We start from the raw sequence: 56304 nt of genomic DNA, 5'->3' as shown, positions 1-56304 counted from the left end.
CGTGCTGGAAAGCGTGTTCAAGGCGCCGCAAATGGCCCGCCTGACCTTCCATTCGCAGGGCGATTACGCACGCCCCGAACTGACCGCGCAGATGCTGCTGCTGCCGCTGCGCTCCGACCTGGGCGATGTCACGCGCGCACTGGGATGCCTGATCGCCGAGGGCGAGCCGGGCGTTGCGCCGCGCCGTTTCGACCTGACGGGCGACGAGGTGATGCCGATCATCGAGGGGGGGCGCACGCTTGCGCCCTCGCCCTCGCAGATCGGTTTCGCGGAGGATCCCGACCAGTTCACCCCCGCCCCGCGCAGCCCCCGCAGCCCCGAGGAACGCCGCGCGATGTTCCGCCTCATCGGCAATTCCGACAGCTAGCTGATCGTCCCCGGACGCCAGCGATACAGGGCGGCCTGATCCGGTCCGTTACGCCCAAGCGATGTGATCGCCACATCCTCGGACCGGCGGAATCCAAGGTTCTTCAGCACGTTGCGCGACGGCAGATTGTCAAGGAAGACATCCGCCTCGATCTGCGGCGGGTCGAGCCTTGCGACGATCTCGGCAAAGCTCGCCGCCACCATCTCCTGCCCGATCCCCTGCCCGGCCATTTCCGGATCAAGGAAATAGCTGAGCCGAGGCACCGTTCCGGCGCTGAGCCCCACGGCCCCGATCACCCGCCCCGCATGGCGCACCGCCAGACGCAGCGGCGGCGTCAGCGCCCCGTCGGTCAGGATCTGGGTCACCTCATCGACACTCATGTCCGGGTGGAACCGCAGCAACATCCGCGCGACCTCGGGGCGGGTCACGATGCGGTGCAGCGCCTCCATGTCGTCTGGTCGCACAGCGTCGATCCGCAGGCGCGGGGTGTCGATCGCGATGGAATGGCGTGCCTCGAAATCGCCGCGGCTCAGATGAAGGCCCTGCGCCGGGGCATCACGCCCCAGGGGCCGGGAATTGATCTGCAACCGTTCCACCGGGCGAAAGCCCAGCCAGTCCAGCAGCTTGGCCGAACGGTCGTTTCCGTCCAGATACCGCGCGCCGATCCCGTCCGCTCCGGCGGCGAAGAAGCGGGTGAATGCCAGCAGCGCCGCGCGGCGCGCGATGCCCCGTCCCTGCCAGCCAGGCGCCATCCAGATCCCGAAGCTGTCGCCCAGCCGCAGCATGCCGACCAGCCCCTCGCCCATGCGGATGGCATATTCGTCCGGGCCCGCCTCTTCGATGAAGGCGCGGGCATCGGCCTCGGCATAGGGATAGGGCACGACGGTCAGCCAGCGGGCTGTTTCCCAATCTGCCATGGCGGCGGCGATCGCTTCGACATCTTCGGGCCAGGGGCGGGTCAGTCGAAGCGATTGCATCATCATGTCACCGTGCAGCTACGATCCGGACGGCGCCGTTCTGGGCTGACAGCGCGATATCGCCCGCGGCAAGCCGCAGCGCATCGTCGCCGAACACCTCGGCCCGCCAGCCCGACAGCGCGGGCAGGTTGCGCGCACCGCTGGCGATCGCGTCCAGATCCGACGCCGAGGCGATCAGCTTGGGTGCGACGCCCGCCGCATCGGCCTTGGCCTTCAGCAGGACGCGCAGCAGGTCCGACAGCGCGGGATTGCCCGGCTTGCCCGGTTCCTCGCCCTTGGGCTGGGGCAGGTCCTTGGCCTCGACCCCCGCCTTCACGGCGGCGATGATACCCGACGCGATGTCGCCCTTGCGCGCGTCGCGCAGCAGCAGGCGGGCGCGGCCCAGATCGCCCTCGTTCATCGGCTTGGTCGATGCCAGCTCGATCATCGCGTCATCCTTGAAGACGCGGCTGCGCGGGATGTCGCGTTCCTGGGCATAGGCCTCGCGGAAACGCGCCAGCTCGCGCAGGATCGCAAGGAAGCGCGGCGAATTGGTCCGCGTGCGAACCTTCAGCCAAGCCTCCTCGGGGCGGGTGATATAGGTCTCGGGATCGGTCAGGACGCCCAGTTCCTCGTCCACCCAGGCGTCGCGGCCGGTCTTCTGCAATTCCTGCGCCAGAAATTCGTAGATGCCGCGAAGATGCGTCACATCGGCCAGCGCATAGGATTTCTGCGCATCCGACAGCGGCCTGCGCGACCAGTCGGTAAAGCGCGAGGACTTGTCGAGGTTCGCTTTGGCGATCTTGCGCACCAGCGTCTCGTAGCCCACCTGTTCGCCGAAGCCGCAGACCATGGCGGCGACCTGCGTGTCGAACAGGGGTTCGGGGAACACCTCGGCATCGTGGAAGAAGATCTCGAGATCCTGCCGGGCGGCGTGGAACACCTTCACGGTCGCCTTGTGGCGGAACAGATCGTAAAGCGGTTCGAGCGACAGGCCCTCGGCCAGCGGATCGACCAGAACCGCTTCGCCCCCCGGTTCCTTGGGCGCCGATGCCGGCGGGATCGCCAGCTGGATCAGGCACAGCTTGGACCAGTAGGTCCGCTCGCGCAGGAACTCGGTATCGACGGTGACATAGGGGGCGGATTTCGCAGCTTCGCAGAAACGTGCAAGATCTTCGGTGCGGGTGATCGTCGTTATGTCTTGGCTCATCTGGCTCTTTCGGCTCGGGCGGTTCGTCCGCCATTCGCCAAATGTCTACGACGCGCGGACGGGTTTGGAAAGCCCGCGCGCGGCATGACCATCCGTCAGGATGGCTTCCGCTGCCCCGCGGGCTTGCGCAGCGCCTCGGCCACGCCGGGTTCGCAGGCGGTGTCGTTCACCATGGGAACGCCCGTGCGAAAGGCCGCCCGCCCGATCAGATGCGCCGCGACGGGTGCGGTCAGCAGTAGGAACAGGATGGCCGCGATGGCGCGCGCGATGATCGTGCTTTCGCCGAACTGGACGGCGACCGCCACCAGGATCATCCCCGAACCCAAGGTCGCGGCCTTGGTCGAGGCATGCATCCGGTTGAACACGTCGGGCAGCCGCAGGACGCCCAGGCCCGCCGCGAAGCAGAACAGCCCGCCGATCACGATCAGCCCCGAGATGATGATGTCCATGATCATTCCGTTTCCTCCGCCTTGAGCAGGATGCGGCGTTCCAGATATCGCGCAAGGCAGACCGTGGCCAGAAATCCCACCAGCGCCAGCACCACCGCCACGTCGAGGAATGCCGCATCCCCCGACTGCATCGCCATCAGCGCCCCGAAGGCCACCAGCTGCACCGTCATCATGTCCAGCGACACGATCCGGTCGGCCAGCGTCGGCCCCCGGAACAGCCGCACGGCAGCCAGCACGATCCCCAGGATCACGAACAGGAAGGCCACGAGGATTGCATAATCGAGAATGGTCATCGGCTTACTCCGTCGCGTCCCGGATCCACAGTTCCAGATGCTCGCGGATGCGCCAGCGGATCTGGTCGGGATCGGATGCGAACATGGCGTGGACATACAATGTCTTGCGATCCTCGGACACGTCCAGCGTCAGGGTGCCTGGCGTCAATGACACGAGGTTCGCCAGAAGCGCGATCTGCAGGTCGGTGGTCACCGAGATCGGCACCTCGAGCAGGGCGGGCTTCGAGTTCTGGCCAGGCGTCAGCACGTCCTTGGCGACCGACAGGCTGCTGACGAATAGTTCATAGACGAACATCACGACCAGGCGGCACCAGAAATACAGCCGCGCGAAATAGCCACGGCTGCGGGGAAACAGCGGCCGCACCAGCCACATCGCGGCGGTGCCCAGCAGGAAGCCCGCGCCCAGTCCGGTCAGGGTCAGGCTGCCCGTCAGCGCGACCCAGGCGATGGCCAGCAGCAGGTTGATGGCGAAATGGTTCATGGCTGCACCCCCAGGACGGTGGAGATGTAATCGGTCGGGTCCAGAAGCTGCCCCGCCGCCGTTTCCGCGAAGGTCACGAAGGGTTCAGGGAACAGACCGATCACGCAGGTCAGAAGCGCCAGCGCCCCCACGGGCAGCATCATGGCCAGACGCTCGAACACGGGGATGTCGCTCAGGCGGGGCTTCGTGCCTTCGGGGTGATCGGGCCAGAAGGCCGCCCCCCAGATCTTGGTCATCGAGAAGACCGTCAGCAGGCCCACGGCCAGCGCGACCCCGGCCACGATCCACATCTGCGCATCCAGCGCCGCCTTGACGATCAGGAACTTGGCCCAGAAGCCCGACAGCGGCGGAAAGCCCGCAAGCGAGAATGCCGGGATCAGGAACAGGAAGGCCAGCACCGGCGCATTTGCATAAAGTCCGCCCAGCTTCGACAGGTCGGTCGATCCGCCGATGCGCTTGGCCACGCCCGCGATGAAGAACAGGTTCGCCTTCACGATGATGTGGTGCACCAGATAGAACACCGCCCCCAGCAGCCCGAGCGGGGTGAACAGCGCAAGCCCCAGGATCATGTAGCCGATCTGGCTGACGATGTGGAAGGACAGGATCCGGCGGAAATCGTTCATCGCCGCCGCCCCCAGCACGCCCATGACCATGGTGGCGACCGCCATCCACAGCATCAGCGTATGGGTATATCCGACATCCTGGTCGAAGATCAGCGTGAAGACGCGGATCAGCGCATAGACGCCCACCTTGGTCAGCAGCCCCGCGAAGATCGCGGATACCGCGACGGGCGGCGTGTGATAGGATGCAGGCAGCCAGAAGAACAGCGGGAACAGCGCAGCCTTCACCCCGAAGGCCACGAGGAACATGACCGCGACCGTGGTCAGCAGGCCGGTATTCTCGACCTCGCGGACGGCGGCGTGAAGATCCGCCATGTTCAGCGTGCCGGTGATCCCGTAGAGGATGCCGACCCCGGACAGGAACATAATGGTCGAGACGAGGTTCAGCGTGACGTATTTCACGCCCCCGTCCAGCTGTTCGCGCGATCCGCCCATGACCAGCAGGCCGAAGCTGGAGATCAGCATCACCTCGAACCAGACATAGAGGTTGAAGAGGTCGCCCGTCACGAAGGCGCCGCAGACGCCCATCAGCAGAACCTGCAGCAGCGCGAAGAATCCGCTGCGTTCCAGCCGCTCGGGGATCTCGCCCAGGCAATAGACCACGGTCGCAAGGCCGGTGATCGCGGTGATCACCACCATCACGGCGCTGAGGTAATCGGCGACCAGCGTGATCCCGAAGGGGGCGTTCCAATCCGACATCTGGGCCGCGATCACGCCCTCGCGGATGACGGATGCCAGCAGCATGACGCTGGTCAGCAGAAGCGCCAGCGTGCCGGCCACGGAGATCCAGCGCCCCGCCGGATTGTGCCGCAGGATATAGGTCAGAACCGCGGTCAGCAGCGGGATGACGATGGGATAGACAAGCAGCCAGCTCATTCATCGGACTCCGATTTGCGGGGTCGGGGTTCTGCGATCCGCATCTCGGTGCTCGTGACCGTCCCGATGGTCATGTAGGTGCGATAGATCAGGGCCAGCGCGAAGGCCATCAGCCCGAAGCTGATCACGATGGCCGTCAGCACAAGTGCCTGTGGCAGCGCATTCGCGACCTCGCCCACGGGGGCGTATTCGCCCTCGTCGATCAGCGGCGGCGCGCCGGGCGTCAGGCGACCGCCCAGGAAGATCACGAAATTGACCGCGTTCGACAGAAGGACCAGCCCCCAGAGGTATCGCAGAAGGTTCTTCGACAGCATCAGATACACCGCGACGGCGGTCAGGATGCCCGTCGTGACGGCAAGCAGCAGTTCCATCTCAGGTCTCCTCTTCCAGGGCGAAGACCAGGGTCAGGATGCCGCCGAACACCGCAAGATAGACGCCCGCATCGAACAGAAGCACGGTGGACAGGGGCATGCCCTTGCCACCCTCCTCGGCAAAGAGGAACAGCCACAGCCCCGTCAGGAAGGGCTTGCCCGCCAGCACCGAGGCCAGCCCGCCGATGGCCGCGAAGCCCAGACCCGCGACCGCGATGTTCGAGGGATCGACCAGAAGCGCGGACTTCGCCTCCTCGACCGTGGCGGTGATCGCATAGAGGATGAAGGCCGTGGCCCCGATCAGCCCGCCGATGAAGCCGCCGCCCGGCAGGTTGTGCCCGCGCAGCAGCGCATAGATCGAGAAGACGAGGAGCAGCGCGACCAGCAGCCTGGTCGCAGTCGTGAGGATCAGGGATTGCAAGTCAGGCCTCCTCGTTGGCGTTAAGGTCGGTCTTGGTCCGGGTCCTGATCCCGCGCAGCAGCGCCAGCGCGCCGATGGCCGCGATGGCGACCACGGTGATCTCGCCGAAGGTGTCCAGGGCGCGGAAATCGACCAGGATCACGTTGACGATGTTGCGGCCATGCGCCTCGGGATAGGCGGTCTGTTCGAAGAAATCGGTCAGCTTGCGGTCGAAGGGCCCCGACAGCATCGAGATCAGGACCATCGTCACCACCGCCCCGACCGATGTCGCGATGATCGCGTGACCGAAGCGGAAATGCAGCTCGCTTCTGGGGGGAAGATAGGGCAGCCGCAGCATGACCAGCGTGACCAGCACGATGATCAGCACCTCGACCAGCAGCTGCGTGATCGCGACATCGGGCGCGCTGAACATGATGAAGACGATCGCCACGCCGACGCTGACGACCCCCAGCCCCGCCACGGCGGTCATGCGGCTGGTAGTGGACACTACGAGGAACGACCCCGCGATCATCAGCAGCAGCACGCTCCATTGCACGGGATGGGCGCCCAGTTCGATCAGCCGGGGGCCCACGTCGAAGGCGCCGCGTGCAAGATAGGTCCCGCCGACCAGCACCGCATAGGCGGTGAAGGTCACGGCCAGATACCGCTGCAGGCTGCCGTTCTGGACGATATCGGTCAGCCGCGAGGCGAAATGCTTGAACCCGTCCAGCAGGTGGTCCCAGCCCGCGTCGAAATCGACGGGGCTGCGGGTCTCGATCCCCGCCAGCCTTGCGCGGATCCCCTCGTGGTTGCGATAGAGCAGCCAGCCCACGGCGAAGGTCACGATCGACAGCAGCAGCGCAAGGTTGATCCCGCCCCACAGGTGCAGATCCACCTCGTGGACCGCACCCTCGACCGCGTTGGTCGCGGGGCCGATCAGGAAATGGCCCGGAATGCCGGGGAACAGCCCGAAGATCAGCGACAGCGCGCCCAGGGTCAGCGGCCCTGCCAGCATCGGCCAGGACCCCTCATGCGCGGGATGGGGCGTCTGCGCCAGTTCCCCCCGGAAGGGCCGCCACGCGACGATGCCCCCCGCCGCGAACATCAACGCGGATGCCGCGAAGGTCATCAGCGTGACCCAGATCGCGCCCAGGCCCGGCAGGTCCATGCTGGCGTGATACATGTATTCCTTGCCAACGAAGCCCAGAAGCGGCGGCACCCCCGCCATGCTGAGCGCGGCCAGCGCGGCGGCAAGCCCGGTCAGCGGCATGGCCTTGGCCAGCCCGCGCAGCACCGTCGCATCGCGCGTGCCGGTGGCATGGTCCACGATCCCGATCATCAGGAACAGCGCCGCCTTGTAGAGCGAATGCACCAGCAGGAACAGCATCCCCGCCAGGATCGCGTAATGCGTGCCCGCGCCGATGAACATCGTCAGCGTTCCCAGCGCCATCAGCGTGGTATAGGCCAGCACCTGCTTGATATCGGTCTGGCGCATCGACATGACCGAGGCGAAGACCGCCGTCACGCCTCCGAACAGGATCAGCGTCCAGAACCAGGCATCCGTCCCCCCCAGCACCGGGTTCATCCGCGCCATCAGGAAGACGCCCGCCTTCACCATCGTCGCCGAATGCAGATAGGCCGAGACCGGCGTCGGTGCGGCCATCGCATTGGGCAGCCAGAAATGGAACGGCACCTGCGCGGATTTGGTAAAGGCGCCCGCAAGGAACAGGATCAGGATCGCGCCATACATCGGATGGCCGCGGATCTCGTCGCCCTGCGTCAGGATCTGCGACAGATCGAAGCTGCCGGCGACGCTGCCCAGCACGATCAGGCCCGCCAGAAGGATCAGCCCCCCTGCCCCGGTCACCAGCAGCGCCTGCAGCGCCGAGCGGCGCGAGGACGCCTGATCCGCATTGAACCCGATCAGCAGATAGGAAGAGATCGTCGTGATCTCCCAGAAGACGAACAGCGCGATCAGGTCGTTGGTCAGGACCAGGCCCAGCATCCCCACCATGAACATCAGCAGGTAGCAGACGAAGCGTGGGTAATGCGGATGATCGCCCAGATAATGCGTGGAATACAGCGTGACCGCCGTGCCGATCCCGGTGATCAGCAGGGCGAACATCATGCTCAGCCCGTCCAGCAGCACCGACATCCGCACCCCGAGCGAGGGCACCCAGTCGATCCCCGCCACGATCGGGCCGTGAACGACATCGGGAAGAACGTTCAGGAAGAAGACGAACAGCACCGCCGGAAACAGGACTGACACCCAGCCGGCGGGTCCCCCCATCACGCGCTCGATCTTCGGATAGTCCCCGGCCATGTCTCGATCCCCCGTCGCGGCATGCAATTGAAAAGCGTCTCTAGCATTCTTTTTCCGCATGAAACAGAGCAGCCCCGCAGAGGGCCGCCCGGTTCCCGAAAATAATCAACCCTCTGTCCGTTCAATGACCACTGACGAAATCGGGGTCTTGTGCGTCGGGGTGCCGTTGCGTCACGATGCCGCAACCGATGCGCGGCGGCAATCCGCGCGATTCTCGACCGACAAGAAAGGATTTCCCATGCTGCTTGCAAAGGGCAATGCCGCGACCGACAGCCTGACGGGCAAGGTCGCCATCACGCTGGCCGCCGCCGTGCTGATCGCCATCGGCGCCAAGGTTCAGGTGCCGTTCTGGCCGGTGCCGATGACGCTGCAGACGCTGGCCGTGCTGGTCATCGCGGCGGGCCTGGGGCCGCGCCTCGGGTTGGCGGCCATGGGCGCCTACATGGCTGCGGGCCTTGCGGGCCTGCCGGTCTTCGCGGGCAGCCCCGAACGCGGCGTGGGTCTTGCCTATCTGGCGGGGCCGACCACCGGCTTCCTGATCGGGATGGCTGTCTCGATGGTCGTGACCGGCGCGCTGGCGCAGGGTCGCGGGCTGGCGATGCGCGCGCTGGCCATGACGGCGGGCACGGTCGCGATCTATGCCTGCGGCCTGATCTGGCTGTCGGCCTTCGTGCCGGCCGACCGGCTGATCGCCGTGGGCGTCATGCCCTTCCTGCTGGGCGATTTCGTCAAGATCGGCGTCGGTGCCATGCTGATCGAGGCTGCGGGCCGCCTGCGCCGCTGATCCACGATCCGGGCGACGGCAAGGCGCGGGCCATCGCCCGCGCCTTTTTCATGCCCACCCGACAAGCCCCCTTTTCGGATTGCGCGTTCTGCAGCAAAATGCGGCCGAAACCATCAGGAGGGAGCCGATGGATCGTTCCGGCCCGTTGAACCCCGAAATCGTCGCCCGGCTCGAGGACAGCTTTGCCGCGCAGGGCCTCATGCAGCACCTGGGGGCCGAGATGGTCACCATCCGCTGCGGAGAAGTCGTGCTGCGCCTGCCTTTCCGCCGCCAGCTGAGCCAGCAGCACGGCTTCTTCCACGCGGGTGCGACCACCGCCCTGGCCGACAGCGCGGGTGGCTATGCCGCATTCACAATGTTCAAGCCCGGCGAGGAAGTGCTGACCACCGAATTCAAGCTGAACCTGCTGAACCCCGCACGGGGCGATGCGATCGAGGCCACGGGCCGGGTCGTCAAATCGGGCCGCACGCTCAGCATATGCCAGCTCGATGTCTGGGCCGAGGAGGGCGGCGCGCGCACCCATGTCGCCACCGGCCTGCAGACCCTGATCCGGCTGGGCTGACCCCGTCGCCGGCATTTTTGACCGATTGATCAGGTCCGGATGCCGTGACACCGCCCGGGGCTTGGCGTAAACGCTCTCCGACAGATTCACTTCGTGAAAGGGAGACGCCATGGCGCAGGCAGAAATCGGGCTTATCGGCCTTGGGACGATGGGGGCCGCTCTGGCACTGAACATCGCGGAGAAGGGCTTTCCGATCGCGGTGTGGAACCGCACCGCGGCCGTCACGCGGAAGTTCCACGAAACCGCGGGCGATCTGGCCCCGCGCGTGATCCCGACCGAGACGCTGGAACAGCTGGTGGCGCAGATCACGCCGCCCCGCGCCATCATCCTGATGGTCCCGGCAGGCGAGGCCGTCGATGCGCAGCTCGAGGCGCTGAGGCCCCTGCTGGACGCCGACGACCTGGTGATCGACGCGGGCAATGCCGATTTCCACGACACGAACCGCCGCGATGCCGCAGGCCTGCCCTTCCGCTTCCTGGGCATGGGCGTTTCGGGCGGCGAGGAAGGCGCGCGTCACGGCCCCGCCATCATGGGCGGCGGCGATGCGGCCGACTGGGACCGCGTGTCCCACATCATGAACGCGATCTCGGCCAAGGCCGAGGATGGCGAACCCTGCGCGGCGCGCATGGGCGATGCGGGGGCGGGCCATTTCGTCAAGATGGTCCATAACGGCATCGAATATGCCGACATGCAGATGATCGCCGAGGTCTACGGCCTGATGCGCGACGGCGACGGCATGGATGCCGGTGCCATCTCGGAGGTGTTCTCGCGCTGGAACGAGGGCGTGCTGTCCAGCTATCTGATCGAGATCTCGGCCAAGGTGACGGCGGCGGCCGACCCCCACAGTGGCAAGGCCATGCCCGACGTGATCCTGGACCGCGCGGGCCAGAAGGGCACCGGCCGCTGGACCGCGATCGAGGCGCAGCACCTTGCGGCCCCCATCCCCGTGATCGAGGCCGCCGTCATGGCGCGCAACGTCTCGGCCCGGCTGGAGGAACGCCGCGCGGGTCAGGACCGTTTCGGCGCCGCGCCCCAGCCCTGCAACATCGACCCCGCCCTGCTGGAACAGGCGCTGATCGCGGGCAAGATCTTCTGCTATGCGCAGGGCTTCACGATGATCTCGGCAGCCTCGGAACGCTTCGGCTGGACGCTGGACCTGCCCGAGATCGCCAAGGTCTGGCGCGCGGGCTGCATCATCCGCTCGTCGATGCTGAACGACATGGCCGAGGCCCTGGCCGAGGATCCGAACCGCAACCTGATCATGGCGCCCTTCTTTGCCGACCTGATCGAAAAGGGCGCCCCCGCCCTGCGCGAGGTGGTGTCGAAGGCCATCGCCGCCGGACATGCCATGCCCGCGCTGGCACAGGGCCTGATGTGGTTCGACATGATGCGCACGGCACGCGGCACGGCCAACATGATCCAAGCGCAGCGCGACTTCTTCGGCGCGCATGGGTTCGAGCGTCTCGACGGGATCGACGACAGCCACGGCCCCTGGGCCATGAACGCGAACTGACGGATCGGGGGGCCATCGTGCCCCCCTTTTCGCATGAAGACCGCGATCAGCCGCGCGGGCGGCCGATCTCGCCCAGGGTCAGCACGGGCGATGCGTCCAGCCCCTGCGCATTCAGCATCGCCGCCACGCGTTCCAGCGACGCGACCAGCATCGACTGCTCCCAATCTTCCATCGAATGGAAGCCGCGTACGAAATTCTGCTGCAGCGCGTCCGGCGCGCTGGACAGCGCCTCGGCCCCCGCATCCGTCAGGATCACGTTCAGCTGCCTGCGATCCGCGCTGGAGCGTTCGCGGCGGGTATAGGCCAGCTTGTCCAGCTGATCGACCAGCGCCGTCACGGTCGCCTGGCTGACGCCCATCTGGCCGGCCAACCGCGTGGGCGTGGCGCTGCGACCCGGCGCACCCGCAAGGATCTGCAGCACGCGCAGCTTGGCAGGCGTCAGGCGCACGGATTGCGCCAGATCGCGTTCGTATTGTTCCGTCGCGCGGAGAATCCGGCGCAGGGCTATCAGGGCCGCGTCGGTGCGCGGATGGGCGACATTCTGGTTCATCGTCCGATAATGCCATCCCGGCGAAACCTTGCCAACGGGGAACTGAGATGACCGAATATTTTGCTTGACTAAGATATCCTTCGCGCTGACCCGCCGGCAGGCAGGAAATAAACCGTTAGCTTATAAGCCCTTATAAAGAAATTGAGCAAAAACAGTCGATTCTGTTGCAACCAAAGGGTGCTTTTATTATTTAGTGTGTCGAAGCAACTGAGGACGAGGACCTTATGCCCAAGGACGTGCAAGACATTGACCGAAGTCAGCAGCTGGTGCTGCGCAAGCCCGAACCGACCGATGGGTCGGCCATCTGGGAGCTTGTCCGCGCCTGCAAGCCGCTTGATGAAAACTCGATGTATTGCAACCTGGTGCAGGCCGAACATTTCCGCGACACCTGCGTGGTCGCCGAAATCGACGGCGAGATCCTCGGCTGGATTTCGGGGCACATGATCCCGAACGAAGACGCGATCTTCGTCTGGCAGGTTGCGGTCAGCCCCAAGGCGCGTGGCCTGGGCCTGGCCAAGAAGATGCTTTCGGACCTGGTCAACCGCGACGTCACCGTCGATGCGCAGGTCCTCAACACCACGATCACGCGGGATAACGACGCCTCCTGGGCGCTGTTCCGCAGCTTCGCCCGCGATATCGGCGGCAAGCTGAGCGACGACCCGCATTACACGCGCGACGCACATTTCGGCGGCCGCCACGCGACAGAGCACATGGTGACGATCACCCTGCCCTGCGAAGCTGCTGCGAAAGCCGCCTGAACCTTTTCGTCCGCGAACGCTTTTATGACGCACACAGTGCGAAAGGATTTGTCATGCCCAAAGACATGAACGCCATCCAGAACTCGACTGAAATCTTCGAACGCCGTGAAAGCGCGGCCCGTTCCTATTGCCGCGGCATCCCCGCGATGTTCACCGGCGCGCAGGGCTCGATCATGCGCGATGCCGAAGGGAACGAGTATATCGACTTCCTCGCCGGGTGTTCGTCGCTGAACTATGGCCATAACGACCCCGACATGAAGGCCGCGCTGATCGACCATATCGCCGGCAATGGCATCGCGCATGGCCTGGACCTGCATACCGACGCCAAGGGAAGCTTCCTCGAAGCGTTCGAGACGAATATCCTGAAGCCGCGCGGCATGGATCATCGCGTGATGTTCACGGGCCCGACCGGCGCGAACGCCGTCGAGGCGTCGATGAAGATCGCCCGCAAGGTGACCGGTCGCACGAATATCGTCACCTTCACCAACGGTTTCCACGGCGTGACCATGGGCGCGCTGGCCGCGACCGGCAACGGGTATCACCGCGGTGGTGCCGGCATGGATACGCATGGCGTGACGCGCATGCCCTTCGACAACTATGCCGAGGGCGTGGACAGCGCGGCACTGCTGGATCAGATGCTGGGCGACAGCTCGGGTGGCATCGACGCGCCTGCCGCGATCATGCTGGAGCTGATCCAGGGCGAAGGCGGTCTGAACGCCGCATCGGCCGAATTCGTCCGTGCCGTTGCCGATGTCGCCAAGCGCCACGGCGCGCTGCTGATCATCGACGACATCCAGGCCGGTTGCGGCCGCAGCGGCAAGTTCTTCTCGTTCGAGGAGATCGGCGTGATGCCCGACATCGTGCCGCTGGCGAAATCCATCTCGGGCTTCGGCCTGCCGCTGGCGATGGTGCTGGTGCGCCCGGAACATGACGTCTTCGGCCCCGCCGAACATAACGGCACCTTCCGCGGCAACAACCATGCCTTCGTGACCGCACGCGTCGCGATCGAGAAGTTCTGGTCCGACAAGGCGTTCGAGGCCGAGCTGGCCGACAAGGCCGCCCTGATCGAGAAGCGCCTGACGCAGCTGGCCGACATGGTCCCGGGTGCGTTCCTCAAGGGGCGCGGCCTGATGCGCGGCGTCGATGTCGGATCGGGCGAACTGGCCGAGAAGATCTGCAAGCGCGCCTTCCAGGACGGGCTGATCATCGAAACCTCGGGGAACGAGGACCAGGTGGTCAAGGTGCTCGCGCCGCTGACCACCCCGGTCGCGACCTTCGAGAAGGGCTTCGACATCCTTCTGAATGCTGCACGCGACGTGCTGAAGTAAGACCGCCAAGCGGGAGAAAAAACATGATTGTACGCGATTTCAACAAGCTCAAGGACACCGACCGTTCGGTGTCCGACGCCAAGTGGAACTCGGTCCGCATGCTGCTGGCCGATGACGGGATGGGTTTCTCGTTCCACATCACCACGCTGGATGCCGGTTCGGAACACACGTTCCACTACAAGCACCATTTCGAAAGCGTGTATTGCATACAGGGCAAAGGCTCGATCACCGATCTGGCCACCGGCGAGACGCACCAGATCACGCCCGGCGTCATGTATGCGCTGAACCTGCACGACCACCACACTCTGCGCGCCGAAGAGACGCTGGTCATGGCCTGCTGCTTCAACCCGCCCGTCACCGGGACCGAGGTTCATCGCGAAGACGGCAGCTATGCCCCGGCCGAGGAGTCGGCGTGAACATGGGTAGTGCCAGTCATACGGTCGAGAAGATCGGCGGCACGTCCATGTCGCGCGTCCACGAATTGCGCGACACGCTGCTGATTGGTGATCGCAAGGACAGCGAGCTCTACAACCGCGTCTTCGTCGTGTCGGCCTTCGGCGGCATCACGAACATGCTGCTCGAACACAAGAAGTCGGGCGAGCCCGGCGTCTATGCGGCCTTCGCCTCGGGCGAGGACGACCATGCTTGGATGGCCGCGCTGGACCGCGCAAGCGATGCGATGATCGCGGCCCATCGCCAGGTGCTGGACCATCCCGGCGATATCGAGCGTGCGGATGCCTTCGTGCGCGACCGCCTGGTCGGCGCGAAGAACTGCCTGATCGATCTGCAGCGCCTGTGCTCCTATGGCCATTTCCGCCTGTCGGAACACATGCTGCAGACGCGCGAACTACTGTCGGGTCTGGGCGAGGCGCATTCCGCCTTCGTCACGACCCTGATGCTGCAGCGCGCGGGCGTCACGGCCCGTTTCGTCGACCTGTCCGGTTGGCGCGACGAGGGCGAGGTCAGCCTGGAGGAACGCATCACCGGCGCGATGGAAGGCGTGGATCCCGCATCCGAAATGCCCATCGTCACCGGCTATGCCCAGTGCCGCGAAGGTTTGATGCGCGAATTCGACCGCGGCTATTCCGAGGTGACCTTCTCGAAGCTGGCCGCATTGACCGGAGCGCGGGAAGCGATCATCCACAAGGAATTCCACCTGTCCTCGGCGGATCCGAACCTTGTGGGCCATGATGCCGTCCGCAAGCTGGGACGCACGAATTACGACGTGGCCGACCAGCTGTCGAACCTGGGGATGGAGGCGATCCACCCCAAGGCCGCCAAGACGCTGCGCCAGTCGGGTGTCGCCCTGCGCGTCACCAACGCGTTCGAGCCGCACGACCCCGGCACGCTGATCGACGATCAGCCCGCCGAGGAAGCCGCGGTCGAGATCGTGACCGGCCTCGACCTCTATGCGCTGGAACTGTTCGAACAGGACATGGTCGGCGCCAAGGGCTACGATGCCACGATCCTCGAGATCCTGACGCGCCATAAGGTGCGCATCGTCAGCAAGGTGTCGAATGCGAACACGATCACGCATTACGTCGATACCAGCATGAAGGTGCTGCGCCGTGTCGAGAAGGACCTGGTCGAGCGTTACCCTTCGGCGCAGGTCACCTCGCGCGCGGTCGCGATGGCGGCGGCCGTGGGCCGCGACCTGACCGGGCTTGCCGTCCTGTCGCGCGGTCTGGCCGCCTTGGCCGACAATGGTCTCGAGGCGATCGGCGCGACCCAGGGGCCCCGCCCCGTCGAGGTGCAGTACATCGTCGAACGCGACATGCTGAAACCCTCGATCAAGGCGCTGCATCGCGCATTGGTCGAAGGACAGGCGACCAGTCTTCGCAAGGCCGCCTGAACCCGGATCGCATGATGTCAGGGGCGTCCCGTCGGGGGCGCCCTTTTCATGTCCGGGTCTTGCGGGCCGCGATCATGGCCCTTATGTGTTGTCCTGTTCGGGGCAACCCGGACTATGGACATAAACGCGCACGTAATAAGCGGATCGGACCCGGGGGCGGTACCCGGCGGCTCCACCAAATACCCTCGTTGGGGGAACATGGGGCCGAAACAGGATCGACGAACGTCTAAAGGTGTTTGCTTTGTCCCGGTGAGCTACCACCGTCATCGGTGCGATTTGTACAGTTGCCAACGACAACCGTGCTCCGGTCGCTCTGGCTGCGTAAGCAGCTCGGGTAACCGAAACCTAACTCCTTGCGCTTAGCCGCGTAAGGCGGGGCCCGCAGGAGCCTTGCAACAGAATCCTGCACCTTCTCCCCCCTTCTGACCCCATCCGCGAAATCGGCCCCGAAACGGGTCGCGGCCCCCTTTTCATCCCCCGCCACATCCCTATGCTTGGGGGCAAGGAACGAAAGGTGACGGCATGGCCCGGTCTGGGATCGATTACGGCGGAATGATGCATCGTGCGATGCAGGGCTTGATTGCCGAGGTGCTGCGCAAGATCGCGGCCGAAGGGCTTCCGGGCGAACATCATTTCTTCATCACCTTCGACACGCGCGACGAGGGCGTCGAGATGGCGGACTGGCTGCGCGCCCGTTACCCCGAGGAAATGACCATCGTCATCCAGCACTGGTTCGACAACCTGGTGGTCGAGGACGATCATTTCACCATCACGCTGAATTTCGGCAACGCGCCCGAACCGCTGATCATTCCCTTCGATTCGCTGCGCACCTTCGTCGATCCCTCGGTCGAGTTCGGCCTGCGCTTCGAAACGCAGGACGAAGATGACGACGAGGATGAGGACGAAGACGCCGAGTTCGAGCTGGATGCCGAGGATGACGGCGACGACACGCCCCCTTCGGGCGGGGCGGATGTCGTCAGCCTCGACCGCTGGCGGAAGTGACCGGCAGGTGCGTGGTCTCAGTGGCTTTCCGATCACGCCCATGGATGCCGAAGGCGATCCGATCCTCGGGGCCATTGCGCCGCTGATCCGGCGCATGGCCGATGCCGGTCTGGACAGCGCGGGCGTGCTGGGTTCGACGGGCGGCTATGCCTATCTGACCGAGGATCAGCGCAAGACCGTCCTGTCCGAGGCGCTGGACGCCGCACAGGGCCACATTCCCGTCATCGCGGGCGTGGGCGCCCTGCGGGCCGACATGGCCGCGCGGCTTGCCCGCCATGCGGCGGATCACGGTGCGGCCGGGCTGCTTCTGGCGCCCATGTCCTATGCGCCGCTGTCCGATGACGAGGTATGCGATCTGTTCCGGCGGGTGGGCGATGCCTCGGACCTGCCGATCTGCATCTACAACAATCCGACCACCACGCATTTCACCTTCTCGACCGATCTGCTGGCAAGGCTTGCGGATCTGCCGAACGTGGCGGCGGTCAAAATGCCGCTGCTGCGTGACGATTCCGAAATCGCGGCGCTGCGCGACGCGCTGCCGGCGGGCTTCGCCATCGGCTACAGCGCGGATTGGGGCTGCACGGCTGCGCTGCTGGCCGGTGCCGATGCCTGGTACAGCGTCGCGGCAGGCATGTGGCCGGGGCCGACACTGGCGCTGGCCCGTGCGGCGCAGGCGGGCGATCGCGACCGCGTGGCCGAACTGGAACGCCGCTTCGAACCGCTCTGGGATCTGTTCCGCCGCTTCGGAAGCTTTCGCATCTGTCATGCCGCGGCCGGTCCGATGGGCCTGACACCCAGCCGCCCGCCCGCACCGCTGCGCCCCCTGCCCGACGATGCGATGGGCCAGCTGCAGCAGGCGATCGAGGCGATCGACAGCTGATCTGCTGGCGCTATCATCCGGCATGCAATCGCATACGAATTGCACCGAGCGCCCCGGACGGCTAAAACCGCCGCGAAACGCCAAGGGAGCCTTCGCATGACCGATACCCGCACCGAGACCGACAGCTTCGGCCCGCTGGAGGTTGACGCCTCGAAATACTGGGGCGCGCAGACGCAGCGTTCCATCATGAACTTTCCCATCGGCTGGGAACGCCAGCCCGTCCCGATGATCCGTGCGCTTGGCGCGATCAAGCTGGCCGCCGCGCGCGTCAACCGTGCCAATGGCGATCTGGCCGAGGATCTGGCCACCGCGATGGAACAGGCCGCGACCGAGGTCTTCGAGGGCCGCTTCGACGACAACTTCCCGCTGGTCGTGTGGCAGACGGGTTCGGGCACGCAGTCGAACATGAACGCCAACGAGGTGATCAGCAACCGCGCGATCGAGATCATGGGCGGCGAGAAGGGCAGCAAGAAGCCCGTCCACCCCAACGATCACTGCAACATGGGCCAGTCGTCGAACGACACCTTCCCGACCGCGATGCATGTGGCCATCGCCATGCAGGCACGCGACGTGCTGCTGCCGGGCCTGGACAAGCTGGCATCCGCGCTGGAGGCCAAGTCGGACGAGTTCAAGGACATCATCAAGATCGGCCGCACCCATACGCAGGATGCGACGCCGCTGACGCTCGGCCAGGAATTCGGCGGCTATGCCCACCAGGTCCGCAAGGGGATCGAACGGGTCAAGGCCTGCCTGCCCGACATCTATGAACTGGCGCAGGGCGGCACCGCTGTCGGCACCGGGTTGAACACCAAGAAGGGCTGGGACACCGCCATCGCGGCCGAAATCGCTAAGATCACCGACCTGCCCTTCGTCACCGCCCCCAACAAGTTCGAGGCGCTGGCCGCCCATGACGCGATGGTCATGTTCTCGGGCGCGCTCAAGACGGTCGCGGCATCGCTGTTCAAGATCGCCAACGACATGCGCCTGCTGGGATCGGGCCCGCGTTCGGGTCTGGGCGAGCTGATCCTGCCGGAAAACGAGCCGGGCAGCAGCATCATGCCGGGCAAGGTGAACCCGACCCAGGCCGAGGCGCTGACCATGGTCTGCGCCCATGTCATGGGCAACGACGCCGCAGTGGGCTTTGCAGGGTCGCAGGGGCATTTCGAACTGAACGTCTACAACCCGATGATGTCCTACAACGTGCTGCAGTCGATGCAGCTTCTGGGCGATGCGGCCAGCAGCTTCACCGACAACATGGTCGCGGGCACCAAGGCCAATGTCGAACGCATTGAGAAGCTGATGAAGGAATCGCTGATGCTGGTGACGGCGCTGGCCCCCACCATCGGCTATGACAACGCCACCAAGGTCGCCAAGACCGCGCACAAGAACGGCACCACCCTGCGCGAAGAGGCGATCGCACTTGGCTTCGTCGATGGCGAGACCTTCGACCGCGTCGTCCGCCCCGAGGACATGATCAGCCCCAAGGGTTGATCCGGGCCGGCCTACGACGGGCCACTTGACGATGGACCACCGGGGCGCGCTATGCTTGGCGCGCCCCTTTCGTATTCATGGAACTGCATGACCCGGATCATCAACCTGCGCCAGGCCCGCAAGTCCCGCGCGCGCGACGAGAAACGCGCCGAGGGCGACCGCAACGCCGCCCGCTTCGGCGAGGCCAAGCAGCTGCGCGACACGCGCGAGGCCGAAGAGGCCCGCGTCCGCCGGATCTGGCAGGCACATCGCAAGGATGACGACACCCCGCAATGATCGACCTGCCCCCCATGTCCGCGCCCGCCAAGCGCTCGGTGACGATCGACGGGCACCGGACCTCGGTCTCGCTCGAGGACGCGTTCTGGAACGCGCTGAATGTCGAGGCCCGCGCAAGGGGCACGACCCGCGCCCTGCTGATCGGACAGGTCGATCACGCCCGCCCGCCCGAGGTCGGCCTTGCCACCGCGCTGCGGCTGTTCGTCTTGGCGCAGATGCAGCGCAAACCCGATTGAACGGTCTGGCCCGGCACGCGTTTCCGCTGCAGGGTGACAGTTCCGACAGGTATCAGGGGATCGCATCATGGGGACGAAGGCGCAGAAGCTGGCGAAATCGGCGGGGCTTGCGGGCGACACCAACGCGTTGGACGGATTTCGCAGGCTGCTGCGCGAAGATGCCGTCATCCATGACCGCAAACGCGCCGCCATCCTGACCTCGGACGACCCCGAGGCCGTGCATCAGGCCCGCGTGGCCCTGCGCCGGATGCGTTCGCTGCTGCGCGGGTTTCGCGACATGCTGTCGCCCGGCACCTTCAAGGCGCTGGACGGGCTGCTCAAGGCGCGTGCCGATCAGCTTGGGCCGCTGCGCGACGCCGATGTGCAGGCCGAGGCGCTCGGCACCCCCCAGGCGCAGTCGGCGGCCGACGATCTTCGGGCCGAACTGCGCGCCACCTTCCAGGCCGAAACCGCCCTGTCCCTGAAGATCGAGGTCGAGCGCGTCCTGCACGACCGCAACCGTGCGATCCGGGGCGACCGTCGCCGCAGGCTGGCCGATGCGCCCCTGCCCGTCATCGCCTCGCGCGCGTTGCAGGTCGCCTGGACGGAGCTGCTGGCCTTCGGTCCCGATCTGGGCCGGCTGGACCCCGAGGAGCTGCACGATTTTCGCAAGCGGTCGAAGGAAATGCGCTATCTGTCGGAATTCTTCGGGCGGCTGTTCGACAGCGACGCGGCACCGATGCAGAAGCGGATGGCCCGGATGCAGGACGCGCTCGGGGTGGTGAACGATCTTGTCACCATGCGCGCCCGGGGGTCCGAGCTGCCGAAAGGTGCCGACAAGACCGAGGCGAAGGCCCGCGCCCGCGCGGCCAAGGCATGGGACAAGCTGCGCGGGGCGCCGGTCTGGTGGACCGACATCCCCTGAATGCCGGGCGTCAGCCCTTCGGGTCGGCCAGCCGCGCGATCAGCGCCGAGGTGTCCCAACGCCCCCCGCCCATGCGCTGCACATCCTTGTAGAACTGATCGACCAGCGCCGTCACCGGCAGTGCCGCGCCCATCTCGTCCGCCGTCTTCAGGCAGATGCCCAGATCCTTGCGCATCCAGTCGATGGCGAAACCGAAATCGAATTCGCCCCTGGCCATGGTCTGGTGGCGGTTCTGCATCTGCCAGCTTCCGGCGGCACCCTGGCTGATGACCTCGACCACCTTTTCGATGTCCAGACCCGCCATCTGCGCGAAGTTCAGCGATTCCGACAGCGCCTGCACCAGCCCCGCGATGGCGATCTGGTTGCACATCTTGGTCATCTGGCCCGCACCGACATCGCCCAGCCTGCGGCAGATCTTGGCATAGGCCTCCATCACCGGTTCGGCCCGGTCGTAATGCGCAGGATCGCCTCCGCACATGACCGACAGCTGACCGTTCTCGGCCCCCGCCTGTCCGCCGGAAACCGGGGCATCGACATATCCGATCCCGGCCTCGGCCGCCGCAGCGGCCAGTTCCCGCGTCACCTCGGCCGAGACGGTCGTGTGATCGACGAAGATGCTGCCATCCCTCATCCCCGCGAAGGCACCGTCGGGGCCAAGGCAGATGGCGCGCAGATCGTCGTCATTGCCGACGCAGGCCATCACGAATTCCGCCCCCGATGCGGCCTCGCGCGGGGTGGGCGCATGGCTGCCGCCATGCTGCTCGGCCCAGGCGCGCGCCTTCGAATCCGTCCGGTTGAACACGGTCACCTCGTGGCCCTTCGCGGCCAGATGCCCCGCCATCGGAAAGCCCATCACGCCCAGTCCCAGAAACGCCGTCTTCGCCATGCCATCCCCCATGTCGGATAAGTGCCTGCCGCCCGCGTTGAAATGCCTGCGCGGCTGTCCTATGCAGCACACCACCACCCATGCACGACGGGGTCAAGAGACGCCGGCCGTGCCAGATCCGAGGATCGCGCCCCGCATGCTTACCGTGTTCCGTTGGCTTCTTCGGCTGACAATCGGCCTGATCGTCCTTGCGGTCCTGGCATCCCTGCTGACCTGGTATTTCGCCGTCCGGTCCCTGCCCGATTACGACGCCTCGTATCAGGTCGAGGGGATCGGCGCCCCCGTCGAGATCGTCCGGTCGACCGAGGATGTGCCCCATATCTTCGGCGAGACGGATGCGGACGTGTTCTTCGCCCTGGGCCTGGCCCATGCGCAGGACCGGCTTTTCCAGATGACCATGCTGCGCCGCGCGGCCCAGGGTCGCCTGGCCGAGGTGATGGGCCCGCAGGCCCTGCCCGCCGACGATCTGGCGCGCAGGCTGGGTCTCTATCGCAATGCACAGGCATCGCTGCAGGCCCAGGACGCCCCCACGCGCGAGGCGCTGAACGCCTATGCCGCCGGGGTGAACCAGTGGATCGGCATCGTCAACGACGGCGCGATGGGTCGTGGCGCGCCCGAATTCTTCCTGTTCCCGGATGTCATCACCTATTGGACGCCGACCGATTCCCTGGCCATCCTGAAACTGATCGCGGCAGGTGCCACGGGCGCCGCGACCGACGAGATCATGCGCGCCCGCCTGTCGCTGGCCGATCCCGAACACGGCCCCGAGATCCTGGCCCGCCCGGGTCTGCCGGTCGGGTTGCCGGCCTATGCGTCGCTCTTTGCCGATGCGCGGCTGTCCCTGCCCGAAAACCGCGCCGGTCCCGAAAGCGCGCCCGAAGCGATGGGCTATCTGGCGCCCGGGCCGCAGCTGGGGGGCAATGCCTTCGGCGCGTCGCCCGAACGGACCGCGGCCGACGGGACGCTGCTGGCCGTCGATCTGCATGGCGGGCTGACGGCGCCCTCGCTCTATTATCTTGCACGGTTGCAGCTGCAGAACGGCGGCGTGATCGGCGCGACGATCCCCGGCATGCCCGTGATCTTCGCGGGTCGCAGCCCGACGCTGTCATGGGCGCTGTCGCCCGCCGCGGTGGACGATTCCGACATCGCCATCGAAGAGGTGCAGCCCGGCAATCCCGACCGCTATCGCGGGGTCGGCGGCTGGACCGACTTTGCCACCCGCACCGAAACGATCCGCGTGCTGGACGACGCCCCCCGCAGCATCACCCTGCGCGAGACGGCCAACGGCCCCGTGGTGCCCAGCCTTGCGCCGGGGCTGCGTGACGTGACCCCCATCGGCCATGTTCCCGCCCTGCGCTGGACCGGCCTGTCGCGCAAGGATGCCAGCATGACGGCGCTGATCGGGGTGATGCGTGCGGCCACGACCCGTGATGCGCAGGATGCCCTGGCCCATATGACCGCACCGGCGATGAACGCGATGCTGGCCGACCGCCGCGGCGTGACGCATCTGCTGGCGGGCGCGATCCCGCAGCGGTCCGACAACCACCCGACGGGCGGCGCGATGCCCAGCCCCGGCTGGCTGGCCGACGGTGCCTGGGGCGGAACGACCTCCCTTGCAGGTACCCCGATCGAGGGGCGCAACGGCGTCGGCATCGCGACCGAGGAACCGGGCGGAAACGCGATGCGCCAGGGCCGGCTGACCCGACTGCTGCAGGATCGCGAGATCCATTCCCGCGACAGCTTCATCGCCGCGCAGCTTGACGTGGTCAGCCCCGCCGCCCGCACGCTTCTGCCGCTGGTGGGGGCCGATCTGTGGTTCACCGAGGATCCGGCGGCCCCCGGCACGCCCGAACGGCAGCGCCAGGATGCGCTGGCCCTGATGGCCGAATGGGACGGCGCCATGAGCGAGCATCTGCCCGAGCCGTTGATCTATTCCGCCTGGATGGCCGCGCTGCAGGACCGGCTGATCCGCGATGAGATTGGCCCGCTGGCCGACGACCTGACGCGCCTGCAGCCCGGCTTCATCGAGGCGGTCTTCCGCAATCGCGGCGGCGCGTCCCGCTGGTGCGACATCGTCCAGAGTGCTGCGACCGAGGATTGCACCACCATCGCCCGGCAGGCGCTGGATCGCGCGATCCTGGATCTCAGCGCGCGCTTCGGTCCCGATGTCGAAAGCTGGCGTTGGGGCGATCAGCACCAGGCACGGCATGTGCATCCGGGCCTTGGACGCACGCCCGCGCTCGGGTGGATCGTGAACATCAACCAATCCGTCTCGGGCGGGGATTTCACCGTCGCGCGTTCCGGGTCGGTCGGGCATGGCGACGATCCGTTCCTTGCCGGGGACGGGGCAAATTTCCGCGGCGTGTTCGACCTGGCCGATCCCGACAGTTCGGTCTTCATCACCTCGACAGGCCAGTCGGGCCATCCCCTGTCGCGCCATTACGACGATCTGGCGGGCCTGTGGCGGCGCGGCGAATACGTGACCATGTCGCTGGACCCCGAACTGGCGCGGGCGGCCGCTGCGGGCATCACGAGGCTGACACCCAAGGGCTGAAACGCAAACAGGGGGCCGATGGCCCCCCGTTCCGCATCAGGTGCAGGCGCGATCAGAAATGGATCGCGCGACCATATGCGTCCAGCACGGATTCGTGCATCATCTCGGACAGGGTCGGGTGCGGGAAGACCGTCTCCATCAGGTCCTCCTCGGTGGTCTCCAGCTGGCGACCGACGACATAGCCTTGGATCAGCTCGGTCACCTCGGCGCCGACCATGTGCGCGCCCAGCAGCTCGCCCGTCTTGGCGTCGAAGATGGTCTTGACCATCCCCTCGGGTTCGCCAAGCGCGATGGCCTTGCCGTTGCCGATGAAGGGGAACTTGCCGACCTTGATGTCATAGCCCGCTTCCTTGGCCTTGGCCTCGGTCATGCCGACGGATGCGACCTGCGGGTGGCAATAGGTGCAGCCCGCGATGCTGCCCGGCTTGATCGGATGCGGCTTGCCGCCCGCGATCAGTTCCGCGACCATCACGCCTTCGTGGCTGGCCTTGTGCGCCAGCCAGGGCGCGCCTGCCAGATCGCCGATGGCAAAGACGCCCTCGAGATCGGTGCGGCAGTATTCGTCCGTCACGACATGGGTGCGGTCGACCTTGATCCCGGCCTTCTCCAGGCCCAGCCCTTCGGTGTTGCCCACGATCCCCACGGCCGAGATCACGGTGTCGAATTCCATCGTCTCGGTCTTGCCACCGGTCTCGATATGGGCGGTCACCTTGTCGCCCTTGCGGTCCAGCTTCTTGACCGTGGCCTTTTCCATGATCGTCATGCCCTGCTTGACGAACTGCTTCTTGGCGAAGGCGCTGATCTCGGCATCCTCGACGGGCAGGACGCGGTCCATGACCTCGACCACGGTCGTGTCGGCACCGAGCGTGTTGTAGAAGCTGGCGAATTCGATCCCGATCGCGCCCGATCCGATGACCAGCAGCTTCTTGGGCATGTGCGGCGGCTGCAACGCGTGCTTGTAGTTCCAGACCAGCTTGCCATCGGGTTCGAGGCCCGGCAGTTCGCGCGCACGCGCACCGGTGGCCAGCACGATGGATTTCGCGGTGATCTCCTCGGTGCCCTTGTCGGTCTTGACGGTGACCTTGCCCTTGCCGGCCAGGGTCGCCTCGCCCATGATCGTGGTGACCTTGTTCTTCTTGAACAGGTGCCCGATCCCGCCCGACAGCTGCTTGGCGACGCCCCGCGACCGCTTGACGACGGCGTCGAGGTCATAACCGATGCCTTCGGCCTTCAGACCGAATTCCTTGGCGCGGTGCATCAGGTGGAACACCTCGGAGGACCGGAGCAGCGCCTTGGTCGGGATGCAGCCCCAGTTCAGGCAGATACCGCCCAGATGCTCGCGTTCGATGCAGGCCACCTTGAGCCCAAGCTGAGCGCCACGGATCGCGGCGACGTAACCGCCCGGTCCGGCGCCGATCACCACCATGTCGAAATTCTGGGCCATCATGTCCCCCGGCTGACTGAGAATTAGTTCAGCGTTAAATCATTTCGGGGGTGTCAGCAAGTCGGGCCCGGCATCCCGCCCTGTCGCGATCGTCAGGGCTGGCGGTGTTCCGCATCCGGTTCGGGCTCGTCGGCAGGCTCGGACGGTTCCAGCGCATCGCGGTCCAGCCCTTCGCCGTCCAGCTCGGGCTGGTCCTCCTGAACCTCGTCCTCGGGCTGTTCCTCGGTGGAATCCTGCGCCTCGTCCATCAGCGCCTCGACGATGACCGTCGTGGCGTTCGGGCCGATGACGGCATAGTTGCCCTGCTCCTCGACCGTGAGGCTGGCGCGCTGCGTCGTCCGCCACCCGGCATAGGCCGTCAGAAGCGCCAGAAGCACGCCCATGTAGATCCAGAACCCGTCCGGCCCCACGACGCCCATCAGCCAACCCGTCAGGATCGGACCGGCCATCGACCCCACGCCATAGATGAACATCAGACCCGCCGAAGCCGAGGCCATGTCCGACTGGTCCAGGTAATCGTTGGTGTAAGCCAGTAGCAACGCATAGATGGGGTTCGCGGCCCCGCCCATGATCGCGCCCGCGATCACGAGGCCCAGGGTGCCCGGCTGGATGGCGATGACGGCCAGCCCGCAGATGCTGCCGACCGCCGCCATGATCAGCACGACGCGGCGGCGATCCGTGCGGTCCGAAATCCAGCCGACCGGGTATTGCAGCACGAGGCCCCCGGCATAGCTTGCCGCCACGAAGAGCGAGATCTGCGCCACCGACAGCCCGACCTGTGCGCCCCAGACCGAGGACATGCCCGACAGCACGGCCAGCACGCCCCCCATCAGGAAGACGCCGACGCAGCCCAGGGGCGATGCGCGATACAGATCGGCAAAGCTCATCCGCTTGATCGTCTCGAATTGCGGGGCGGGCTTGGCCGACAGCAGGATCGGCGTGAAGGCCAGCGAAACCAGCACCGAAGGGATGACGAACAGCAGGAAGCCCGCGGGATCGGCCGTGTTCAGCAGCAATTGCGCGATCACGATGCCCAGCAGCTGCACGATCATGTAGGCCGACAGCGACTGCCCGCGATTGGCATTGGTCGAACCGGCGTTCAGCCAGCTCTCGGCCGAGATGTACACCCCGCAGAAGCAATAGCCGATGAGGAAGCGCAGCACCGTCCAGGCGATCCAGTGCGGCTCGACCGGGAACAGGATCAGCGTGGCGGAAATGAGCGATCCGAGCGCGGCGAAGACGCGCACATGGCCCACGTTCTGGATCAGCCCCGGCACGGTCAGGCTGCCGACGAGGAACCCGCCGAAATAGCCCGCCATGACCAGCGACATCTGGAAGGTCGGAATACCCTCGATCCCCCCGCGGATACCCAGAAGGGTGCCCTGCATGCCGTTGCCCACCATGAGCAGCAGGATGCCGAGGAAAAGCGGCCAGGTTGTGCGCAGCACGGAGGTCATTTGGGGGGCTCGTTTGTCAGCAGGAGAATCGGAACGCTTCGCCTAGCGCCGATAACACAGGCTGCATGACCTTAAAACGACCCTAGGGGATCAAAAGCGACGCATCGCCATAGCTGAAGAAACGATAGCGTGAGGCAACGGCATGGTCGTAGATCGCCCGGATGCGATCCTGCCCCATCAGCGCCGAGACCAGCATCAGAAGCGTCGATTTCGGAAGGTGGAAATTCGTCATCAGCGCATCGGCCACGCGGAAGGCATGGCCCGGATAGATGAAGATGTCGGTCTTGCCCATGAAGGGCGCGATGGGCGCATCGCCCGCAGCCGGGTTGAGCGCCGGATCGGCCGCCGATTCGATCAGCCGCAGCGCGGTGGTGCCCACGGGAATGACGCGGCGGCCTTCCGCCTTGGCGGCATTGATGCGGGCGGCGGCCTCGGGGGTGACCTGGCCCCATTCCGAATGCATCCGATGGGCCGTCACGTCGTCGACCTTGACGGGCAGGAATGTCCCCGCCCCCACATGCAGCGTCACATGCACGAATTCGACGCCGCGTTCACGCAGCGCATCCAGCAGCGGCGCATCGAAATGCAGGCTGGCCGTGGGGGCCGCCACGGCACCTTGATGTTCCGCCCAGACGGTCTGGTAATCGTCGTGATCCTGTTCGTCGGGCGCACGCAGCGCCGCGATATAGGGCGGCAGCGGCATCGCGCCGACCTGGGCCAGCGCCTGATCGAAGGCGTCGCCCTGGGCGTCGAAGACAAGCCGCAACCCGCCATCGGCGATCTGGGCGACCGTGGCCGACAGGTCGGGACCGAAGCGGATCACCTCGCCCTCGCGCAGCTTGCGCAGGGGCTTGGCCAGCGCCTGCCAGCCCTCGGATGCGGGCTCCAGCAGCGTCACCTCGATCTTCGCGACGGCCTCGCCGTCGGGGGTCTGGCGGGCGCGGGTGCCGGTCAGGCGCGCGGGAATGACCTTGGTGTCGTTCAGCACCAGCACATCGCCCGCGCGCAGGATCTGCGGCAGGTCGAAGACATGGCGGTCCGCGATGGCATCGCCTTGCGCCAGCAGTAGGCGGGCATGGCTGCGCGGGCGCGCGGGGCGCGTCGCGATCAGCCCCTCGGGCAGGTCGAAATCGAAATCCGAAAGCTTCATGGCGGGGCTTCTGCGCCAGCACCGCCCTTCCGTCAAGAAGGCTTGAAGACCCACCAAAGAAGTCGGACTTTACTTTCTTGATGAAATCAGTAGGAGATGACCCGGAAGGGAGCCCGCATGATCGTCTGTCACTGCACCCAGATTTCCGACCGGGATATCCGCGCCGCCATCGACTGGATGCGCGAGGCCGATCCCCAGACCATCATCACGCCCGGCAAGATCTATCATGCCCTGGGCAAGCGTGCCGATTGTGGTGGCTGCATGCCGCTGTTTCTGGACACCATGCGTGCCTGCGATAAGGTTGGTGTCGCGCCGCCAATTCTGCGGCCCAGAACAGACAAAGACAAGGAACGCAGCCATGAAGGGCGACCCCAAGGTCATCGAATATCTCAACGCCGCGCTTCGGTCTGAGCTGACCGCGGTCAGCCAGTACTGGCTCCACTACCGCCTGCAGGAGGATTGGGGCTTTGGCAAGATCGCCAAGAAATCCCGCGAGGAATCCATCGAGGAGATGCAGCACGCCGATCGCCTGATCGAGCGAATCATCTTCCTCGAAGGGCATCCGAACCTGCAGAAGCTGGACCCGCTGCGCATCGGGCAGGATCTGAAGGAAACGCTGGAAAGCGATCTGGCCGCCGAACACGATGCCCGCACGCTCTATATCGAGGCGCGCGACCATTGCGACAGCGTGGGCGATTACGTCAGCAAGAACCTGTTCGAACATCTGATCCAGGACGAGGAAGGCCATATCGACTTCCTCGAGACGCAGCTGGAGCTTTATGGCGCGATCGGCGCGCAGAACTATGGCCAGCTGAACGCCACCCCGGCGGATCAGGGCGAAAAGGACGACGCGCTGTAAGCGTCGCGGGAATCAGGGGGCTTCGGCCCCCTTTTTCACCTCTCTGACCGCCTGGGGTCGGCCCGGCTCAGGCCAGCCAGTCGCGCGCCAGATCCGGCAGCGCGTCGAAATGATCCAGCATCGCATCGGGCGCCAGCCTGCGGATCGCCTCGCCCTCGGGACCGAAGCTGACCAGCGCCACGCGCACGCCCGCCGCTGCCGCCGTCTTGCGGTCGGTTTCCGTATCCCCGATCAGGAAGGACCGCGCAACCGTGCCGCCCGCCTGTTCGACCGCCGCCTGGTAGGGGCGCGGATCGGGCTTGCGCACCGGCAGCGTATCCGCCCCGATCATCGAGGCGAAACGGTCGCGGATGCCCAGCTTGCGCAGCAGCACCTCGGCCAGACCCGACGGCTTGTTCGTGCAGACCGACAGGATGTGGCCATCCTGCGCCAGCCGGTCCAGCGCAGGTTCGACCCCGGGATAGAGCCGCGTATGCACGTCGATCGCCTCGCCGTAATGGTCCAGCAGGCGGTGGAAATCCTGATCCTCGGCCTCGGGCGGGATCAGCACGTCCCGGGGGGCGCGGGCGTAACCGGCCCGCAGCATGGCCCGCCCGCCATGGAAGGCCACCAGCGCGTCATCCACCGGATGCAGCAGATCGCCCATGCCCCGCCCGCGAAAGCAGGCATTCGCCGCAGCGATCAGATCGCCCGAGGTATCCGCCAAGGTGCCGTCCAGGTCGAAGACCACCGTTCCCGCCATGCTGTCCTCCTTCGAAACGATCCGAAAACAAAGGTGAATGCGCCGGGGCTTTCCAGCGCACCCCGCCCCGATTAGAACGCCGGGGCAAGAAAGCAAACAGGCGATGGGGTCGGCATGTCGGAAAATGCGGTGGCGGTGGTAATCCTTGCGGCGGGTCAGGGCAGCCGGATGCAGTCGGACCTGCCCAAGGTCCTGCACCGTCTGGGCGGCGCGCCGCTGGTCGGTCACGCGCTGTCGGGCGCGCGCAGCCTGGAACCCGAGCAGGTGATCGTGGTGACGGGCCACGGATCGGAGGCGGTGACCCGCGCGGTCGCGAAGCTGGACCCCGATGCGCAATGCGTCCTGCAATCCGAACAGCTGGGCACCGGCCATGCCGTGCAGCAGGCCCTGCCCCAGCTCGAAGGGTTCCAGGGCAAGGTCGTCATCCTCTATGGCGACACCCCCTTCATCGGCGAGGATACGCTGGCCGCCCTGGCCAGCCACACCGCCGATCTGGTCGTGCTGGGCTTCGAGGCCGAGGATCCGGGCCGCTACGGCCGCCTGGTCGTGACCGACAAGGGGCTGGAACGCATCGTCGAATACAAGGATGCGGACGCTGCCACGCGCCAGATCGTGCTGTGCAATTCCGGCGTCATGGCACTGGATGCGGATCTTCTGCGCCTGCTGATCGTGCGCCTGTCCGACGACAACGCCGCCGGCGAATACTATCTGACCGACCTCGTGGCGCTGGCCCGTGCCGAGGGGCGCCGCGCCGATGTCGTCACCTGCGACGAGGAAGAGACCCTGGGCATCAACACCCGCGCCGAGCTTGCCCGCGCCGAGGCCCTGTTCCAGGCCCGTGCCCGCGCCCGCGCGATGGAGGACGGCGTCACCCTGTCCGATCCCGGAAGCACCTTCTTCGCGCTGGACACGGTGATCGGACGCGATGCGATCATCGGTCAGAACGTGGTCTTCGGACCGGGCGTCACCGTCGAATCCGGGGCCGAGATCCTGCCCTTCTGCCATCTCGAAGGGTGCCATGTCAGCGCGGGCGCGACGGTCGGGCCCTTTGCGCGGCTGCGCCCCGGCGCGGAACTGGGCGGCGATGTGCATGTCGGCAATTTCGTGGAAATCAAGAACACCGTCCTGGACGAGGGCGCGAAGGTCGGGCACCTGACCTACCTGGGCGACGCGCATGTGGGCGAGGCCACGAATATCGGCGCGGGCACCATCACCTGCAACTATGACGGCGTGATGAAGCACCGCACGACCATCGGCGCGCGCGCCTTCATCGGCAGCGACACGATGCTGGTGGCACCGGTGACCGTGGGTGCGGATGCGATGACGGGATCGGGTTCGGTCATCACCGAGGACGTCCCCGACGGCGCGCTGGCGATCGGACGCGCGCGGCAGGCAACGAAACTCGGTCTTGCGACCCGCCTGATGGCGGCGCTGCGTGCCAGGAAGGAGACGCGCTGATGTGCGGCATCATCGGAATTCTGGGCAATCACGAAGCCTCTCCCCAGCTGGTCGAGGCGCTGCGCAGGCTGGAATATCGCGGCTATGACAGCGCGGGCGTCGCCACGATCGACGCATCGGGCCGGTTGGACCGCCGCCGCGCGGTGGGCAAGCTGGTGAACCTGTCGGACCGGCTGGTCCACGAACCCCTGCCCGGCCATACCGGCATCGGCCATACCCGGTGGGCGACCCATGGCGCCGCGACCGAGGCGAACGCCCATCCCCACCGCTCGGGCCCGGTCGCCGTCGTCCATAACGGCATCATCGAGAATTTCCGCGAACTGCGCGCCGAGCTGCAGGGGATGGGCATCCAGCCACAGTCCCAGACCGACACGGAAACCGTCGCCCTGTGGACCGCGCATTACCTGCAGCAGGGCATGTCCCCGCAACAGGCGGCCCGCGCCACGCTGGCACGGCTGGACGGCGCCTTTGCGCTGGCCTTCCTGTTCGAGGGCGAAGGCGATCTGATCATCGCCGCGCGCAAGGGCAGTCCGCTGGCCATCGGTCACGGCACGAACGAGATGTTCCTGGGGTCCGACGCCGTGGCGCTGGCGCCCTTCACGGACCGCATCACCTATCTCGAGGATGGCGATCACGCGGTCCTGACCCGCGCAGGCGTGCAGATCTTCGATGTGGCAGGCGAACCCGTCCAGCGTGCGACCAACCGCATCGACGTGGGATCGACCGCCATCGACAAGGGCGGCTATCGCCATTTCATGGCCAAGGAGATCGCCGAACAGCCCGCCGTCATCGGCGATGTGCTGAACCACTACGTCAAGGACGACCGCATCATCCTGCCCGAGGGCCTGGATTTCAACGATGTGGACCGGATCTCGCTGGTGGGTTGCGGCACCGCGCATCTGGCGGGGCATGTGGCGAAATACTGGTTCGAACAGCTTGCGGGCCTGCCCTGCGACATCGATGTGGCATCCGAGTTCCGCTATCGCGAGCCGCCGCTGTCGGATCGCAGCTGGTTCGTCGCGATCAGCCAATCGGGCGAAACGGCGGACACGCTGGCCGCCCTGCATTACGCCCGCGCCCATGTCGCGCGGACCGTGGGGCTGGTGAACGTGGGCACCTCGGCCATCGCGCGCGACAGCGACGTGGCACTGCCCACTCTTGCCGGGATCGAGGTCAGCGTCGCCTCGTCCAAGGCGTTCACCTGCCAATTGGCGGTCCTGGCCGTTCTGGCGCTGAAGGCTGCCCATGACCGGGGCCGCATCGACGACCGGGCGCTGGCCGCCCATCTGCGCGACCTGCGGTCCATCCCGGCGTTGATGTCACAGGCGCTGGCGCTCAGCGACGATTGCCGCGACCATGCCGACTGGCTGGCCGGTGCACGCGACGTGCTCTATCTCGGGCGCGGCGCGCTTTATCCGGTCGCGCTGGAAGGCGCGCTGAAGCTGAAGGAGCTGAGCTACATCCATGCCGAGGGCTATGCCTCGGGCGAGCTGAAGCACGGCCCCATCGCGCTGATCGACGGCGATGTGCCCGTCGTGGTGCTGGCGCCGCATGACGCGTTGTTCGACAAGACCATCTCGAACATGCAGGAGGTCATGGCCCGCCACGGTCGCGTGCTGCTGATCTCGGATGCGGGGGGGATCGCGGCGGCCGGCGAAGGCGTGACGGCCAGCCTGACGCTGCCCTCGGGCGGGGGCGTGTTCCAGCCGATGCTCTATGCCGTGCCGATGCAGTATCTGGCCTATCACGCGGCGGTCGCCAAGGGGACCGACGTGGACCAGCCGAGGAACCTGGCGAAATCGGTCACGGTGGAATGAAAAGAAGGCCCGCCATCACGGCGGGCCTTCTGGTTACAGGCGGCGGAAGGTCACGTAATGGGGGGCGCGCCCTTCCCGCAGGGCCTTCTGTTCATAGCGTGTGCTGATCCAGTCGTCCCAAGGGCGATCGGTATCCGCGATCATCTCGAATCCCGCCGGCGGAACCTCTTCGCGGGTCTGGCGGATGTAATCGGGAATGTCGCTGGCCACGCGGAAGATCCCGCCCGACTTCATCACCCGCGCAAGCGGCAGCAGATGTTCGGGCGTGACGAAGCGGCGGCGGTGATGGCGCGCCTTGGGCCAGGGATCGGGATACATCAGGAAGGCCCGCTCGATGCTGGCATCGGGCAGCACGTCCATCAGATCGCGCGCATCGCCGGGATGCACGCTGACATTCTGGACGCCCGCCTCGCGGATCTTGCCCAGCAGCATGGCCACGCCATTGATGAAGGGCTCGCAGCCGATGATGCCCATCTGCGGGTGGGTCTTGGCCATGTGGACCATGTGCTCGCCGCCGCCGAAGCCCACCTCCAGCCAGACCGGACGGTCGTCGCCGAAGATCGCCGCCGGGTCGATGGGCGTGCGGTCGGGGTTGTCCTGATGCGTGATGCCCCGCGGGCGCAGGTCGCCCAGATCCTCGGACAGGTATCCCTTCTGGCTTTGGCGAAGGGTCTTGCCGTGACGGCGGCCATAGAAATTCCGCCGGGGCGGATTCGGATCGAATGCGGATTTGGGTTCGTCGCTCATGGGCAAGCGAATTGGCGCAAGGCGCGGATCATTGCAAGCCCCGATAAGGAAAAGGGCCAGGGGTTTCCCCCCGGCCCTGTCCCGTTCGATCCGGTTCAGTCCGCCATCAGGCGGCTGATGATGACGGTGACTTCGGGCTTCTTGCCGATCTCCTCCATCGAGACCTGCCGCGTGATCTTGCGCACGGCGTCCTCCATCTTGCCGTCGTCGCGCACGGTGCGGCGATCGGCACGTTCGAGGAACTCGGACAGCTCGTTCTCGATCATCTGGTCCAGCTCGGTCCCCGAGCGGCCGCGGACCGGCAGGCCCATCAGCTCGACCCAGGCGTCGGGCAGCGCGTTGTCGTCCTCGTCGATGATGACGCTGACCGTCGCCTGACCGTTCAGAGCCATGCGGATGCGGTCGCGCACGACGCCGTCCATCGCGCCGATCAGGACGTTGCCGTCCAGATACAGGCGACCGGTCTCGATCTGGTCCACGATCTTGGGGGCATCGCCCGTCAGATCGGCCATGGCACCGTTCACGATCACCTCGGCCGACATGCCCTTGGCCCGCGCCAGCATCACGTGTTCGCGCAGATGCAGATGTTCGCCATGCATCGGGATGACGATGCTGGGCTTCAGGATCTCGTGCATCGCCTCGATATCGGGGCGGTTCGCGTGGCCCGACACGTGATAGAGCCCGTCATCGGCGTCATAGACCTCGACGCCCATCTCGCTGAGCGAGTTCATGATGCGGCCGACCGAACGTTCGTTCCCCGGAATGGTCTTCGAGCTGAAGAGGAAGCTGTCGCCCTGCTTCAGCGACAGACCCAAATAGCGGCCCCGCGACAGCTGCGCGCTGGCGGCGCGGCGTTCGCCCTGGCTGCCGGTCACGATCAGCATCACCTCCTTGCGGGGCAGCTTCGCAGCCTCTTCGGGGCCGATCGTGTCGGGAAAATCGGTCAGGATGCCCGTGTCGATCCCCACGGCCACCATGCGGCGCATGGCACGTCCTAGCAGGCAGATCTTGCGCCCGCCGGCCTTGGCGGCATCCGCCAGCGTCTTGAGGCGCGCGATGTTGCTGGCGAAGGTCGTGGCCACCACCATGTTCGGCTGGGCGACGACCCATTCCAGGATCGGGTTCGCCAGCAGTGCCTCGGACCGGCCCGGATGGGTCGAGAAGATGTTCGTGCTGTCGCAGGTCAGCACCTTCACGCCGTCGGTCTCGGTCGCGATTTCCTTCCAGGCGATGGGGTCCCATGCCTCGCCCACGACGGGGGTGCCGTCCAGCTTGAAATCGCCGGTATGCAGGATGCGGCCCGCCGGCGTGTCGATGATCAGCGCGCTGCTCTCGGGGATCGAGTGGCTGATCGGCGCGTATTGCACCTTGAAGGGCCCCAGCTCGGTCACCTCGGGGCGCGGCTCGACGATGCGGACGGTATCGGCAGGGTGGCCCGCCTCCTCCAGTTTCAGACGGATCAGCGATCCGGTGAAGCGCCGCGCATAGATCGGCACCTCCAGCTTGGACCACAGATGGCCCAGACCGCCCAGGTGATCCTCGTGACCATGGGTCACGAAGATCGCCTCGAGGCGGTGCTTGTTCTTTTCCAGCCATGCGATGTCCGGCATGATCAGGTCGATGCCCGGCGCGGATTCCATGTCCCCGAACGTGACGCCCAGATCGACCAGGATCAGTCGTTCCTTACCCGGCGCGCCATATCCGTAGACATAGGCGTTCATGCCGATTTCGCCCGCGCCGCCAAGCGGCAGATAGATCAGGCGGTCAGCCATTGCCCATCTCCTTGTTGTAATCGTGGATGAGCCGGAGCCCATGCATTGTAAGATCGTCTTCGATAGCGTCGAACAGGTCAAATCCCTGATCGAACAACGGGGCAAGCCCCCCGGTTGCAATGACTTTCATGGGCCGGTCGCGTTCGGCGCGGATACGCGCGACGATCCCTTCGACCAGACCCAGATATCCCCAGAACACGCCCGCCTGGATGCAGGAGACGGTGTTCGTGCCGATGACCTGCGCGGGCATCGTGATGTCCACATGCGGCAGGGACGCGGCCCCCATGTGCAGCGCCTCGAGCGACAGGTTGACGCCCGGCGCGATCGCCCCCCCGATATAGGCGCCGTCGACATCTACCACGTCGAAGGTGGTGGCGGTGCCGAAATCCACCACGATCAGGTCGGGGCCGTGGCGGTCGAAGGCGCCCACGGTGTTCACCAGCCTGTCCGGCCCCACCGTGGTGCCGGGATCGACGCGGGGCGGCACCGGCAGCAGGCAATCGGGCTTGCCCACGACCAGCGGGCGCGTGTCGAAGTAACGGTTGCACAGCACGCGCAGATTGAACACCACCCGCGGTGCGGTCGCGCTGATGATGCAATGGTCGATCTGCAGCTCGAACCGCTCGACCGCGATCAGCGTGGACAGCCAGACATAGTATTCGTCCGCCGTGCGGCGATGATCGGTGCGGATGCGCCAATGCGACAGGAATTTCGTCCCGTCCCAGACCGAGAAGACCGTGTTCGTATTGCCAGTGTCGATGCACAGAAGCATGGCTCAGCCCCCGAAATGGATGTCGGCGGCGGGGATCGCGTGGCGACCCCGCGGGCCGGTCAGGATCAGTGCGCCGGTATCGTCGATCCCGTCGAACCGCCCGGTGAATTCGGCATTGCCCGTCCGCGCGACGATCGTCTCGCCCAGCTTGGCGGCCCGCGCCATCCAGGCGTTGCGGATCGGCCCGAAGCCATAGGCCAGAAGCTGGCGGTGCCAGCCGTCGAATGCAGGGGCCAAGGCGTCCAGCATCTCGTCGGGGGTGACGGCCATTCCGGTTTCCGCCAGCAGGCTGACGGGGCGCATGGCCCCCGCCTCGACATCGGCCGGCGCAGGGGCCTCGGTCAGGTTGATGCCGATGCCGACCGCAAGAAGACCCAGATTGCCGCCCGTGCCGGTGCTTTCCAGCAGGATGCCCGACAGCTTGCCGCCGTTCAGCAACACATCGTTCGGCCATTTCAGCGCAAAGTTCGGCTGCGGGCCGCAGACCGCACGAAGCGCGTCATGCACCGCAAGCGCCGCGACGAAGGACAGCCGTGCGGCATCGCCGAGGCCGCCTTGCGGGCGCATCACCAGGGTCGCGGCGAAATTGCCCTGCGGGTCGCGCCATGCCCGCCCGCGCCGGCCGCGACCGGCCTCTTGCCGATAGGCCATGATCCAGGCGGGGCCGGTCAGGTCGGCGGCGCGGCGGAAGGCCTCGGCATTGGTGCTGTCCACACGGTCGAGGACGTGGCGCGCCACGCCCTCGGGCCATGCTTCGGTCGATGCCTCACTCACCCGCAGCAGTCGCGGCCTCGGCCCCGCCTACAAGCGATTGCGCGGCGGTGGCGGCGGCATCGTCGATGCCCAGCATCGTCACCGCACCCAGCAGCAGGGCGGCGGCGGGAACCAGCAGCGCGCCGTATTGCACCATGCCCATGCGGCTTTCGGCATGATCGGCATCGTCGCCGAAGAACATGTAGTAGACGATCCGAAGATAGTAGAACGCCCCGATCACCGATGCGATCACGCCCAGCACCGCCAGCCAGGCCTTGCCGCCATCCACCGACGCCGTCAGCACCCCGTATTTGGCGAAGAAGCCCAGGAAGGGCGGCACGCCGGCAAGGCTGAACATCAGGAACAGCACGGCCGTGCCCTTCAGCGGGTTGGTGATCGCGAAACGGTTCAGGCTGCCCAGGTCGACGACCGGCTGCCCGTCGCGTTCCATGGACAGGATGAAGGCGAAGGTGCCGATGTTCATCACCGAATAGATCGCCATGTAGAGCAGCATCGCCTGCACGCCATAGGCCGTGCCCGCGGCCAGCCCTACCAGCGCGAAGCCCATATGCGCGATCGAGCTGTAGGCCATCAGGCGCTTGATGTTGCGCTGGCCGATACCTGCAATGGACCCCACGAACATCGACATGACGGCCAGCGCCGCGATGATCTGGCTCCAATCGTCGGGGACATTGCCGAACGCATCGAACATGACACGCGCGATCAGCGCCATGGCGGCGACCTTCGGTGCGGTCGCGAGGAAAGCGGTCACGGGCGAAGGCGCGCCTTCATAGACGTCGGGCGTCCACATGTGGAACGGCACGGCGCTGACCTTGAACGCAAGGCCCACCAGCAGGAAGACCAGGCCGAACAGCAGCCCCATCGGCAGGATGCCCGCCTGCACGACCTGGATGATGCCCGCGAAACCCGTGGTCCCCGAGAAGCCGTAGATCAACGAGGCGCCGTAGAGCAGCAGACCCGAGCTGAGCGCGCCCAGCACGAAATACTTGAGGCCCGCCTCGGAGGATTTGACGCTCTCGCGGCGCATCGCCGCCACGACATAGAGCGCGAGCGACTGCAGTTCGAGACCCATGTAGAGCGTCAGCAGATCGCCCGCCGAGACCATCACCATCATGCCCACCACGGCCAGCACGATCAGGATCGGGTATTCGAAGCGCATCAGCTTGTGGCGCAGCAGGTAATCCGCGCTCATGGCGAGGACGGCGGCGGCCGATAGCAGGATGGTGACCTTGGCAAAGCGCGCGAAGGCGTCGTCCATGAACATGCCCGCGAAGCCCGCCTGTTCGGGGCGGTCCGCCACGCCCAGATACAGACCCGCCAGCAGCATCGCCGCGACGCTGGCCCACAGGATGGGTCGCGCCACCGCGTCCTTGCCCAGATAGGCCCCGGCCATCAGCGCCGCCAGCGCATAGATCGCAAGGCAGAGCTCGGGCAGGACGGTCGAGAGATCAAGTCCGGTCATCTTGCGTTCCTCAATGGCTGGCGGCCGTGGCCGCCATCTCGTCTTCGGGCGCTTCGGGCAGCGCGTCGTTGAAATTCACCAGAAGCGCCTCGACCGAGGGGCCGGTGATGTCGGTCACAAGGCGCGGATAGACGCCCAGGATCAGGGTCATGGCGACCAGCGGCACGAACAGCCAGCGTTCGCGCGGGGTCATGTCGGCGATGCCGCGCAGGCTCTCCTTGATCAGCGCGCCCATGGTGACGCGGCGATACAGCCACAGCGCATAGGCCGCCGACAGGATCACCCCGGTCGCGGCCACGAAGGCCACCCAGGTATTGGCCCGGAACGCGCCCATCAGCGTCAGGAATTCACCCACGAAGCCCGAGGTGCCGGGCAGGCCCACATTGGCCATCGTGAAGAACATGAAGACCAGTGCATAGACCGGCATCCGGTTCACGAGGCCGCCATAGGCGTCGATTTCCCGCGTATGCATGCGGTCGTAGATCACGCCCACCAGCAGGAACAGCGCCCCCGAGATGAAACCGTGAGACAGCATCTGGAAGATCGCGCCGTCCAGACCCTGCTGGTTGGCCGCGAAGATGCCCATCGTGACGTAACCCATATGCGCGACAGAGGAATAGGCGATCAGCTTCTTCATGTCGGACTGCGCCAGCGCCACGAGCGAGGTATAGACGATCGCGATCGCGGACATCCACAGGACCAGCCCCTGCAGCAGATCGGCCGCGACCGGGAACATCGGCAGGCTGAAGCGCAGGAAGCCGTAGCCGCCCATCTTCAGCAGCACCGCCGCCAGCACGACCGAACCCGCGGTCGGTGCCTGCACGTGCGCATCGGGCAGCCAGGTATGGACCGGCCACATCGGCATCTTGACCGCGAAGCTTGCGAAGAAGGCAAGGAACAGCAGCGTCTGCATGCCGCCCATCACCGTGATCCCCAGGATCGTCATGGTCTGCGACGGGAAGTCAAAATCCAGAAGCGCCACGATGTCGGTGGTTCCGGCGGTGCGCGCCATCGCGATCATCGCGACTAGCATCAGGACCGACCCGATGAAGGTATAGAGGAAGAACTTGAACGCCGCGTAGATGCGGTTCGCCCCGCCCCAGATCCCGATCACGAGGAACATGGGGATCAGCCCGGCCTCAAAGAACAGGTAGAACAGGATCAGATCCAGCGCCGCGAAGACACCGATCATCAGACCCTCCAGCACCAGGAAGGCGATCATGTATTCCTTGACGCGGTTGCTGACATCCCAGGTGGACAGGATGGTCAGCGGCATCAGGAAGGTCGTCAGCAGGATGAACAGGATCGAGATGCCGTCCACGCCCATCTTGTAGCGCAGGCCCATGATCCAGGCGTGATCCTCGACGAACTGGAAGCCGGGCTGCGAAGGCTCGAAGCCCGCCAGCAGGAACAACGATATCAGGAAGGTCGCGCTGGTGGCGATCAGGGCCAGGAACTTGGCGTTCTTCTGCGCGGCGGCGTCGTCGCCCCGAAGGAACAGCGCCAGGATGCCCGCGGCCACGATGGGCAGGAAGGTGATGATCGAAAGAAGGTTCGTCATGTCAGTGCGCGCCCCGCATCATCACCCAGATCAGCAAGCCTACGATGCCCAGGACCATCGCGAAGGCATAATGGAACAGATAGCCCGATTGCACGCGCCCCGCGAAGCGCGTGAGGCGCGGAATGATTCCCAGGGCCACGCCGTTGATGGCGCTGTCGATAATCGCTCCGTCGCCCCGCGTCCACAGCCGCGCGCCGATCCAGCGCGCGGGCCGGACGAAGACCCGGTCATAGAGTTCGTCGAAATACCACTTGTTCAGCAGGAACTGGTACAGCCCCGGCTGTTGCGCGGCCAGCTTGGCAGGTGCCTCGGGGCGGCGGATATACATGATCCATGCAAGCCCCAGCCCAGTCAGCATCGCGAAGAAGGGCGACATCTTCACCCAGGCGGGGACATAATGGGCATCATGCATCACGTGATTATCGGGATGCATGTAGATGGCCCCCTGCCCCACGGTCGCGGGATCGACATGGGTCGCCTCGCCCTCGGCATGTGCGTCGTCCTGTTCTTCGGCCGGTGCGGTTTCGGCATGACCCTCGTCATGCGCGGCCGCGATTTCGGGCATTCCGAAGAAGCGCTGCACGCCCTCCTCCTCGAAGAAGCTGTTGTACCACACCATCCCCGAGAACACCGCCCCGAGCGCCAGCACCCCAAGCGGGATCAGCATGACGCGCGGGCTTTCATGCGCATGGTCATGCGCATGATGATCGCCGCGCGGCTTGCCGAAGAAGGTCATGAAGATCAGGCGCCAGCTGTAGAAGCTTGTGAACAGCGCCGCGATGACCAGCATCCAGAAGGCATAGCCGTTCCCCGAGGCATAGGCGCTCTCGATCACGGCGTCCTTGGACAGGAAGCCCGCAAAGCCGATATGGGTCAGCGGAATGCCGACGCCGGTGATGGCCAGCGTGCCGATCATCATCGCCCAGAAGGTCAGCGGGATCTTGTGACGAAGCCCGCCGTAATTGCGCATGTCCTGTTCGTGATGCATCGCATGGATGACCGAACCGGCGCCCAGGAACAGCATCGCCTTGAAGAAGGCATGCGTGAACAGGTGGAACATCGCCACCGAATAGACGCCGACCCCTGCGGCCACGAACATGTAGCCCAGCTGCGAACAGGTGGAATAGGCGATGACCCGCTTGATGTCGTTCTGCACCAGACCGACCGTCGCCGCAAAGAAGGCGGTGGTTGCGCCGATCATCACGATGAAGGTCTTGGCCTCGGGGGCGAATTCGAACAAGGGCGACATGCGGCAGACAAGGAAGACGCCCGCCGTGACCATGGTCGCCGCGTGGATCAGTGCCGACACGGGCGTCGGCCCCTCCATCGCGTCGGGCAGCCAGGTATGCAGGAACAGCTGCGCCGACTTGCCCATCGCACCGATGAACAGCAGCACGGCCAGCAGGTTCGCGGCGTTCCAGTCGGTCCAGAGGAAATGCATCTGCGTTTCGGCGATCATCGGGACCTGTGCGAAGATCTCGTCGAACTGGATCGAGCCGGTCAGCCACCACAGCCCGAAGATCCCCAGAAGGAAGCCGAAATCGCCGACGCGGTTCACGATGAAGGCCTTCATCGCCGCAGCACCCGCCGACTGCTTCTTGAAGTAGAACCCGATCAGCAGATAGGACGCGACGCCCACGCCTTCCCAGCCGAAGAACATCTGCAGCAGGTTGTCGGCGGTCACCAGCATCAGCATGGCGAAGGTGAAGAAGGACAGATAGGCGAAGAAGCGCGCGCGATAGGGTTCGTCATCGCCGAAGTTCTCGTCATGCGCCATGTAGCCGAAGCTGTAGAGATGCACGAGCGCCGAGACCGAGGTGATGACGATCAGCATGATCGCGGTCAGACGGTCCAGCCGGATCGCCCATTCCGTCGTGAAATCGCCCGAGACGACCCAGTCCAGCACCGGATACTGGCGCAACTGGCCGTCGAAGCCCAGAAACACGATCCACGAGGCAAGGGCCGCGGCGAACAGGATGCCGGTCGTCAGGACCTGCGCGCCGCGTTCGCCGATCAGCCGCCAACCGAAACCGGCGATCAGCGCGCCGATCAGCGGGGCAAAGAGAATGAATTGAGCCATGGGTCCCTTACCCCTTCATCACGTTGACGTCTTCGACCGCGATCGTGCCGCGGTTGCGGAAGAACACCACCAGGATCGCAAGGCCGATCGCGGCCTCGGCCGCGGCGACGGTCAGCACGAACATCGTGAAGATCTGCCCCGCCAGATCGCCCAGATGGTACGAAAAGGCGACGAAGTTGATGTTGACCGCCAGAAGCATCAGCTCGATCGACATCAGGATGACGATCACGTTCTTTCGGTTCACGAAGATGCCGAAGATCCCGGCGACGAAGAGGACCGCCCCCACGACAAGGAAATGTGTCAATCCGATCATCTTATCTGTCCCTCCGGGCCGTCACCCGTTGAATTTCCGGTCCGCGCGCGGGGCGCGGATCACAAGCCCTGCCCCGGCTTCACGTCGCGAAGCTGCATCGCCTTGGCCGGGTCGCGGTGCATCTGCTCGATCACGTTCTGCCGCTTGATGTCGCGGCGATGGCGCATCGTCAGGGTGATCGCACCGATCATCGCGACCAGCAGGATCAGACCCGCGATCTGGAAGGGCAGGATGTAGCGGTCGTACATCACCAGCCCGATGGCATTGGTGTTCAGCGTCTGCTGTTCCAGCGGAACGGCGCGCAGGGCCTGCGCGCCTTCCGCGCTCTCCCATGCGCCGAATGCGATGCCCAGCTGCGCCAGAAGCACGATGGCGATCAGGCCGGCCAGCGGCAGATACTGCGCAAGCTCGCCCTTCAGCTGGGCGAAATCGACATCCAGCATCATGACCACGAACAGGAACAGCACCGCGACCGCGCCGACATAGACGATGACCAGCAGCATGGCCACGAACTCGGCCTGCAGTAGCACGAACAGCCCCGCCGCCGACAGGAATGCCAGGATCAGCCACAGCACCGAATGGACCGGGTTGCGTGCCAGAACGACCATGAAGCCCGCCGTGCAGACCGAGATCGCAAACAGGTAGAAGGCAAATGTCATGACTGATCGGTCCCCTCGGATTCGGTGAAGATCGACTGCGCGATCTCCAGCGCCTTCTGCATCGCGGGGATGCCGCCGAACATCCCCATCTGATAGATCGTCTCGGCGACCTCGCGCGGGGTCGCCCCGGCCTCGATCGCGTGGCGGATGGTCATGCGCAGCTGCGGTTCCGCATGGGCCCCCTGCACGGTCATGGCCGCGATGGTGATCAGCAGGCGCGTGCGCGCATCCAGCCCGTCACGATTGAAGGTCTTGCCGAACCACATCTCCAGCATGTCCGCCGGCATGGTCGGGAACATCTTCTCGTAGGCGCGCAGGTCGAGGTTTTCCAACGCCGGATTGAAGGCCCGCGCCATTTCCTGGCCCTGGGCGATCATCTGCTGGAACATCTGCCGGAAGGGATCGGTCATCGGTAGGGCGCGTCCATGGCGAGATTGCGCGCAATCTCGGCTTCCCAACGGGCGCCGTTGTCCAGAAGCTTCTCCTTGTCGTAGAAAAGCTCCTCGCGCGTTTCGGTGGCGAATTCGAAATTCGGCCCCTCGACGATGGCATCGACCGGGCATGCCTCCTGGCAGAACCCGCAATAGATGCACTTGGTCATGTCGATATCGTAGCGCGTGGTGCGGCGCGATCCGTCCTCGCGCGGTTCGGCATCGATGGTGATGGCCTGCGCGGGGCAGATCGCCTCGCACAGCTTGCAGGCGATGCAGCGTTCCTCGCCGTTGGGATAGCGGCGCAGCGCATGCTCGCCGCGAAAGCGCGGGCTGAGCGGCCCCTTCTCGTGGGGATAGTTCAGGGTCGGCTTGGGCGCGAAGAAGTAGCGCATGCCCAGGCCGAAGCCCTTGATGAAATCCACCATCAGGAAATACTTGGTGGCGCGAACGACGTCGAATGCCATCTGTCAGACTCCTGCCCAGCGGGCCCAGAAGGTGCCCAGGACTTCGAATTTCGCGAGGAATGCCACGATCACCACCCAACCGAGCGACAGCGGCAGGAACACCTTCCAGCCGATGCGCATCAGCTGGTCGTAGCGGTACCGCGGCACGAGCGCCTTCACCATGGCGAACATGAAGAACCAGAAGACCATCTTCAGGAACATCCACAGCACGCCGTCGGGAATGCCCGGAATGGGCGACAGCCAGCCGCCGAAGAACAGCAGGCTGATCAGCGCGCACATCAGCCACATGGCGATGTATTCGCCCGCCATGAACAGCAGGTAGGGGGTCGAGGAATATTCGACCATGAAGCCCGCGACCAGTTCGGATTCCGCTTCGGGCAGATCGAAGGGCGGACGGTTGGTTTCGGCCAGCGCGCTGACGAAGAACAGCACGACCATCGGCAGATGCGGCAGCCAGTACCAGGACAGCAAGCCCGCGCCGCGCTGCGCCTCGACGATGGCGGTCAGGTTCATCGACCCGGTCGAGATGATGACGCCGATGATGATCAGCCCCAGGCTCACCTCGTAGGAGATCATCTGCGCGGCCGAACGGAGCGAGCCGAGGAACGGGTATTTCGAGTTCGAGGCCCAGCCGCCCATGATCACGCCGTACACCTCGAGCGAGGAAACCGCGAAGATGAACAGGATGCCCACGTTGATGTCCGCCATCACCCAGCCCGGTGCGAAGGGGATCGCCACGAAGGCCAGAAGCGCCAGCATCATCGACAGGAAGGGCGCCAGGAAGAAGACGAACTTGTCCGAGCCGGCTGGAATCACCACTTCCTTGACGACGAACTTCAACGCGTCGGCAAATGTCTGCAGCAGGCCCCAGGGGCCGACCACGTTCGGACCGCGCCGCATCTGCACGGCGGCCCAGATCTTGCGGTCGCCATAGACCAGATAGATCAGCGACAGCATCACGAAGGCGATGACGGCCAGACCCTGCGCCAGCAGGATGATCGCGATGCCCAAGGAAGATGCCCAGAATTCAGCCATGATGCCCGTCCCTTATTATCACGCGACCGGGATGCCGCGTGCCCTGCAATCCTGCAGGGTCTGTTCCGTTTCCATCACGCGCAGGCCCAGGGGCTTGTCCTGCGACATCGTGAAGGCCGATCCGATCAGCAGTTTTCCGTTACGTTCCGCCTGCAGCGTGCGGATATGGCGCCCATAGGCCGCCCCGTTCCTGTCCGCCCAACCGGCCAATGCGCAGGTGGCATACGAGAAGGCGATATCAGCGTCCACCCCCTGCCGAAGGTTGGCGGTCACCTCGACAAGCCCGTTCGTATCCCCGAGGGCATCGACCTTGGCCGCGATGAACATCTCGGGGGCGATCTCGGCCCCCTCGCGCAGTGCCGGCAGGGCCGGCTGCGCGCGCGCGGCGAACTCCTCCAGCGCCTTTTCCTGCGCCGTCTGGCGGTCCGGGACCGAGGCCGCGACCAGCCCGCCCAGATCGAGGTCCAGATTGGCGTTCAATGCGGCCAGATCGGCTTCGGTCACGGCGAATGCGTCGCGGCCCGCGGGGCTTCCGAGGTCCATCTCGGTCACCGAACCATCGGGTTCCAGGATCAGGATCTCGCCCGACTTGGTGGACACGCGCGCAAGGCTCAGCGGTGCCTCGCCCACCTTGGTGCCGGGGCTTGCGATGCGCGCCTGCATCTCGGCGGGCTTGGGTTTCGGGCGCCCGTCATCCGCGGCATCGCCGCAGGCCAGCAGCGGCAGGAATGCCACGGCTGCCAAGGGTTTCAGGAGCGATCCGGCGCGCATCACGTCACTCCGCAGCCATGGGTTGCGCCTGCCGTGCCGCCGCCATGCGCGACAGCTCGCCCATCAGCGGCGAACAGCGTGCGATGGGGTTCGTCAGATAGAAATCCTTGACCGGGTTGACGAAGCTGGCGGTGGCCATGTCGCGCATGGCGACCGGCTGCCAGTCGTTCGACGGGACCCGATCGATCTGCGCCAGATGCGGAACCGCCTGGATCAGGCGCTTGCGCAGCTGCGCCAGGCTGTCCCAGGGCAGCGTCTGCCCCAGCTCGCCCGACAGGGCGCGCAGGATGGCCCAGTTCTCCTTGGCCTCGCCCGGTGCGAAATTAGCGCGCAATGCCAGCTGCGGACGGCCCTCGGTATTCACGAACAGGCCGTTCTCCTCGGTATAGGCGGCGGCAGGCAGGATGATGTCGGCGCGATGGGCGCCGCGATCGCCATGGCTGCCCTGATAGATGACGGTCGGGCCCGCCTCGATCTCGACCTCGTCCGCGCCGAGGTTGAAGATGACCTCGGCCCCCTCGATCGCGGCCTTCAGGCCACCCTCGGTCACGGCGCCCGCATCCATGGCGCCCACGCGACCCGCGGCACCATGCAGGATCATCAGCTTGCCGCCAAGCGCCTCGGTCAGCTTCATGGCATGGGCCAGCACGGACTCGCCATCCGCTTCGCGAAGGGCGCCCTGCCCCACGATGACGATATTGCCCGCATCCATGCGATCCGACAGGTCGCGGCCCGCCAGATCGGCAAGCGTCGCGCGGTCATCGCCCAGATGGTCGTAATCGAAGGTCAGATCGACCGCCTCGCCCACCATGGCGATCTGCGCGCCCTGCGCCCAGGCCTTGCGGATGCGCGCATTCAGCACCGGCGCTTCCTCGCGCGGGTTGGTGCCGATCAGCAGGATGTTCGCGGCCGTGTCGATATCCTCGATCCGCGCCGTCCCGACATAGCCGGAACGATTGCCGGCGGGCAGTCGCGCCCCGTCGGTGCGGCATTCGACATTGCCGCCCATCCCCTCGATCAGGGATTTGAGGCTGAACGCGGCCTCGGTCGGGACCAGATCGCCGACAAGCCCGGCGACCTTGCGGCCCTTCATCGCGCGGGCGGCGGCGGTCAGCGCCTCGGGCCATGTGGCCGGGCGCAGCTTGCCGTTCTCGCGGATATAGGGCCTGTCCAGCCGCTGGCGGCGCAGGCCGTCCCAGACGAAGCGGGTCTTGTCGCTGATCCATTCCTCGTTCACGCCGTCATGGTTGCGCGGCAGAATGCGCATGACTTCGCGGCCCTTCGTATCCACCCGGATGCTGCTGCCGAGCGCGTCCATCACGTCGATCGTCTCGGTCTTCGACAGCTCCCACGGGCGGGCGGTGAAGGCATAGGGCTTGCTGACCAGCGCCCCCACCGGGCAGAGGTCGATGATGTTGCCCTGCAGGTTCGATGCCAGCGTCTCGTTGAGATAGCTGGTGATCTCGCTGTCCTCGCCGCGACCGGTCTGGCCCATCTGGCTGATGCCCGCGACCTCGGTCGTGAAGCGCACGCAGCGGGTGCAGCTGATGCAGCGGGTCATGTGGGTCTCGACCAGCGGCCCGAGGTTCAGCTCCTCCGAGGCGCGCTTGGGTTCGCGGTAGCGGCTGAAATCCACGCCATAGGCCATGGCCTGATCCTGCAGGTCGCATTCGCCGCCCTGATCGCAGATCGGGCAATCCAGCGGGTGGTTGATCAGCAGGAACTCCATCACGCCCTCGCGGGCCTTCTTGACCATCGGGCTGTTGGTGCGGATCTCGGACGGCGCGCCCTCCGGGCCCGGGCGCAGGTCCTTGATCTGCATGGCGCAGCTTGCGGCGGGCTTGGGCGGACCGCCCACGACCTCGACCAGGCACATCCGGCAATTGCCCGCGATGGACAGACGCTCGTGATAGCAGAACCGCGGAATCTCGATCCCGGCCAGTTCACATGCCTGGATGAGGGTCAGGCTGGGATCGACCTCGATTTCCTTGCCGTCGATCTTGATTGTCCGCAATTCGGCCATGTTTCAATCCTTACCTGGCGCTGAGCAACGATCCGGCGACCGTCTGCCGTGCGATTTCGTTCCGCCCGAGGCGGCAGAAGCTTTCCTCGTTCCCGTTCTCGACGCCGTTCTCGCGCATGTAGCGGTCGGCTTCGCGATAGATCCGATCCCGGTCGGGATCGCTGTCGAGGAAGGCTTCGATCTGGTCTTCGGTATAGCCCTTGTCGAGCGCGTACCGTTTCAGCTTGCGGGCCTCGTTGAAGGCCCGGATCAAACGCGCGTCGATGCTGCCGCAGCCGCGACGCACGAGGTCGGCGACCCGCGCCTGCATCAGGCGGTCGTTCACATAGGTTTCCTGGCTCAGCGGCTCCAGCGCCGATGCGGGGCCGGCAGCGATCCCGAAGGCCAGGGCGGCAATCGTCATGCGGATGGGGGTCATGATCTTCCTCTTCTTGGTGGCATGTCCGAAGACATAACCACCCGAAGACCGTTTCGTGCGGTCACACCCGCTCACCCCGCCGTGAGGGGCGCGGTTCGACCGCTGCGCGACATCCGCCCCCGAAGGGCGGGCGCGCATCGCGGCGGATATGACGGCACGACGGATCATTCGGCTGCCATCGCCCCCATGCGGCCGGTGCGCTTGGCCTTGATGCGATCCTCGATCTCTTCGCGGAAATTGCGGATCAGACCCTGGATCGGCCATGCGGCAGCGTCGCCCAGGGCGCAGATCGTGTGACCCTCGACCTGCTTGGTGACGTCGAACAGCATGTCGATCTCCTCGACCTCGGCCTCGCCCGTCACCAGACGTTCCATCACGCGCATCATCCAGCCCGTGCCTTCGCGGCAGGGCGTGCACTGGCCGCAGCTCTCGTGCTTGAAGAACTTGGACAGGCGCCAGACGGCCTTGATGACGTCGGTCTGCTGATCCATGACGATCATGCAGGCTGTCCCGAAGCTGGACCGTAGATCACGCATCCCGTCGTAATCCATGATGGCGTCCTCGCACTGCTCGGCCGTCAGGATCGGGCAGGAGGCACCGCCGGGAATGATCGCCTTGAGGTTCTTCCAGCCGCCACGGATGCCGCCACCATGCTTCTCGATCAGCTCCTTCATGCTGATCGACATGGTCTCCTCGACCACGCAGGGGGTGTTGAGATGCCCGGTCAGACCGAACAGCTTCACGCCCGCGTTGTTCGGACGCCCGAAGCCCGCGAACCATTCCGGCCCACGGCGCAGGATGGTGGGCACGACGGCGATGGATTCGACGTTGTTCACGGTCGTCGGGCACCCATAGAGACCCGCACCCGCCGGGAAGGGTGGCTTCATGCGCGGCATGCCCTTCTTGCCCTCCAGGCTTTCCAGAAGGGCCGTCTCCTCGCCGCAGATATAGGCCCCTGCCCCGTGATGGAGATACAGGTCGAAATCCCATCCCGAACCGGCCGCATTCGCACCCAGCAGACCCGCGTCGTAGCATTCGTCGATGGCGGCCTGCAGGGCCTCCTTCTCGCGGATGTATTCGCCGCGGATATAGATGTAGCAGGCATGCGCGTTCATCGCGAAGCTGGCCACCAGCGCACCCTCGATCAGGGTGTGCGGATCGTGGCGCATGATCTCGCGGTCCTTGCAGGTCGCGGGTTCGGATTCATCGGCATTGATGACCAGATAGGCCGGACGACCATCCGATTCCTTGGGCATGAAGGACCATTTCAGGCCCGTCGGGAAGCCCGCGCCCCCTCGCCCGCGCAGGCCCGATGCCTTCATCTGCTCGACGATCTTGTCGCGCCCGCGGCCGATGATCTCGGCGGTGCCATCCCAATGGCCACGCTTCTTCGCGCCGTTCAGGCTGCGGTCACCCATCCCGTAGAGATTGGTGAAAATGCGATCCTGGTCCTTCAGCATCTTTGTTATCCGATCCTCTTATCCAAGCGTCACGCGTTGCGGCGACGCCAGACGCGCCAGGTCACGATCAGCGACCAGACAAATGCACCGATGGCGGCAAGATCCGCCAGAAAGGCCCAACGGGCCTGCCAGTCGAATTGCGCGCCCAGCCACTGGAACAGCAGCCAGCCGAGCATGGTCAGGGCGATCACCGCCCCCACCAGCCGCATCTGGGCGGCGTCCTGTTCCTGCCGAACCGTCATGCCTGACCGCTGCCTTCCCTGGCGCGCTTCGAAAATTCCGTTTCCCCACCCCGGGCCAGCATCTGCGCCTGGCCGACCCAGTCGTCGCTGCGGATCCTGCCGCCCATGCGGCCGATGATCTCGGCGAAGCGATCGATTTCAGCGTCGTCCCATTGCGCGATCTGCGCAAAGCGGTTGACGCCGTGTTCATGCAGCAAATCTTCCAGCTTGGGCCCCACGCCCTTGATCAGCTTCAGATCGTCCTCCGCGCCGGATTGCGCGGCATAGATGTCGTTCCTGTCGGCGGCCTTGGCCGTCGCGGGCGCCTGCGGTGCGGCATCGCCCGAAGGGGTCACGCGGTGCTGGCCTTCGGCCGCACCCAGCATGCCCACCATCGCATCGGACGCGATCCCGCGCGGAGAAAGAGCAAGATCCTCCTCGTAGGTGGTCAGATGTTCCTTCGGATGCCATTCGGCAGCGTCCTGCGCCGGATGGCCGCGGCAGATCAGCCAATCCAGAAAAGCCCCCATCAGGCCAAGCGCGACAAGACCGAGGAACAGCCCCTCGAACCAGCGCATCGAGCCGATGCCCGATGTGAAGATCCAGACCAGCAGGCCGATGATGGCCGCCGTGATCCAGCATTTTCTGGTGCAATCCGTCGCGTTCATTCCCTGGTCCCCTGTTCAGGCGAGTGTCGGCTCACTCCTCGTCGTCATGGCGTCCGTCCTGTTCGGCACGGTTCGAGAATTCGGTCCGACCGCCGGACGCCAGCGTCTCGGCCTGCGCGACCCAGCCGTCGCGCGATGCCCGGCCCTTGAACCCTTCCAGATTGGCGTCCACCCAGGCAAGCTCTTCCTCGCCCCAGGCCGCGATCTGGTCGAAATGCCAGAAACCCATGCCGTTCAGCATCTTCTCCAGCCCGGGGCCAATGCCGCGGATCATCTTCAGATCGTCGGCGGCGCCGTTCCGAGGGGCATCGAGCCCCTCGGGACGGCGGCCCGCATCCTCGGTCGCGTCAGTGGCACCGTCGGTTTCGGCGGGCGCCGCATCGGCCTTCTCGGCGTCACGCGATCCTTCGGGTTCGCGGTCCGAACGGGGGCGCGCGGCGCTCGAGGCCTCGGCCTCCTGCTCGGTCACGCCGGTCTCGTCGGCCGGCTTGCCCGCTGCGGGACGCGGTTCGTCATCCGGCGTCTCGTCCACGCCTTCCTGCTGATCGATCGCGGGTTCGGGGCGGTCGCGGCGCAGCCATTTGGTCAGGATCGGCACCTCGGTTCCGTCGATGCGCTTCAGCGTCTCGCCCAGATCGGTCGCAAGCGACACGCTGGCATTGCTCTCGGAACCGCCATCCGTCTCGGTCAGGCTGGTGGCGCCGGTCGCGGGTTCGGATGCGAAGCGCCCCTGCTGGGAACCGGGAACCGGCACCTCGCCCGAGGACATGCGGTCGATCAGGTTCTCGAGGATCTCGGGCGTCAGATCCTCGTAGTAGTCCTTGCCGATCTGCGCCATCGGTGCGTTCGCGCAGGCACCGAGGCACTCGACCTCTTCCCAGCTGAACTTGCCGTCGGCCGAAGGCGTATGCGGCGTGGGTGCGATGCGGCGCTTGCAGACCTCGATCAGGTCCTCGGCCCCGCAGATCATGCAGCTGGTGGTGCCGCAGATCTGGATATTTGCAATGCTGCCAACCGGTTGCAGCTGGAACATGAAGTAGAATGTCGCCACTTCCAGCGCGCGGATATAGGCCATGCCCAGAAGCTCGGCGCAATATTCGATGGCCGGACGCGACAGCCAGCCTTCCTGTTCCTGCGCACGCCACAAGACCGGAATGATCGCCGATTGCTGACGCCCTTCCGGGTATTTGGTCATCTGCGCCTGCGCCCATTCCAGGTTGGCGGGCGTGAATTCGAAACTGTCCGGCTGGACGGGGTGAAGACGGCGCAGCATCAGCGGTCAACCTCTCCGAAAACGATGTCCTGCGTGGCGATCAGGGCGGGAACGTCGGCCAGCAGATGGCCACGCGACATCCAGTCCATCGCCTGCAGGTGAAGGAAGCCCGGCGCGCGAAGTTTCGCACGATAGGGTTTGTTGGTCCCGTCGCTGACGAGATAGACGCCGAATTCGCCCTTGGGCGCCTCGACCGCGGCATAGACCTCGCCCGCGGGAACCTTGAAGCCCTCGGTATAGAGCTTGAAGTGATGGATGAGGCTTTCCATGTCGCGCTTCATGTCGCCGCGCTTGGGCGGGGTGACCTTGCCGCGGGACAGGATGTCGCCAGCCGGTTCGGCACGCAGCTTCTGGATCGCCTGGATCATGATGCTGGTCGATTCGCGCATCTCCTGCATCCGGCAGAGGAAGCGGTCGTAGCAGTCGCCATTGGTGCCGACCGGGATCTTGAAGTCGAATTCGTCATAGCATTCGTAGGGCTGGCTGCGACGCAGATCCCAGGCCATGCCCGACCCGCGCACCATCACGCCCGAGAAGCCCCAGTCCAGCGCGTCCTGTTCGCTGACGACACCGATGCCGACAAGACGCTGCTTGAAGATCCGGTTCTCGGTCAGCAGCGTGTCCAGATCGTCCAGCAGCTTCGGGAAGCGGCCGCACCATTCCTCGATATCGTCCAGCAGTTCCGGCGGCAGGTCTTGGTGAACGCCGCCGGGACGGAAATAGGCCGCGTGCAGACGTGCCCCGCAGGCACGTTCATAGAAGATCATCAGTTCTTCGCGGGCCTCGAACCCCCAGAGCGGCGGCGTCAGCGCACCGATATCCAGCGCGCCCGTGGTCAGGCCGAGCAGGTGGTTCAGGATGCGGCCGATCTCGCAATACAGGACGCGGATCAAGCTGGCGCGACGCGGAACCGCGGTGCCGGTCAGACGCTCGATCGCCAGGCACCAGGCATGTTCCTGGTTCATGGGCGAGACATAGTCCAGCCGGTCGAAATAGGGCAGGTTCTGCAGGTAGGTGCGGCTTTCCATCAGCTTCTCGGTGCCGCGATGCAGCAGCCCGATATGCGGATCGGCGCGTTCCACGACCTCGCCGTCCAGTTCCAGCACCATGCGCAGCACGCCATGCGCCGCCGGATGCTGGGGACCGAAGTTGATGTTGAAATTGCGGATGCGCTGTTCGCCGGTCAGGCGATCCTTGCTGCCGTCATCGTATTCGTTGGTGCGGATATCGCCATCCATCATCTCTCAACCCTCCTCATCGGGGGAGAACTGGGCCATGAACTCGGGGCCCGTCATGCCGTTCAGCGACCCGGCAAGCGCGTAGGTGACCGGCTTGCGGTCGGTGAAAATCTCGGAAGTGACCGGAAACGCGGCGGGGTCGTCGAAGACCTGCACGGATACGGCATTGTGCTGCCCATCGACCGAACGCCACAGAAGCGAGCTGCCGCAGGTCCGGCAAAACACGCGCTCGGCCCATTCCGACGACCGGTAGACGCCGATCGGCGCATCATCCGCGAAGCGCACCGGGCGCTTGGCATCGACCGCGATGAAGATCCCGCCGCTCCACTTGCGGCAGAAATCGCAGTGGCAGGCGCCGGCCTCGGGGCCGGGCTCGATGGTCATCACGCATGCGCCGCACAGGCAGCGTCCGGTCGTTTCCGTCATTTCGCGCCTTCCTTCTCGTCCCCCGGAAGGACGTATTCCGCCCCTTCCCAGGGCGAGAGGAAGTCGAACTGGCGGTATTCCTGCGTCAGCTTGACGGGTTCGTAGATCACGCGCTTCTCGACCTCGTCATAGCGCACCTCGACATAGCCGGTGGTCGGAAAGTCCTTGCGCAGCGGATGGCCGTCGAAACCGTAATCGGTCAGCAGGCGACGCAGGTCCGGGTGCCCCGAGAAGAGGATGCCGAACATGTCGAAGATCTCGCGCTCGAACCAGTTGGCCGAGGGAAAGACCCCGGTCAGGGTCGGCAGCATCTCGTCCTCGCGAACGGCGACCTTCACGCGGATCCGGTGGTTCTGGTACATGGACAGCAGGTGGAACACGACGTCGAAGCGCTGTGCGCGCTGCGGCCAGTCCACTGCCGTGATGTCCACCAGGGTCGAAAAGCGGCACGAGCTGTCCGAGCGCAGGAAGTCGATCATGTCGATCAGCCCCGCGGCCGTGACGGTCACGGTCAGCTCGTCATGTTCGACATGCGTGCTTGCCACCGCGTTGGGGCGGCGGTGAGAGATATGTTCGGCCAGCTGTTCCAGCGCGTCGATGTCGGGATAGACGGCCATCGTTACCTCACCAGCGTGCCGGTGCGCCGGATGCGGCGCTGAAGTTGCAGGATGCCATAGAGCAGCGCCTCGGCGGTCGGCGGGCAGCCGGGGACATAGATGTCCACGGGCACCACGCGATCGCAGCCGCGCACCACGGAATAGCTGTAGTGATAGTAGCCGCCGCCATTGGCGCAGCTGCCCATGCTGATGACATAGCGCGGTTCGGGCATCTGGTCGTAGACCTTGCGCAGCGCCGGGGCCATCTTGTTCGTCAACGTGCCCGCCACGATCATCAGGTCGGACTGGCGCGGCGATGCGCGCGGCGCGGTCCCGAACCGTTCCAGATCGTAGCGCGGCATCGAGGTCTGCATCATCTCGACCGCGCAGCAGGCAAGGCCGAAGGTCATCCAGTGCAGCGAACCGTTGCGCGCCCAGTTGATGATGTCCTCGGTCGTGGTCAGCAGGAAACCCTTGTCCTGCAGTTCCGAATTCAGCGCCTTGGTCGCGTATTCACGATCGACCCCTGCGGTATTCGCCCCGGTCATCACGCCCATTCCAGCGCCCCCTTCTTCCATTCATAGGCAAAGCCCGCCGTCAGGACGCCCAGGAACACCATCATGGACCAGAAGGCGGTGGCGCTGATCCACTGGAAGCTGACCGCCCAGGGGAACAGGAACGCGACCTCGAGGTCGAAGATGATGAACAGGATCGACACCAGATAGAATCGGACGTCGAACTTCATCCGCGCGTCGTCGAAGGCGTTGAAGCCGCATTCGTAGGCGCTGACCTTTTCCGGGTCGGGATTGCGCACCGCGATGACGATCGCCGACAGCAGCAGGATCAGGGCCAGGGCCGAGGCCATGCCCGCGAATACGAGAATTGGAAGATAGTCCTGCAGGAGGTTATCCACGAGCTGATCCCCTTTCGGGTCGCGGAGTAAGCTCTGGCTGTCCCCGCGACGGGTTGGCTGGTTGCGATGTAGCCCTACGGCGTCCTAGCGTCAACGCCGCGATATGCAAACTGGCTGCGGCTTTTCGAAGCAATTTCCCGGAATGTTAGCGCATGCAGCCCGGTTGGGCAAAACCCCCCGCGAAGATCCTCGCGGGGGGCGGTCGGTCATTCGATCTCGACCAGCAGGTCCTTGGCGTCGATCTGGGCTCCGGGCGTCACGTGGATCGCCTTGATGGTCCCGTCCTGATCGGCATGGATGCCGGTCTCCATCTTCATGGCCTCGATCGTCAGGATCAGGTCGCCCTGGCTGACCGTCTGACCCTGCGTCACCGCGACCGAGGCCACGACGCCGGGCATCGGGGCGCCCACGTGGCCGTCATTGGTCGGATCGGCCTTGGGCCGCGCGGCGCTGCCGCCACCCGCCTTGCGGTTCGGGATGCGGACCTGGCGCGGCTGGCCGTTCAGCTCGAAGAAGACCTTCACCTCGCCCTTGTCGTCGGTCTCGCCGATGGTCAGCAGGCGGACCTCCAGCGTCTTGCCGGGGTCGATCTCGACGCTGATCTCCTGCCCCGGCTCCATCCCGTAGAAGAAGCTGCGCGTCGGCAGGGTGCGCACCGGGCCATAGGTCTCGTGGCGCTGCATGTAGTCGGTGAAGACCTTGGGATACATGAGGTAGCCGTTCAGATCCTCGTCGTCGATCTCGACATCGCCCAGTTCGGCGGACAGCTTGGCGCGCACGGCCTCCAGGTCCACCGGCTCCAGATGGGCGCCGGGGCGGTCGGTGATCGGTGCCTCGCCCTTGAGGATCTTCTTCTGCAGCGCCTGCGGCCAGCCGCCGGGGGGTTGGCCCAGATTGCCGCGCATCATGTCCACGACGCTGTCGGGGAAGCTGACATCGACCGAAGGATCGACGACCTGTTCGGGCGTCATCCCCTGCGCCACCATCATCAGCGCCATGTCGCCCACGACCTTCGAGGACGGCGTGACCTTCACGATGTCGCCGAACATGCGGTTCACGTCGGCATAGGACTGCGCGACCTCGTGCCAGCGATCCTCCAGCCCCATCGAACGCGCCTGCGCCTTGAGGTTGGTGAACTGCCCGCCCGGCATCTCGTGCAGATAGACCTCGGATGCGGGCGATTGCAGGCCCGATTCGAAGGCGGCATAGCTTTCGCGAACGCGTTCCCAGTAATTGCTGATGCCGCGGATGGCCTCGATGTCCAGACCCGTGTCGCGGTCGGTCTGGGCCAGGGCCTCGACCACGGAACCCATGGTCGGCTGGCTGGTATTGCCCGACAGCGCGTCCATCGCGCAATCGACCGCATCGACGCCCG

The 56304-nt window shown here is 65.6% G+C and carries 59 protein-coding genes and 1 other RNA gene (2 of these 60 only partly in view); 20 read left to right on the top strand and 40 right to left on the bottom strand.

Annotated features, from left to right (window positions below; translation table 11 throughout):
- A protein-coding gene (locus KO490_RS11425; protein WP_216019533.1) for a PAS domain-containing protein crosses the window boundary here: on the top strand, positions 1-367 show its 3' portion. The gene continues 356 nt to the left of window position 1, outside the view; only the last 367 of its 723 coding nucleotides appear in the window; its start codon lies beyond the left edge, outside the window; the stop codon is at positions 365-367.
- Here the strand turns inward: KO490_RS11425 and KO490_RS11420 are convergent.
- The 9 genes from KO490_RS11420 to KO490_RS11380 all read right to left on the bottom strand — a co-directional run bounded on the left by KO490_RS11420 (position 364) and on the right by KO490_RS11380 (position 8346).
- On the bottom strand, positions 364-1344 hold the full coding sequence (locus KO490_RS11420) for a GNAT family N-acetyltransferase (RefSeq protein ID WP_216019532.1): 981 nt from the start codon (positions 1342-1344) through the stop codon (positions 364-366). The genes KO490_RS11425 and KO490_RS11420 overlap by 4 nt on opposite strands.
- A 7-nt stretch (positions 1345-1351) precedes the next feature.
- Positions 1352-2521, bottom strand: a complete 1170-nt coding sequence (gene rnd, locus KO490_RS11415; RefSeq protein WP_216019622.1) for a ribonuclease D — start codon at positions 2519-2521, stop codon at positions 1352-1354.
- Positions 2522-2628: 107 nt separating this feature from the next.
- Positions 2629-2988: a monovalent cation/H(+) antiporter subunit G gene (mnhG, locus tag KO490_RS11410; protein ID WP_216019531.1), complete on the bottom strand. Its 360-nt coding sequence runs from the start codon at positions 2986-2988 to the stop codon at positions 2629-2631.
- Entirely contained in the window at positions 2985-3275 is a 291-nt protein-coding gene (locus tag KO490_RS11405) for a monovalent cation/H+ antiporter complex subunit F (protein WP_216019530.1), read from the bottom strand. Before KO490_RS11405 ends, mnhG begins: the two co-directional genes overlap by 4 nt.
- A gap of 4 nt (positions 3276-3279) precedes the next feature.
- On the bottom strand, positions 3280-3756 hold the full coding sequence (locus tag KO490_RS11400; protein WP_216019529.1) for a Na+/H+ antiporter subunit E: 477 nt from the start codon (positions 3754-3756) through the stop codon (positions 3280-3282).
- Complete coding sequence (locus KO490_RS11395; protein ID WP_216019528.1) at positions 3753-5252, bottom strand: Na+/H+ antiporter subunit D; 1500 nt, start codon at positions 5250-5252, stop codon at positions 3753-3755. The genes KO490_RS11400 and KO490_RS11395 overlap by 4 nt, the downstream gene beginning before the upstream one ends.
- Positions 5249-5623, bottom strand: a complete 375-nt coding sequence (locus KO490_RS11390; RefSeq protein ID WP_216019527.1) for a Na+/H+ antiporter subunit C — start codon at positions 5621-5623, stop codon at positions 5249-5251. The genes KO490_RS11395 and KO490_RS11390 overlap by 4 nt, the downstream gene beginning before the upstream one ends.
- Position 5624: 1 nt before the next feature.
- On the bottom strand, positions 5625-6044 hold the full coding sequence (locus KO490_RS11385; protein WP_216019526.1) for a Na+/H+ antiporter subunit B: 420 nt from the start codon (positions 6042-6044) through the stop codon (positions 5625-5627).
- Between the two features lies 1 nt (position 6045).
- Positions 6046-8346 (bottom strand): putative monovalent cation/H+ antiporter subunit A, encoded by a 2301-nt coding sequence (locus tag KO490_RS11380; RefSeq protein WP_216019525.1) that lies wholly within the window; start codon positions 8344-8346, stop codon positions 6046-6048.
- A 238-nt stretch (positions 8347-8584) separates the two neighbouring features.
- Between KO490_RS11380 and KO490_RS11375 the strand changes: the two genes are divergently transcribed.
- From KO490_RS11375 to gndA, 3 genes are all read left to right on the top strand, one after another.
- Positions 8585-9130, top strand: coding sequence for a biotin transporter BioY (locus tag KO490_RS11375; RefSeq protein WP_216019524.1), 546 nt, complete (start codon positions 8585-8587; stop codon positions 9128-9130).
- A 127-nt stretch (positions 9131-9257) separates the two neighbouring features.
- The gene (locus KO490_RS11370; protein WP_252727137.1) at positions 9258-9692 is read left to right on the top strand and encodes a PaaI family thioesterase; all 435 of its coding nucleotides are present in this window, start codon (positions 9258-9260) and stop codon (positions 9690-9692) included.
- 109 nt (positions 9693-9801) lie between these two features.
- Positions 9802-11205, top strand: a complete 1404-nt coding sequence (gndA, locus tag KO490_RS11365) for an NADP-dependent phosphogluconate dehydrogenase (protein WP_216019523.1) — start codon at positions 9802-9804, stop codon at positions 11203-11205.
- A 46-nt stretch (positions 11206-11251) separates the two neighbouring features.
- Here gndA and KO490_RS11360 read toward each other — a convergent pair whose 3' ends face one another.
- Positions 11252-11755: a MarR family winged helix-turn-helix transcriptional regulator gene (locus KO490_RS11360; RefSeq protein ID WP_216019522.1), complete on the bottom strand. Its 504-nt coding sequence runs from the start codon at positions 11753-11755 to the stop codon at positions 11252-11254.
- Positions 11756-11979: 224 nt separating this feature from the next.
- On the opposite strand from KO490_RS11360, the gene ectA reads away from it, so the two are divergent.
- The 11 genes from ectA to KO490_RS11305 all read left to right on the top strand — a co-directional run bounded on the left by ectA (position 11980) and on the right by KO490_RS11305 (position 20482).
- Entirely contained in the window at positions 11980-12513 is a 534-nt protein-coding gene (gene ectA, locus KO490_RS11355; protein WP_216019521.1) for a diaminobutyrate acetyltransferase, read from the top strand.
- A gap of 53 nt (positions 12514-12566) precedes the next feature.
- On the top strand, positions 12567-13841 hold the full coding sequence (ectB, locus tag KO490_RS11350) for a diaminobutyrate--2-oxoglutarate transaminase (protein WP_216019520.1): 1275 nt from the start codon (positions 12567-12569) through the stop codon (positions 13839-13841).
- 23 nt (positions 13842-13864) lie between these two features.
- On the top strand, positions 13865-14257 hold the full coding sequence (locus tag KO490_RS11345; RefSeq protein WP_216019519.1) for an ectoine synthase: 393 nt from the start codon (positions 13865-13867) through the stop codon (positions 14255-14257).
- A 2-nt stretch (positions 14258-14259) separates the two neighbouring features.
- On the top strand, positions 14260-15693 hold the full coding sequence (locus tag KO490_RS11340) for an aspartate kinase (protein ID WP_216019518.1): 1434 nt from the start codon (positions 14260-14262) through the stop codon (positions 15691-15693).
- A 55-nt stretch (positions 15694-15748) separates the two neighbouring features.
- Positions 15749-16103: a transfer-messenger RNA gene (gene ssrA / locus KO490_RS11335) on the top strand.
- 112 nt (positions 16104-16215) lie between these two features.
- Entirely contained in the window at positions 16216-16695 is a 480-nt protein-coding gene (locus KO490_RS11330) for an SspB family protein (RefSeq protein WP_216019517.1), read from the top strand.
- Between the two features lie 7 nt (positions 16696-16702).
- Entirely contained in the window at positions 16703-17575 is an 873-nt protein-coding gene (locus KO490_RS11325; protein ID WP_303462974.1) for a dihydrodipicolinate synthase family protein, read from the top strand.
- A 96-nt stretch (positions 17576-17671) separates the two neighbouring features.
- A complete protein-coding gene (fumC, locus tag KO490_RS11320; RefSeq protein WP_216019515.1) occupies positions 17672-19066 on the top strand; it encodes a class II fumarate hydratase in 1395 nt (464 codons plus the stop codon).
- A gap of 87 nt (positions 19067-19153) precedes the next feature.
- Positions 19154-19342: a DUF4169 family protein gene (locus tag KO490_RS11315; RefSeq protein WP_216019514.1), complete on the top strand. Its 189-nt coding sequence runs from the start codon at positions 19154-19156 to the stop codon at positions 19340-19342.
- Positions 19339-19578, top strand: a complete 240-nt coding sequence (locus KO490_RS11310) for a ribbon-helix-helix domain-containing protein (RefSeq protein WP_252727136.1) — start codon at positions 19339-19341, stop codon at positions 19576-19578. Before KO490_RS11315 ends, KO490_RS11310 begins: the two co-directional genes overlap by 4 nt.
- Before the next feature lie 67 nt (positions 19579-19645).
- Positions 19646-20482 (top strand): CHAD domain-containing protein, encoded by an 837-nt coding sequence (locus KO490_RS11305; protein ID WP_216019513.1) that lies wholly within the window; start codon positions 19646-19648, stop codon positions 20480-20482.
- A 10-nt stretch (positions 20483-20492) separates the two neighbouring features.
- Here the strand turns inward: KO490_RS11305 and KO490_RS11300 are convergent, their stop codons facing one another.
- Positions 20493-21368, bottom strand: coding sequence for an NAD(P)-dependent oxidoreductase (locus KO490_RS11300; RefSeq protein ID WP_216019512.1), 876 nt, complete (start codon positions 21366-21368; stop codon positions 20493-20495).
- A gap of 136 nt (positions 21369-21504) precedes the next feature.
- On the opposite strand from KO490_RS11300, the gene KO490_RS11295 reads away from it, so the two are divergent.
- On the top strand, positions 21505-23922 hold the full coding sequence (locus KO490_RS11295) for a penicillin acylase family protein (protein WP_216019511.1): 2418 nt from the start codon (positions 21505-21507) through the stop codon (positions 23920-23922).
- A gap of 52 nt (positions 23923-23974) precedes the next feature.
- Here KO490_RS11295 and lpdA read toward each other — a convergent pair whose 3' ends face one another.
- The 3 genes from lpdA to queA form a co-directional block, all read right to left on the bottom strand.
- On the bottom strand, positions 23975-25369 hold the full coding sequence (gene lpdA / locus KO490_RS11290; RefSeq protein WP_216019510.1) for a dihydrolipoyl dehydrogenase: 1395 nt from the start codon (positions 25367-25369) through the stop codon (positions 23975-23977).
- Positions 25370-25458: 89 nt separating this feature from the next.
- Positions 25459-26823 carry an MFS transporter gene (locus KO490_RS11285; RefSeq protein ID WP_216019509.1) on the bottom strand — a complete coding sequence of 455 codons (1365 nt, stop codon included), beginning with the start codon at positions 26821-26823 and terminating at the stop codon, positions 25459-25461.
- An 82-nt stretch (positions 26824-26905) separates the two neighbouring features.
- The gene (gene queA / locus KO490_RS11280; protein WP_216019508.1) at positions 26906-27973 is read right to left on the bottom strand and encodes a tRNA preQ1(34) S-adenosylmethionine ribosyltransferase-isomerase QueA; all 1068 of its coding nucleotides are present in this window, start codon (positions 27971-27973) and stop codon (positions 26906-26908) included.
- A 117-nt stretch (positions 27974-28090) separates the two neighbouring features.
- Between queA and KO490_RS11275 the strand changes: the two genes are divergently transcribed.
- Positions 28091-28384, top strand: coding sequence for a bacterioferritin-associated ferredoxin (locus KO490_RS11275; protein WP_216019507.1), 294 nt, complete (start codon positions 28091-28093; stop codon positions 28382-28384).
- On the top strand, positions 28332-28832 hold the full coding sequence (bfr, locus tag KO490_RS11270) for a bacterioferritin (RefSeq protein ID WP_216019506.1): 501 nt from the start codon (positions 28332-28334) through the stop codon (positions 28830-28832). The genes KO490_RS11275 and bfr overlap by 53 nt, the downstream gene beginning before the upstream one ends.
- A 67-nt stretch (positions 28833-28899) precedes the next feature.
- Here the strand turns inward: bfr and KO490_RS11265 are convergent, their stop codons facing one another.
- Entirely contained in the window at positions 28900-29574 is a 675-nt protein-coding gene (locus tag KO490_RS11265) for an HAD-IA family hydrolase (RefSeq protein WP_216019505.1), read from the bottom strand.
- 114 nt (positions 29575-29688) lie between these two features.
- On the opposite strand from KO490_RS11265, the gene glmU reads away from it, so the two are divergent.
- Positions 29689-31032: a bifunctional UDP-N-acetylglucosamine diphosphorylase/glucosamine-1-phosphate N-acetyltransferase GlmU gene (gene glmU, locus KO490_RS11260; protein ID WP_216019504.1), complete on the top strand. Its 1344-nt coding sequence runs from the start codon at positions 29689-29691 to the stop codon at positions 31030-31032.
- A complete protein-coding gene (gene glmS, locus KO490_RS11255) occupies positions 31032-32849 on the top strand; it encodes a glutamine--fructose-6-phosphate transaminase (isomerizing) (protein WP_216019503.1) in 1818 nt (605 codons plus the stop codon). The genes glmU and glmS overlap by 1 nt, the downstream gene beginning before the upstream one ends.
- Positions 32850-32882: 33 nt before the next feature.
- On the opposite strand, the gene trmB is transcribed toward glmS, so the two are convergent.
- The 25 genes from trmB to KO490_RS11130 all read right to left on the bottom strand — a co-directional run.
- A complete protein-coding gene (trmB, locus tag KO490_RS11250; RefSeq protein ID WP_216019502.1) occupies positions 32883-33596 on the bottom strand; it encodes a tRNA (guanosine(46)-N7)-methyltransferase TrmB in 714 nt (237 codons plus the stop codon).
- A 95-nt stretch (positions 33597-33691) separates the two neighbouring features.
- Positions 33692-35368, bottom strand: coding sequence for a ribonuclease J (locus KO490_RS11245; RefSeq protein WP_216019501.1), 1677 nt, complete (start codon positions 35366-35368; stop codon positions 33692-33694).
- Positions 35361-36140, bottom strand: coding sequence for a type III pantothenate kinase (locus KO490_RS11240; RefSeq protein WP_216019500.1), 780 nt, complete (start codon positions 36138-36140; stop codon positions 35361-35363). The genes KO490_RS11245 and KO490_RS11240 overlap by 8 nt, the downstream gene beginning before the upstream one ends.
- A 3-nt stretch (positions 36141-36143) precedes the next feature.
- Positions 36144-36914 (bottom strand): biotin--[acetyl-CoA-carboxylase] ligase, encoded by a 771-nt coding sequence (locus tag KO490_RS11235; protein ID WP_216019499.1) that lies wholly within the window; start codon positions 36912-36914, stop codon positions 36144-36146.
- A complete protein-coding gene (gene nuoN, locus KO490_RS11230; protein WP_216019498.1) occupies positions 36907-38376 on the bottom strand; it encodes an NADH-quinone oxidoreductase subunit NuoN in 1470 nt (489 codons plus the stop codon). The genes KO490_RS11235 and nuoN overlap by 8 nt, the downstream gene beginning before the upstream one ends.
- 10 nt (positions 38377-38386) lie before the next feature.
- Positions 38387-39937 (bottom strand): NADH-quinone oxidoreductase subunit M, encoded by a 1551-nt coding sequence (locus KO490_RS11225; protein ID WP_216019497.1) that lies wholly within the window; start codon positions 39935-39937, stop codon positions 38387-38389.
- Position 39938: 1 nt separating this feature from the next.
- On the bottom strand, positions 39939-42017 hold the full coding sequence (nuoL, locus tag KO490_RS11220; protein ID WP_216019496.1) for an NADH-quinone oxidoreductase subunit L: 2079 nt from the start codon (positions 42015-42017) through the stop codon (positions 39939-39941).
- Between the two features lie 7 nt (positions 42018-42024).
- Positions 42025-42330, bottom strand: a complete 306-nt coding sequence (gene nuoK / locus KO490_RS11215) for an NADH-quinone oxidoreductase subunit NuoK (RefSeq protein ID WP_216019495.1) — start codon at positions 42328-42330, stop codon at positions 42025-42027.
- 59 nt (positions 42331-42389) lie between these two features.
- Positions 42390-42989, bottom strand: coding sequence for an NADH-quinone oxidoreductase subunit J (locus KO490_RS11210; RefSeq protein WP_216019494.1), 600 nt, complete (start codon positions 42987-42989; stop codon positions 42390-42392).
- A complete protein-coding gene (locus KO490_RS11205) occupies positions 42986-43399 on the bottom strand; it encodes a carboxymuconolactone decarboxylase family protein (RefSeq protein WP_216019493.1) in 414 nt (137 codons plus the stop codon). The genes KO490_RS11210 and KO490_RS11205 overlap by 4 nt, the downstream gene beginning before the upstream one ends.
- A complete protein-coding gene (gene nuoI, locus KO490_RS11200) occupies positions 43396-43887 on the bottom strand; it encodes an NADH-quinone oxidoreductase subunit NuoI (RefSeq protein WP_216019492.1) in 492 nt (163 codons plus the stop codon). Before nuoI ends, KO490_RS11205 begins: the two co-directional genes overlap by 4 nt.
- Before the next feature lie 3 nt (positions 43888-43890).
- Positions 43891-44922 (bottom strand): NADH-quinone oxidoreductase subunit NuoH, encoded by a 1032-nt coding sequence (gene nuoH, locus KO490_RS11195; protein ID WP_216019491.1) that lies wholly within the window; start codon positions 44920-44922, stop codon positions 43891-43893.
- A gap of 18 nt (positions 44923-44940) precedes the next feature.
- Positions 44941-45693 carry a hypothetical protein gene (locus KO490_RS11190; RefSeq protein ID WP_216019490.1) on the bottom strand — a complete coding sequence of 251 codons (753 nt, stop codon included), beginning with the start codon at positions 45691-45693 and terminating at the stop codon, positions 44941-44943.
- A gap of 4 nt (positions 45694-45697) precedes the next feature.
- A complete protein-coding gene (nuoG, locus tag KO490_RS11185; RefSeq protein WP_216019489.1) occupies positions 45698-47716 on the bottom strand; it encodes an NADH-quinone oxidoreductase subunit NuoG in 2019 nt (672 codons plus the stop codon).
- Between the two features lie 10 nt (positions 47717-47726).
- Positions 47727-48134, bottom strand: coding sequence for a DUF5333 domain-containing protein (locus KO490_RS11180; protein WP_252727135.1), 408 nt, complete (start codon positions 48132-48134; stop codon positions 47727-47729).
- Positions 48135-48298: 164 nt separating this feature from the next.
- The gene (nuoF, locus tag KO490_RS11175) at positions 48299-49594 is read right to left on the bottom strand and encodes an NADH-quinone oxidoreductase subunit NuoF (RefSeq protein WP_216019488.1); all 1296 of its coding nucleotides are present in this window, start codon (positions 49592-49594) and stop codon (positions 48299-48301) included.
- Between the two features lie 29 nt (positions 49595-49623).
- Positions 49624-49836, bottom strand: a complete 213-nt coding sequence (locus KO490_RS11170; RefSeq protein ID WP_216019487.1) for a DUF5337 domain-containing protein — start codon at positions 49834-49836, stop codon at positions 49624-49626.
- On the bottom strand, positions 49833-50483 hold the full coding sequence (locus KO490_RS11165) for a hypothetical protein (protein WP_216019486.1): 651 nt from the start codon (positions 50481-50483) through the stop codon (positions 49833-49835). The genes KO490_RS11170 and KO490_RS11165 overlap by 4 nt, the downstream gene beginning before the upstream one ends.
- 31 nt (positions 50484-50514) lie before the next feature.
- The gene (locus KO490_RS11160) at positions 50515-51756 is read right to left on the bottom strand and encodes an NADH-quinone oxidoreductase subunit E (RefSeq protein ID WP_216019485.1); all 1242 of its coding nucleotides are present in this window, start codon (positions 51754-51756) and stop codon (positions 50515-50517) included.
- On the bottom strand, positions 51756-52997 hold the full coding sequence (locus KO490_RS11155; protein ID WP_216019484.1) for an NADH-quinone oxidoreductase subunit D: 1242 nt from the start codon (positions 52995-52997) through the stop codon (positions 51756-51758). The genes KO490_RS11160 and KO490_RS11155 overlap by 1 nt, the downstream gene beginning before the upstream one ends.
- Before the next feature lie 3 nt (positions 52998-53000).
- Positions 53001-53420: a GFA family protein gene (locus tag KO490_RS11150; RefSeq protein ID WP_216019483.1), complete on the bottom strand. Its 420-nt coding sequence runs from the start codon at positions 53418-53420 to the stop codon at positions 53001-53003.
- The gene (locus KO490_RS11145) at positions 53417-54037 is read right to left on the bottom strand and encodes an NADH-quinone oxidoreductase subunit C (protein WP_216019482.1); all 621 of its coding nucleotides are present in this window, start codon (positions 54035-54037) and stop codon (positions 53417-53419) included. Before KO490_RS11145 ends, KO490_RS11150 begins: the two co-directional genes overlap by 4 nt.
- Positions 54038-54039: 2 nt before the next feature.
- Positions 54040-54573 carry an NADH-quinone oxidoreductase subunit B family protein gene (locus tag KO490_RS11140; RefSeq protein ID WP_303462957.1) on the bottom strand — a complete coding sequence of 178 codons (534 nt, stop codon included), beginning with the start codon at positions 54571-54573 and terminating at the stop codon, positions 54040-54042.
- Positions 54564-54929 carry an NADH-quinone oxidoreductase subunit A gene (locus KO490_RS11135; RefSeq protein WP_216019481.1) on the bottom strand — a complete coding sequence of 122 codons (366 nt, stop codon included), beginning with the start codon at positions 54927-54929 and terminating at the stop codon, positions 54564-54566. Before KO490_RS11135 ends, KO490_RS11140 begins: the two co-directional genes overlap by 10 nt.
- A gap of 206 nt (positions 54930-55135) precedes the next feature.
- A protein-coding gene (locus tag KO490_RS11130; protein WP_216019617.1) for a pyruvate carboxylase crosses the window boundary here: on the bottom strand, positions 55136-56304 show its final stretch. The gene runs 2272 nt beyond the window's last position; 1169 of the gene's 3441 nt are visible here — the last part of the coding sequence; the start codon falls outside the window, past its right edge — the gene reads right to left on this strand; its stop codon occupies positions 55136-55138.

This window comes from Paracoccus sp. C2R09, assembly GCF_018860625.1.
Lineage (GTDB): Bacteria > Pseudomonadota > Alphaproteobacteria > Rhodobacterales > Rhodobacteraceae > Paracoccus.
This window is presented reverse-complemented; position numbering and strand designations above follow the sequence as displayed.

Coding starts and splice junctions, on each gene's coding strand:
- KO490_RS11285 (WP_216019509.1), bottom strand. CDS start 26,823: ATGACCTCCGTGCTGCGCACAACCTGGCCGCTTTTCCTCGGCATCCTG.
- glmU (WP_216019504.1), top strand. CDS start 29,689: ATGTCGGAAAATGCGGTGGCGGTGGTAATCCTTGCGGCGGGTCAGGGC.
- KO490_RS11420 (WP_216019532.1), bottom strand. CDS start 1,344: ATGCAATCGCTTCGACTGACCCGCCCCTGGCCCGAAGATGTCGAAGCG.
- KO490_RS11305 (WP_216019513.1), top strand. CDS start 19,646: ATGGGGACGAAGGCGCAGAAGCTGGCGAAATCGGCGGGGCTTGCGGGC.
- KO490_RS11170 (WP_216019487.1), bottom strand. CDS start 49,836: ATGACGGTTCGGCAGGAACAGGACGCCGCCCAGATGCGGCTGGTGGGG.
- ectB (WP_216019520.1), top strand. CDS start 12,567: ATGCCCAAAGACATGAACGCCATCCAGAACTCGACTGAAATCTTCGAA.
- KO490_RS11370 (WP_252727137.1), top strand. CDS start 9,258: ATGGATCGTTCCGGCCCGTTGAACCCCGAAATCGTCGCCCGGCTCGAG.
- KO490_RS11275 (WP_216019507.1), top strand. CDS start 28,091: ATGATCGTCTGTCACTGCACCCAGATTTCCGACCGGGATATCCGCGCC.
- KO490_RS11310 (WP_252727136.1), top strand. CDS start 19,339: ATGATCGACCTGCCCCCCATGTCCGCGCCCGCCAAGCGCTCGGTGACG.
- gndA (WP_216019523.1), top strand. CDS start 9,802: ATGGCGCAGGCAGAAATCGGGCTTATCGGCCTTGGGACGATGGGGGCC.
- queA (WP_216019508.1), bottom strand. CDS start 27,973: ATGAAGCTTTCGGATTTCGATTTCGACCTGCCCGAGGGGCTGATCGCG.
- ectA (WP_216019521.1), top strand. CDS start 11,980: ATGCCCAAGGACGTGCAAGACATTGACCGAAGTCAGCAGCTGGTGCTG.
- KO490_RS11190 (WP_216019490.1), bottom strand. CDS start 45,693: ATGCGCGCCGGATCGCTCCTGAAACCCTTGGCAGCCGTGGCATTCCTG.
- KO490_RS11390 (WP_216019527.1), bottom strand. CDS start 5,623: ATGGAACTGCTGCTTGCCGTCACGACGGGCATCCTGACCGCCGTCGCG.
- bfr (WP_216019506.1), top strand. CDS start 28,332: ATGAAGGGCGACCCCAAGGTCATCGAATATCTCAACGCCGCGCTTCGG.
- KO490_RS11240 (WP_216019500.1), bottom strand. CDS start 36,140: ATGCTTCTGTGCATCGACACTGGCAATACGAACACGGTCTTCTCGGTC.
- KO490_RS11300 (WP_216019512.1), bottom strand. CDS start 21,368: ATGGCGAAGACGGCGTTTCTGGGACTGGGCGTGATGGGCTTTCCGATG.
- KO490_RS11205 (WP_216019493.1), bottom strand. CDS start 43,399: ATGACCGATCCCTTCCGGCAGATGTTCCAGCAGATGATCGCCCAGGGC.
- mnhG (WP_216019531.1), bottom strand. CDS start 2,988: ATGATCATGGACATCATCATCTCGGGGCTGATCGTGATCGGCGGGCTG.
- KO490_RS11265 (WP_216019505.1), bottom strand. CDS start 29,574: ATGGCGGGAACGGTGGTCTTCGACCTGGACGGCACCTTGGCGGATACC.
- KO490_RS11340 (WP_216019518.1), top strand. CDS start 14,260: ATGGGTAGTGCCAGTCATACGGTCGAGAAGATCGGCGGCACGTCCATG.
- KO490_RS11375 (WP_216019524.1), top strand. CDS start 8,585: ATGCTGCTTGCAAAGGGCAATGCCGCGACCGACAGCCTGACGGGCAAG.
- KO490_RS11295 (WP_216019511.1), top strand. CDS start 21,505: ATGCTTACCGTGTTCCGTTGGCTTCTTCGGCTGACAATCGGCCTGATC.
- KO490_RS11225 (WP_216019497.1), bottom strand. CDS start 39,937: ATGACGAACCTTCTTTCGATCATCACCTTCCTGCCCATCGTGGCCGCG.
- nuoN (WP_216019498.1), bottom strand. CDS start 38,376: ATGACCGGACTTGATCTCTCGACCGTCCTGCCCGAGCTCTGCCTTGCG.
- KO490_RS11245 (WP_216019501.1), bottom strand. CDS start 35,368: ATGGCTGACCGCCTGATCTATCTGCCGCTTGGCGGCGCGGGCGAAATC.
- trmB (WP_216019502.1), bottom strand. CDS start 33,596: ATGAGCGACGAACCCAAATCCGCATTCGATCCGAATCCGCCCCGGCGG.
- nuoL (WP_216019496.1), bottom strand. CDS start 42,017: ATGGCTCAATTCATTCTCTTTGCCCCGCTGATCGGCGCGCTGATCGCC.
- KO490_RS11160 (WP_216019485.1), bottom strand. CDS start 51,756: ATGCTGCGCCGTCTTCACCCCGTCCAGCCGGACAGTTTCGAATTCACG.
- nuoF (WP_216019488.1), bottom strand. CDS start 49,594: ATGCTGAAGGACCAGGATCGCATTTTCACCAATCTCTACGGGATGGGT.
- nuoI (WP_216019492.1), bottom strand. CDS start 43,887: ATGGCATTCGACGTCGTTCGCGCCACCAAGTATTTCCTGATGGTGGAT.
- KO490_RS11405 (WP_216019530.1), bottom strand. CDS start 3,275: ATGACCATTCTCGATTATGCAATCCTCGTGGCCTTCCTGTTCGTGATC.
- KO490_RS11145 (WP_216019482.1), bottom strand. CDS start 54,037: ATGGCCGTCTATCCCGACATCGACGCGCTGGAACAGCTGGCCGAACAT.
- lpdA (WP_216019510.1), bottom strand. CDS start 25,369: ATGATGGCCCAGAATTTCGACATGGTGGTGATCGGCGCCGGACCGGGC.
- nuoH (WP_216019491.1), bottom strand. CDS start 44,922: ATGGCTGAATTCTGGGCATCTTCCTTGGGCATCGCGATCATCCTGCTG.
- KO490_RS11380 (WP_216019525.1), bottom strand. CDS start 8,346: ATGGCCGGGGACTATCCGAAGATCGAGCGCGTGATGGGGGGACCCGCC.
- KO490_RS11360 (WP_216019522.1), bottom strand. CDS start 11,755: ATGAACCAGAATGTCGCCCATCCGCGCACCGACGCGGCCCTGATAGCC.
- KO490_RS11345 (WP_216019519.1), top strand. CDS start 13,865: ATGATTGTACGCGATTTCAACAAGCTCAAGGACACCGACCGTTCGGTG.
- KO490_RS11315 (WP_216019514.1), top strand. CDS start 19,154: ATGACCCGGATCATCAACCTGCGCCAGGCCCGCAAGTCCCGCGCGCGC.
- KO490_RS11150 (WP_216019483.1), bottom strand. CDS start 53,420: ATGACGGAAACGACCGGACGCTGCCTGTGCGGCGCATGCGTGATGACC.
- fumC (WP_216019515.1), top strand. CDS start 17,672: ATGACCGATACCCGCACCGAGACCGACAGCTTCGGCCCGCTGGAGGTT.
- KO490_RS11140 (WP_303462957.1), bottom strand. CDS start 54,573: ATGGGCGTGATGACCGGGGCGAATACCGCAGGGGTCGATCGTGAATAC.
- KO490_RS11165 (WP_216019486.1), bottom strand. CDS start 50,483: ATGAACGCGACGGATTGCACCAGAAAATGCTGGATCACGGCGGCCATC.
- KO490_RS11330 (WP_216019517.1), top strand. CDS start 16,216: ATGGCCCGGTCTGGGATCGATTACGGCGGAATGATGCATCGTGCGATG.
- KO490_RS11395 (WP_216019528.1), bottom strand. CDS start 5,252: ATGAGCTGGCTGCTTGTCTATCCCATCGTCATCCCGCTGCTGACCGCG.
- KO490_RS11180 (WP_252727135.1), bottom strand. CDS start 48,134: ATGACCCCCATCCGCATGACGATTGCCGCCCTGGCCTTCGGGATCGCT.
- nuoK (WP_216019495.1), bottom strand. CDS start 42,330: ATGATCGGATTGACACATTTCCTTGTCGTGGGGGCGGTCCTCTTCGTC.
- KO490_RS11155 (WP_216019484.1), bottom strand. CDS start 52,997: ATGATGGATGGCGATATCCGCACCAACGAATACGATGACGGCAGCAAG.
- nuoG (WP_216019489.1), bottom strand. CDS start 47,716: ATGGCCGAATTGCGGACAATCAAGATCGACGGCAAGGAAATCGAGGTC.
- glmS (WP_216019503.1), top strand. CDS start 31,032: ATGTGCGGCATCATCGGAATTCTGGGCAATCACGAAGCCTCTCCCCAG.
- KO490_RS11400 (WP_216019529.1), bottom strand. CDS start 3,756: ATGAACCATTTCGCCATCAACCTGCTGCTGGCCATCGCCTGGGTCGCG.
- KO490_RS11210 (WP_216019494.1), bottom strand. CDS start 42,989: ATGACATTTGCCTTCTACCTGTTTGCGATCTCGGTCTGCACGGCGGGC.